This window comes from Cytobacillus sp. FSL R7-0680, from assembly GCF_038009245.1.
GTDB classification, from domain to species: domain Bacteria; phylum Bacillota; class Bacilli; order Bacillales; family Cytobacillaceae; genus Cytobacillus; species Cytobacillus kochii.
Window position 1 is genome coordinate 3,515,703 of sequence record NZ_JBBPAO010000001.1, and the last position, 57,671, is coordinate 3,573,373.

The 57,671-nt window shown below is 38.5% G+C and carries 54 protein-coding genes, 2 tRNA genes and 3 rRNA genes (2 of these 59 cut by a window edge); 55 read left to right on the forward strand and 4 right to left on the reverse strand.

Features of this window, described 5'->3' with window-relative positions; all coding sequences use genetic code 11:
- The 7 genes from MKY26_RS17470 to rrf form a co-directional block, all read left to right on the forward strand.
- On the forward strand, positions 1–292 hold the 3' portion of the coding sequence (locus tag MKY26_RS17470) for a YbaB/EbfC family nucleoid-associated protein (protein ID WP_095371313.1). It extends 29 nt beyond the left edge of the window; only the last 292 of its 321 coding nucleotides appear in the window; the start codon falls outside the window, past its left edge; the stop codon is at positions 290–292.
- Positions 293–457: 165 nt separating this feature from the next.
- Entirely contained in the window at positions 458–1,054 is a 597-nt protein-coding gene (gene recR / locus MKY26_RS17475) for a recombination mediator RecR (RefSeq protein ID WP_224939297.1), read from the forward strand.
- 15 nt (positions 1,055–1,069) lie between these two features.
- Entirely contained in the window at positions 1,070–1,288 is a 219-nt protein-coding gene (locus tag MKY26_RS17480) for a YaaL family protein (protein ID WP_095371311.1), read from the forward strand.
- A gap of 85 nt (positions 1,289–1,373) precedes the next feature.
- Positions 1,374–1,637, forward strand: coding sequence for a pro-sigmaK processing inhibitor BofA family protein (locus MKY26_RS17485; protein ID WP_095371310.1), 264 nt, complete (start codon positions 1,374–1,376; stop codon positions 1,635–1,637).
- Positions 1,638–1,966: 329 nt separating this feature from the next.
- A 16S ribosomal RNA gene (locus MKY26_RS17490) occupies positions 1,967–3,515 on the forward strand.
- Positions 3,516–3,734: 219 nt separating this feature from the next.
- Positions 3,735–6,667, forward strand: a 23S ribosomal RNA gene (locus tag MKY26_RS17495).
- A gap of 75 nt (positions 6,668–6,742) precedes the next feature.
- Positions 6,743–6,859: ribosomal RNA gene (gene rrf, locus MKY26_RS17500) — 5S ribosomal RNA — on the forward strand.
- The 16S, 23S and 5S rRNA genes sit together here, the layout of an rRNA operon.
- A gap of 612 nt (positions 6,860–7,471) precedes the next feature.
- Here rrf and MKY26_RS17505 read toward each other — a convergent pair.
- A complete protein-coding gene (locus MKY26_RS17505) occupies positions 7,472–7,660 on the reverse strand; it encodes a sigma factor G inhibitor Gin (RefSeq protein ID WP_233435334.1) in 189 nt (62 codons plus the stop codon).
- 156 nt (positions 7,661–7,816) lie between these two features.
- Between MKY26_RS17505 and MKY26_RS17510 the strand changes: the two genes are divergently transcribed.
- From MKY26_RS17510 to rsmI, 10 genes are all read left to right on the forward strand, one after another.
- Positions 7,817–9,250, forward strand: a complete 1,434-nt coding sequence (locus MKY26_RS17510; RefSeq protein ID WP_341049283.1) for an aminotransferase class I/II-fold pyridoxal phosphate-dependent enzyme — start codon at positions 7,817–7,819, stop codon at positions 9,248–9,250.
- On the forward strand, positions 9,243–9,881 hold the full coding sequence (gene tmk / locus MKY26_RS17515; RefSeq protein ID WP_095371307.1) for a dTMP kinase: 639 nt from the start codon (positions 9,243–9,245) through the stop codon (positions 9,879–9,881). Before MKY26_RS17510 ends, tmk begins: the two co-directional genes overlap by 8 nt.
- 93 nt (positions 9,882–9,974) lie before the next feature.
- The gene (locus MKY26_RS17520) at positions 9,975–10,304 is read left to right on the forward strand and encodes a cyclic-di-AMP receptor (protein WP_095371306.1); all 330 of its coding nucleotides are present in this window, start codon (positions 9,975–9,977) and stop codon (positions 10,302–10,304) included.
- An 18-nt stretch (positions 10,305–10,322) separates the two neighbouring features.
- The gene (locus tag MKY26_RS17525; RefSeq protein WP_095371305.1) at positions 10,323–10,763 is read left to right on the forward strand and encodes a YaaR family protein; all 441 of its coding nucleotides are present in this window, start codon (positions 10,323–10,325) and stop codon (positions 10,761–10,763) included.
- A 13-nt stretch (positions 10,764–10,776) separates the two neighbouring features.
- The gene (gene holB, locus MKY26_RS17530; RefSeq protein WP_095371304.1) at positions 10,777–11,784 is read left to right on the forward strand and encodes a DNA polymerase III subunit delta'; all 1,008 of its coding nucleotides are present in this window, start codon (positions 10,777–10,779) and stop codon (positions 11,782–11,784) included.
- On the forward strand, positions 11,777–12,601 hold the full coding sequence (locus MKY26_RS17535) for a PSP1 domain-containing protein (protein ID WP_095371303.1): 825 nt from the start codon (positions 11,777–11,779) through the stop codon (positions 12,599–12,601). Before holB ends, MKY26_RS17535 begins: the two co-directional genes overlap by 8 nt.
- 13 nt (positions 12,602–12,614) lie before the next feature.
- Positions 12,615–12,971 carry a DNA replication initiation control protein YabA gene (yabA, locus tag MKY26_RS17540; RefSeq protein WP_095371302.1) on the forward strand — a complete coding sequence of 119 codons (357 nt, stop codon included), beginning with the start codon at positions 12,615–12,617 and terminating at the stop codon, positions 12,969–12,971.
- Between the two features lie 144 nt (positions 12,972–13,115).
- On the forward strand, positions 13,116–13,856 hold the full coding sequence (locus tag MKY26_RS17545) for a tRNA1(Val) (adenine(37)-N6)-methyltransferase (protein ID WP_095371301.1): 741 nt from the start codon (positions 13,116–13,118) through the stop codon (positions 13,854–13,856).
- Positions 13,846–14,115, forward strand: coding sequence for a GIY-YIG nuclease family protein (locus MKY26_RS17550; RefSeq protein WP_095371300.1), 270 nt, complete (start codon positions 13,846–13,848; stop codon positions 14,113–14,115). The genes MKY26_RS17545 and MKY26_RS17550 overlap by 11 nt, the downstream gene beginning before the upstream one ends.
- Before the next feature lie 5 nt (positions 14,116–14,120).
- The gene (rsmI, locus tag MKY26_RS17555; protein WP_322910618.1) at positions 14,121–14,996 is read left to right on the forward strand and encodes a 16S rRNA (cytidine(1402)-2'-O)-methyltransferase; all 876 of its coding nucleotides are present in this window, start codon (positions 14,121–14,123) and stop codon (positions 14,994–14,996) included.
- 38 nt (positions 14,997–15,034) lie between these two features.
- On the opposite strand, the gene MKY26_RS17560 is transcribed toward rsmI, so the two are convergent.
- Positions 15,035–15,325 carry an AbrB/MazE/SpoVT family DNA-binding domain-containing protein gene (locus MKY26_RS17560; RefSeq protein ID WP_180317054.1) on the reverse strand — a complete coding sequence of 97 codons (291 nt, stop codon included), beginning with the start codon at positions 15,323–15,325 and terminating at the stop codon, positions 15,035–15,037.
- A 518-nt stretch (positions 15,326–15,843) separates the two neighbouring features.
- On the opposite strand from MKY26_RS17560, the gene metG reads away from it, so the two are divergent.
- From metG to MKY26_RS17695, 27 genes are all read left to right on the forward strand, one after another.
- A complete protein-coding gene (metG, locus tag MKY26_RS17565) occupies positions 15,844–17,805 on the forward strand; it encodes a methionine--tRNA ligase (RefSeq protein ID WP_095371296.1) in 1,962 nt (653 codons plus the stop codon).
- A gap of 206 nt (positions 17,806–18,011) precedes the next feature.
- Positions 18,012–18,779: a TatD family hydrolase gene (locus MKY26_RS17570; protein ID WP_328200216.1), complete on the forward strand. Its 768-nt coding sequence runs from the start codon at positions 18,012–18,014 to the stop codon at positions 18,777–18,779.
- Positions 18,780–19,223: 444 nt separating this feature from the next.
- A complete protein-coding gene (locus tag MKY26_RS17575; protein WP_341098701.1) occupies positions 19,224–20,426 on the forward strand; it encodes a ubiquitin-like domain-containing protein in 1,203 nt (400 codons plus the stop codon).
- Between the two features lie 246 nt (positions 20,427–20,672).
- Positions 20,673–21,233, forward strand: coding sequence for a ribonuclease M5 (rnmV, locus tag MKY26_RS17580; protein ID WP_095371293.1), 561 nt, complete (start codon positions 20,673–20,675; stop codon positions 21,231–21,233).
- Positions 21,226–22,107 (forward strand): 16S rRNA (adenine(1518)-N(6)/adenine(1519)-N(6))-dimethyltransferase RsmA, encoded by an 882-nt coding sequence (gene rsmA / locus MKY26_RS17585; protein WP_095371292.1) that lies wholly within the window; start codon positions 21,226–21,228, stop codon positions 22,105–22,107. The genes rnmV and rsmA overlap by 8 nt, the downstream gene beginning before the upstream one ends.
- Positions 22,108–22,309: 202 nt before the next feature.
- Entirely contained in the window at positions 22,310–23,218 is a 909-nt protein-coding gene (yabG, locus tag MKY26_RS17590) for a sporulation peptidase YabG (RefSeq protein ID WP_095371291.1), read from the forward strand.
- A gap of 271 nt (positions 23,219–23,489) precedes the next feature.
- Positions 23,490–23,753: a biofilm formation stimulator Veg gene (gene veg, locus MKY26_RS17595; RefSeq protein ID WP_095371290.1), complete on the forward strand. Its 264-nt coding sequence runs from the start codon at positions 23,490–23,492 to the stop codon at positions 23,751–23,753.
- 147 nt (positions 23,754–23,900) lie between these two features.
- A complete protein-coding gene (locus MKY26_RS17600) occupies positions 23,901–24,074 on the forward strand; it encodes a small, acid-soluble spore protein, alpha/beta type (protein ID WP_307319231.1) in 174 nt (57 codons plus the stop codon).
- A gap of 612 nt (positions 24,075–24,686) precedes the next feature.
- Positions 24,687–25,556, forward strand: a complete 870-nt coding sequence (gene ispE / locus MKY26_RS17605) for a 4-(cytidine 5'-diphospho)-2-C-methyl-D-erythritol kinase (RefSeq protein ID WP_341098250.1) — start codon at positions 24,687–24,689, stop codon at positions 25,554–25,556.
- A 64-nt stretch (positions 25,557–25,620) separates the two neighbouring features.
- Positions 25,621–26,442: a pur operon repressor gene (gene purR / locus MKY26_RS17610; RefSeq protein WP_095371287.1), complete on the forward strand. Its 822-nt coding sequence runs from the start codon at positions 25,621–25,623 to the stop codon at positions 26,440–26,442.
- 24 nt (positions 26,443–26,466) lie between these two features.
- Positions 26,467–26,841 carry a RidA family protein gene (locus tag MKY26_RS17615; protein WP_307319225.1) on the forward strand — a complete coding sequence of 125 codons (375 nt, stop codon included), beginning with the start codon at positions 26,467–26,469 and terminating at the stop codon, positions 26,839–26,841.
- A 232-nt stretch (positions 26,842–27,073) separates the two neighbouring features.
- Positions 27,074–27,367: a septation regulator SpoVG gene (spoVG, locus tag MKY26_RS17620; RefSeq protein ID WP_095371285.1), complete on the forward strand. Its 294-nt coding sequence runs from the start codon at positions 27,074–27,076 to the stop codon at positions 27,365–27,367.
- A gap of 208 nt (positions 27,368–27,575) precedes the next feature.
- Positions 27,576–28,949, forward strand: coding sequence for a bifunctional UDP-N-acetylglucosamine diphosphorylase/glucosamine-1-phosphate N-acetyltransferase GlmU (gene glmU, locus MKY26_RS17625; protein WP_095371284.1), 1,374 nt, complete (start codon positions 27,576–27,578; stop codon positions 28,947–28,949).
- A 19-nt stretch (positions 28,950–28,968) separates the two neighbouring features.
- Positions 28,969–29,922, forward strand: a complete 954-nt coding sequence (locus MKY26_RS17630; protein WP_095371283.1) for a ribose-phosphate diphosphokinase — start codon at positions 28,969–28,971, stop codon at positions 29,920–29,922.
- A gap of 150 nt (positions 29,923–30,072) precedes the next feature.
- Positions 30,073–30,681 carry a 50S ribosomal protein L25/general stress protein Ctc gene (locus tag MKY26_RS17635; protein ID WP_341098252.1) on the forward strand — a complete coding sequence of 203 codons (609 nt, stop codon included), beginning with the start codon at positions 30,073–30,075 and terminating at the stop codon, positions 30,679–30,681.
- A gap of 74 nt (positions 30,682–30,755) precedes the next feature.
- A complete protein-coding gene (gene pth / locus MKY26_RS17640; RefSeq protein ID WP_095371281.1) occupies positions 30,756–31,319 on the forward strand; it encodes an aminoacyl-tRNA hydrolase in 564 nt (187 codons plus the stop codon).
- Positions 31,320–31,395: 76 nt separating this feature from the next.
- Positions 31,396–31,626, forward strand: a complete 231-nt coding sequence (locus MKY26_RS17645; protein ID WP_095371280.1) for an anti-sigma-F factor Fin family protein — start codon at positions 31,396–31,398, stop codon at positions 31,624–31,626.
- A gap of 331 nt (positions 31,627–31,957) precedes the next feature.
- A complete protein-coding gene (gene mfd / locus MKY26_RS17650) occupies positions 31,958–35,494 on the forward strand; it encodes a transcription-repair coupling factor (protein WP_341098254.1) in 3,537 nt (1,178 codons plus the stop codon).
- 420 nt (positions 35,495–35,914) lie between these two features.
- Entirely contained in the window at positions 35,915–36,451 is a 537-nt protein-coding gene (gene spoVT / locus MKY26_RS17655) for a stage V sporulation protein T (protein WP_095371279.1), read from the forward strand.
- A 601-nt stretch (positions 36,452–37,052) separates the two neighbouring features.
- Positions 37,053–38,615, forward strand: a complete 1,563-nt coding sequence (locus MKY26_RS17660; RefSeq protein WP_341098255.1) for a putative polysaccharide biosynthesis protein — start codon at positions 37,053–37,055, stop codon at positions 38,613–38,615.
- A 43-nt stretch (positions 38,616–38,658) separates the two neighbouring features.
- A complete protein-coding gene (mazG, locus tag MKY26_RS17665) occupies positions 38,659–40,101 on the forward strand; it encodes a nucleoside triphosphate pyrophosphohydrolase (RefSeq protein ID WP_328200228.1) in 1,443 nt (480 codons plus the stop codon).
- A 32-nt stretch (positions 40,102–40,133) separates the two neighbouring features.
- Positions 40,134–40,397 carry an RNA-binding S4 domain-containing protein gene (locus MKY26_RS17670; RefSeq protein ID WP_095373565.1) on the forward strand — a complete coding sequence of 88 codons (264 nt, stop codon included), beginning with the start codon at positions 40,134–40,136 and terminating at the stop codon, positions 40,395–40,397.
- Positions 40,398–40,479: 82 nt separating this feature from the next.
- Entirely contained in the window at positions 40,480–40,779 is a 300-nt protein-coding gene (gene yabP / locus MKY26_RS17675; RefSeq protein ID WP_095371276.1) for a sporulation protein YabP, read from the forward strand.
- On the forward strand, positions 40,776–41,405 hold the full coding sequence (yabQ, locus tag MKY26_RS17680; protein WP_095371275.1) for a spore cortex biosynthesis protein YabQ: 630 nt from the start codon (positions 40,776–40,778) through the stop codon (positions 41,403–41,405). Before yabP ends, yabQ begins: the two co-directional genes overlap by 4 nt.
- 22 nt (positions 41,406–41,427) lie before the next feature.
- On the forward strand, positions 41,428–41,838 hold the full coding sequence (locus tag MKY26_RS17685; RefSeq protein WP_095371274.1) for an FtsB family cell division protein: 411 nt from the start codon (positions 41,428–41,430) through the stop codon (positions 41,836–41,838).
- A gap of 95 nt (positions 41,839–41,933) precedes the next feature.
- Positions 41,934–42,380 carry a S1 domain-containing RNA-binding protein gene (locus MKY26_RS17690; RefSeq protein ID WP_095371273.1) on the forward strand — a complete coding sequence of 149 codons (447 nt, stop codon included), beginning with the start codon at positions 41,934–41,936 and terminating at the stop codon, positions 42,378–42,380.
- Between the two features lie 210 nt (positions 42,381–42,590).
- On the forward strand, positions 42,591–42,782 hold the full coding sequence (locus tag MKY26_RS17695) for a hypothetical protein (RefSeq protein WP_328200235.1): 192 nt from the start codon (positions 42,591–42,593) through the stop codon (positions 42,780–42,782).
- Between the two features lie 568 nt (positions 42,783–43,350).
- On the opposite strand, the gene MKY26_RS17700 is transcribed toward MKY26_RS17695, so the two are convergent.
- Both MKY26_RS17700 and MKY26_RS17705 read right to left on the reverse strand, forming a co-directional pair.
- Positions 43,351–43,422 (reverse strand) — tRNA-Glu (locus MKY26_RS17700).
- Between the two features lie 11 nt (positions 43,423–43,433).
- Positions 43,434–43,510 (reverse strand) — tRNA-Met (locus MKY26_RS17705).
- A gap of 327 nt (positions 43,511–43,837) precedes the next feature.
- Between MKY26_RS17705 and spoIIE the strand changes: the two genes are divergently transcribed.
- The 11 genes from spoIIE to MKY26_RS17760 form a co-directional block, all read left to right on the forward strand.
- Positions 43,838–46,312, forward strand: a complete 2,475-nt coding sequence (gene spoIIE / locus MKY26_RS17710; RefSeq protein WP_341098702.1) for a stage II sporulation protein E — start codon at positions 43,838–43,840, stop codon at positions 46,310–46,312.
- Between the two features lie 115 nt (positions 46,313–46,427).
- Positions 46,428–47,165 carry a VWA domain-containing protein gene (locus tag MKY26_RS17715; protein ID WP_095371271.1) on the forward strand — a complete coding sequence of 246 codons (738 nt, stop codon included), beginning with the start codon at positions 46,428–46,430 and terminating at the stop codon, positions 47,163–47,165.
- Complete coding sequence (locus MKY26_RS17720) at positions 47,134–48,075, forward strand: serine/threonine protein kinase (protein WP_095371270.1); 942 nt, start codon at positions 47,134–47,136, stop codon at positions 48,073–48,075. Before MKY26_RS17715 ends, MKY26_RS17720 begins: the two co-directional genes overlap by 32 nt.
- 98 nt (positions 48,076–48,173) lie before the next feature.
- Positions 48,174–49,565 carry a tRNA lysidine(34) synthetase TilS gene (gene tilS / locus MKY26_RS17725; protein ID WP_095371269.1) on the forward strand — a complete coding sequence of 464 codons (1,392 nt, stop codon included), beginning with the start codon at positions 48,174–48,176 and terminating at the stop codon, positions 49,563–49,565.
- A 24-nt stretch (positions 49,566–49,589) separates the two neighbouring features.
- On the forward strand, positions 49,590–50,135 hold the full coding sequence (gene hpt, locus MKY26_RS17730; protein WP_095371268.1) for a hypoxanthine phosphoribosyltransferase: 546 nt from the start codon (positions 49,590–49,592) through the stop codon (positions 50,133–50,135).
- A gap of 122 nt (positions 50,136–50,257) precedes the next feature.
- Positions 50,258–52,255 (forward strand): ATP-dependent zinc metalloprotease FtsH, encoded by a 1,998-nt coding sequence (gene ftsH, locus MKY26_RS17735; RefSeq protein WP_095371267.1) that lies wholly within the window; start codon positions 50,258–50,260, stop codon positions 52,253–52,255.
- A gap of 500 nt (positions 52,256–52,755) precedes the next feature.
- On the forward strand, positions 52,756–53,535 hold the full coding sequence (locus MKY26_RS17740) for a type III pantothenate kinase (protein ID WP_095371266.1): 780 nt from the start codon (positions 52,756–52,758) through the stop codon (positions 53,533–53,535).
- Positions 53,536–53,571: 36 nt separating this feature from the next.
- Positions 53,572–54,450, forward strand: coding sequence for an Hsp33 family molecular chaperone HslO (gene hslO / locus MKY26_RS17745; protein WP_095371265.1), 879 nt, complete (start codon positions 53,572–53,574; stop codon positions 54,448–54,450).
- A 107-nt stretch (positions 54,451–54,557) separates the two neighbouring features.
- Positions 54,558–55,430, forward strand: a complete 873-nt coding sequence (locus MKY26_RS17750) for a peptidyl-prolyl cis-trans isomerase (protein WP_095371264.1) — start codon at positions 54,558–54,560, stop codon at positions 55,428–55,430.
- A gap of 177 nt (positions 55,431–55,607) precedes the next feature.
- Positions 55,608–56,531 carry a cysteine synthase A gene (gene cysK / locus MKY26_RS17755; protein ID WP_095371263.1) on the forward strand — a complete coding sequence of 308 codons (924 nt, stop codon included), beginning with the start codon at positions 55,608–55,610 and terminating at the stop codon, positions 56,529–56,531.
- Positions 56,532–56,702: 171 nt separating this feature from the next.
- Positions 56,703–57,671, forward strand: the 5' portion of a protein-coding gene (locus MKY26_RS17760) for an anthranilate synthase component I family protein (protein ID WP_095371262.1). The gene runs 441 nt beyond the window's last position; the window shows 969 of its 1,410 coding nt (coding positions 1–969); it begins with the start codon at positions 56,703–56,705; its stop codon lies beyond the right edge, outside the window.

A 57,671-nucleotide genomic window follows, 5' to 3' on the forward strand; every position in this document is an offset into this window, starting at 1 on the left:
GATGAAGCAAATGCAAAAAATGCAAAAGAAAATGGCGCAAGCGCAAGAAGAATTAGGAGAAGAAAGAATTGAAGGAACAGCTGGCGGTGGCATGGTAACTGTCATTGTTTCAGGTCATAAAGAAGTTTTAGAAGTAAATATTAAAGAGGAAGTTGTTGATCCTGAAGATATCGAAATGCTTCAAGATTTAGTGTTAGCAGCAACAAATGACGCGATAAAAAAATGTGATGAATTAACAAATAATACAATGGGGCAATTCACAAAAGGTATGAACTTGCCAGGGATGTTTTAATACGGATAAACGAAAAGAAGCGCCGCTGGTTTTCCTGAGCGGCGTTTTTTAAAGCATTCACTATCAGACTAGGAGTCAAAGAGAAGAGTTATATGAGAAAGAGTTTGTTGTTAAACGTCTCTCGGTCAAATGCTCTCGTCTTTGATGAAAGAGGGGGAGACAGATATGCATTATCCTGAACCGATATCAAAACTGATTGATAGTTTTATGAAGCTTCCAGGAATCGGACCGAAAACAGCCGCTCGGTTGGCCTTTTTTGTATTAAGTATGAAAGAAGACACTGTACTAGATTTTGCTAAGGCATTAGTGAATGCGAAGAGAAATCTATCTTATTGTTCTGTGTGTGGCCATATAACAGATCAGGATCCTTGTTATATATGTGAAGACCAAAGGAGAGATCGATCAGTCATATGTGTTGTGCAAGACCCTAAAGACGTTATCGCCATGGAAAAAATGAAGGAGTTTAATGGTTTGTACCATGTTTTGCATGGTGCTATTTCACCAATGGATGGTATCGGCCCAGAAGATATTAATATTCCCGATTTGTTAAAACGATTACAGGATGAAACCGTCCAAGAAGTCATCTTGGCTACCAATCCTAATATTGAGGGCGAGGCAACAGCAATGTATATTTCTCGTCTCATTAAACCTTCTGGTATTAAGGCGAGCCGCATAGCTCACGGATTACCAGTAGGAGGAGACCTTGAATATGCTGATGAAGTAACACTTTCAAAAGCTTTAGAGGGAAGAAGAGAAGTATAGTGAGAGGTGTATGCGATGTTCTTTCGTAAAAAAGGATGGCTTCGTAAGGAATATGATGAGAAGTTATTAGATCAGTTAAAAGAATTAAAGGATGAATGGAAGAATCAAAAATCTCTAATTGAAAAAAGTTTTGATCCTTCAGCAGAAGCAATTAGTGAAGCTAAGCTTGCTGAGGCAAAATATTTTTATCTGTTCAAGGAAGCAAAAAAAAGAAACGTTAGTGTTCGATATTAATTTTTATACCTCCTCAAGGTCTTTTTTTAGGTGCTTGTTCATACATTGGTTGTACAAGTTTCCTTAAATAGAGGGGGTTTTTTATTTGGAGCCAGTTTGGATTATCTCAGGGTTAGGTATTCTCATTCTCTTTCTATTAGTAGCAGGTGCCTCGTTTCGACCAATTAAGTGGATTGGACAAGGCCTTATAAAAGTAATCATTGGTGCACTCTTATTATTTGTACTAAATACAGTAGGAAATCAATTTGGTATTCATTTGCCTATTAATATAGCTACTGTAGCCATTAGTGGGATATTAGGTGTGCCGGGTATATGCGCGCTAGTGGCAATAGAAATGTATGTAATATAAGTGTCAAAGTATAATGGAATAGGTAATCAGTTACGTATTTCTAGTAACTGATTTTTTCTTTTAAAATATTGTTGACATATTAATATCATGCTGATAATATATTAAGAGTCGTCACAACGACACAACATCCTTTAAAACTTTAAAGAAAAAACTTTTTTAAAAAAGCATTGACATATAATGCGTAGGATGATATATTAGTAAAGTCGCTTCTGAAGCGAATGAGATTGTTCTTTGAAAACTGAACGAACGTAAAACGTCAAGCGTAATTCTAAAAAAGCTGATTTATCAGCAACAAAGCACCATAGGTGCAAATGAGCTAATCAAACACTTTATTGGAGAGTTTGATCCTGGCTCAGGACGAACGCTGGCGGCGTGCCTAATACATGCAAGTCGAGCGAATCTGAGGGAGCTTGCTCCCAAAGATTAGCGGCGGACGGGTGAGTAACACGTGGGCAACCTGCCTGTAAGACTGGGATAACTCCGGGAAACCGGGGCTAATACCGGATAATATCTATTTATACATATAATTAGATTGAAAGATGGTTCTGCTATCACTTACAGATGGGCCCGCGGCGCATTAGCTAGTTGGTGAGGTAACGGCTCACCAAGGCGACGATGCGTAGCCGACCTGAGAGGGTGATCGGCCACACTGGGACTGAGACACGGCCCAGACTCCTACGGGAGGCAGCAGTAGGGAATCTTCCGCAATGGACGAAAGTCTGACGGAGCAACGCCGCGTGAGTGATGAAGGTTTTCGGATCGTAAAACTCTGTTGTTAGGGAAGAACAAGTATCGGAGTAACTGCCGGTACCTTGACGGTACCTAACCAGAAAGCCACGGCTAACTACGTGCCAGCAGCCGCGGTAATACGTAGGTGGCAAGCGTTGTCCGGAATTATTGGGCGTAAAGCGCGCGCAGGCGGTTCCTTAAGTCTGATGTGAAAGCCCACGGCTCAACCGTGGAGGGTCATTGGAAACTGGGGAACTTGAGTGCAGAAGAGGAAAGTGGAATTCCAAGTGTAGCGGTGAAATGCGTAGAGATTTGGAGGAACACCAGTGGCGAAGGCGACTTTCTGGTCTGTAACTGACGCTGAGGCGCGAAAGCGTGGGGAGCAAACAGGATTAGATACCCTGGTAGTCCACGCCGTAAACGATGAGTGCTAAGTGTTAGAGGGTTTCCGCCCTTTAGTGCTGCAGCAAACGCATTAAGCACTCCGCCTGGGGAGTACGACCGCAAGGTTGAAACTCAAAGGAATTGACGGGGGCCCGCACAAGCGGTGGAGCATGTGGTTTAATTCGAAGCAACGCGAAGAACCTTACCAGGTCTTGACATCCTCTGACAATCCTAGAGATAGGACTTTCCCCTTCGGGGGACAGAGTGACAGGTGGTGCATGGTTGTCGTCAGCTCGTGTCGTGAGATGTTGGGTTAAGTCCCGCAACGAGCGCAACCCTTGATCTTAGTTGCCAGCATTTAGTTGGGCACTCTAAGGTGACTGCCGGTGACAAACCGGAGGAAGGTGGGGATGACGTCAAATCATCATGCCCCTTATGACCTGGGCTACACACGTGCTACAATGGATGGTACAAAGGGCTGCAAGACCGCGAGGTTTAGCCAATCCCATAAAACCATTCTCAGTTCGGATTGTAGGCTGCAACTCGCCTACATGAAGCCGGAATCGCTAGTAATCGCGGATCAGCATGCCGCGGTGAATACGTTCCCGGGCCTTGTACACACCGCCCGTCACACCACGAGAGTTTGTAACACCCGAAGTCGGTGGGGTAACCTTTTGGAGCCAGCCGCCTAAGGTGGGACAGATGATTGGGGTGAAGTCGTAACAAGGTAGCCGTATCGGAAGGTGCGGCTGGATCACCTCCTTTCTAAGGAATATACGGAATTAACTTGATGTTAGACTGTTCGTTCAGTTTTGAGAGTATAATCTCTCAATTCAATCGTTCTTTGAAAACTAGATAATGTAATGAAGAAGATTACCGAGTAATCGCCACCTTAGTTATTTTCTCTCTATATAATAGAGTAGAGATACTAAACTTTTTTTAAAACAAACAACCGTGAGGGAAGCGAAAGCAACCCAAACATATGGTTAAGTTAATAAGGGCGCACGGTGAATGCCTTGGCACTAGGAGCCGATGAAGGACGGGACTAACACCGATATGCTTCGGGGAGCTGTAAGTAAGCTTTGATCCGGAGATTTCCGAATGGGGAAACCCCCTATCCGTTATGGGATAGGATCCATACCTGAATACATAGGGTATGGAAGGCAGACCCGGGGAACTGAAACATCTAAGTACCCGGAGGAAGAGAAAGCAAACGCGATTCCCTGAGTAGCGGCGAGCGAAACGGGATTAGCCCAAACCAAGAGGCTTGCCTCTTGGGGTTGTAGGACATTCTATACGGAGTTACAAAGGAACGAGATAGACGAAGAGGTCTGGAAAGGCCCGCCATAGGAGGTAAAAGCCCTGTAGTTGAAACTTCGTTCCCTCCAGAGTGGATCCTGAGTACGGCGGGACACGAGAAATCCCGTCGGAAGCAGGGAGGACCATCTCCCAAGGCTAAATACTCCCTAGTGACCGATAGTGAACCAGTACCGTGAGGGAAAGGTGAAAAGCACCCCGGAAGGGGAGTGAAAGAGATCCTGAAACCGTGTGCCTACAAGTAGTTAGAGCCCGTTAATGGGTGATAGCGTGCCTTTTGTAGAATGAACCGGCGAGTTACGATTACATGCGAGGTTAAGTTGGACAGACGGAGCCGTAGCGAAAGCGAGTCTGAATAGGGCGAATGAGTATGTGGTCGTAGACCCGAAACCAGGTGATCTACCCATGTCCAGGGTGAAGTCCAGGTAACACTGGATGGAGGCCCGAACCCACGTACGTTGAAAAGTGCGGGGATGAGGTGTGGGTAGCGGAGAAATTCCAATCGAACTTGGAGATAGCTGGTTCTCTCCGAAATAGCTTTAGGGCTAGCCTCATGCGTAAGAATCTTGGAGGTAGAGCACTGTTTGGACTAGGGGCCCTCATCGGGTTACCGAATTCAGACAAACTCCGAATGCCAAAGATTTATCCATGGGAGTCAGACTGCGAGTGATAAGATCCGTAGTCAAGAGGGAAACAGCCCAGACCACCAGCTAAGGTCCCAAAGTATACGTTAAGTGGAAAAGGATGTGGAGTTGCTTAGACAACCAGGATGTTGGCTTAGAAGCAGCCACCATTTAAAGAGTGCGTAATAGCTCACTGGTCGAGTGACTCCGCGCCGAAAATGTACCGGGGCTAAACGTATCACCGAAGCTGTGGATTGAACATCGTTGATGTTCAGTGGTAGGAGAGCGTTCTAAGGGCGTTGAAGCTAGACCGTAAGGACTGGTGGAGCGCTTAGAAGTGAGAATGCCGGTATGAGTAGCGAAAGATGGGTGAGAATCCCATCCACCGAATGCCTAAGGTTTCCTGAGGAAGGCTCGTCCGCTCAGGGTTAGTCGGGACCTAAGCCGAGGCTGAAAAGCGTAGGCGATGGACAACAGGTTGATATTCCTGTACCACCGTATTCTGTTTGAGTGATGGGGGGACGCAGGAGGATAGGGTAAGCGCACTATTGGATGTGCGTCTAAGCAGTTAGAGGGACCATGAGGCAAATCCCATGGTCACATACCTTGAGCTGTGATAGCGAGGGAAATTTAGTACCGAAGTTCTTGATTCCACACTGCCAAGAAAAGCCTCTAGCGAGGAATAAGGTGCCCGTACCGCAAACCGACACAGGTAGGCGAGGAGAGAATCCTAAGGTGAGCGAGAGAACTCTCGTTAAGGAACTCGGCAAAATGACCCCGTAACTTCGGGAGAAGGGGTGCTCATTAGGGTGTTAAAGCCTTGATGAGCCGCAGTGAATAGGCCCAGGCGACTGTTTAGCAAAAACACAGGTCTCTGCGAAGCCGCAAGGCGAAGTATAGGGGCTGACGCCTGCCCGGTGCTGGAAGGTTAAGAGGAGAGGTTAGCTCACGCGAAGCTTTGAATCGAAGCCCCAGTAAACGGCGGCCGTAACTATAACGGTCCTAAGGTAGCGAAATTCCTTGTCGGGTAAGTTCCGACCCGCACGAAAGGCGTAACGATCTGGGCACTGTCTCAACGAGAGACTCGGTGAAATTATAGTACCTGTGAAGATGCAGGTTACCCGCGACAGGACGGAAAGACCCCGTGGAGCTTTACTGTAGCCTGATATTGAATTTTGGTACAGCTTGTACAGGATAGGTAGGAGCCTTAGAAGCCGGAGCGCTAGCTTCGGTGGAGGCGTCGGTGGGATACTACCCTGGCTGTATTGAAATTCTAACCCACATCCCTTATCGGGATGGGAGACAGTGTCAGGTGGGCAGTTTGACTGGGGCGGTCGCCTCCTAAAGAGTAACGGAGGCGCCCAAAGGTTCCCTCAGAATGGTTGGAAATCATTCGTAGAGTGTAAAGGCACAAGGGAGCTTGACTGCGAGACCTACAAGTCGAGCAGGGACGAAAGTCGGGCTTAGTGATCCGGTGGTTCCGCATGGAAGGGCCATCGCTCAACGGATAAAAGCTACCCCGGGGATAACAGGCTTATCTCCCCCAAGAGTCCACATCGACGGGGAGGTTTGGCACCTCGATGTCGGCTCATCGCATCCTGGGGCTGTAGTCGGTCCCAAGGGTTGGGCTGTTCGCCCATTAAAGCGGTACGCGAGCTGGGTTCAGAACGTCGTGAGACAGTTCGGTCCCTATCCGTCGTGGGCGCAGGAAATTTGAGAGGAGCTGTCCTTAGTACGAGAGGACCGGGATGGACGCACCGCTGGTGTACCAGTTGTCTTGCCAAAGGCATCGCTGGGTAGCTATGTGCGGAAGGGATAAGTGCTGAAAGCATCTAAGCATGAAGCCCCCCTCGAGATGAGATTTCCCATAGCGCAAGCTAGTAAGATCCCTGAAAGATGATCAGGTTGATAGGTTAGAGGTGGAAGTGTGGCGACACATGTAGCTGACTAATACTAATCGATCGAGGACTTAACCAAACAGGCGATTACTCAATAAATATCTTCTTCAACATTACCTAGTTTTGAGGGAACGATTCCCTTACAATTTCATAGTCCGGTGGCGATAGCGAGAAGGTCACACCCGTTCCCATACCGAACACGGAAGTTAAGCTTCTCAGCGCCGATGGTAGTTAGGGGCTGTCCCCTTGTGAGAGTAGGACGTTGCCGGGCAAGATAAAAGAGCACATCATTTGTATGTGCTCTTTTTTGTGTATATGAGTTAGTAAATATATGCTCCCCAAAAAAATAACATTGAGAAAATCATAACATTAAGTATAAATTATTGAGTTTGAGGGTTTAATAGAAGATCAAAAAATGAATGATTGAATGGAACCTCATTTGGTTATAACCCAATGAGGTAATGTTTTAGATACTAATAGTGGTCAATATGGCTTTCAAGTGATACGCAAATGACTATGGTGGTTTGATTCAATACTGCCACGATAAATTGTTCCTTGAAGTAAGGCAAATTGATATAAAGGATTTGGAAATCAGCATTATCTTAGTCAGAAAACTGTTGGCTCGTTTAGAAAGGCATTAAATTAACTTTCGTTAGCTCATCACATGTGAGTAAAGAAAGAGCAAGAATGTAATTCGGACTTTTACGATCTCTTTATCTTTCAACAATTGAACCTACAGATTCCTTGAAGAAGTTGATTTATGCATAGTGCTCCGTATGACGAAAAGCAACACTGTAGATAGTTTCCCAAAGTAAAAAAACTCCCTAATATTTGTTAAAATAATAGAGAAAATCATAAGATAAGTATAGAAGCAAAAGGGAATTTAAGATAAAATTTCAGGTGTAGTGACTCTTTTTAATTGTTGGACATAATAATTATAATGAGGATCATCTGTTTCGGTATTCACGATTTGTTCCTCACACTGCATACAAATAAAAGAAGTATATAAATGGATACCAGTAGATTGTGATTGTTCACAGATTACACATGTTTTTTCATTAAACGTTTTCACAATGTCACCTCCGTACATTCAATCATAGCCAATGATGATAAAATATATACAATATTTAGAATTTTACTCTCATAAGTGAGTTGTTAACAGTTTATGTTTGTAATCACCAATAGGTGTATGTCTATACAGTAAATTTATAAAAAGGATTTGCGTTCAATGGATCAGAAACAAATGCCGTTAGTTGAAAAATTAATACAGCATATAAAAAGAAAGCCTGAGAATTATCATGTACCTGGTCATAAAGGGGGGAGTCTGCTCACCGGAGTGAATGAGGTTGATGATTATTTTCGACAACTTTTACAATTGGATTTGACAGAAATCAGCGGGTTTGATGATCTTCATTCCGCTGAAGAAGTAATCAAAGAAGCTCAATCCTTGCTTGCCGCTTTATATGGGTCTAAAAGAAGTTTTTTTCTTATAAATGGTTCTACTGTAGGTAATTTAGCGATGATTTGTGGCACATTAAAAAGGGGAGACCGTGTGCTTGTTCAACGGAATAGTCATAAGTCTATTTTAAATGGCCTGAGACTTATTGGAGCTGAACCTATTTTTATCCTGCCTGAATTTAACCAGGAATGGGGCATTAATGAAGGTGTCTCCTATACTCATATTGAAGAGGCATTAAGTAAGTATGAAGATATTAAAGCTGTTATTCTTACTTACCCGAGTTATTATGGTACAGTGTATCCATTAGAAGATATTATTGCACTATGCCGTGAAAAAAAAGTATTAGTTTTAGTTGATGAAGCACACGGTGCCCATTTTATAGCGAGTACAAGATTTTTCCCACCCTCAAGTTTACAATTAGGAGCAGATGTCGTTATACAATCTGCCCATAAAACATTGCCAGCATTGACAATGGGGGCCTTTCTTCATATTCAAGGTGATCGGGTGGATGAAGACAGCATACAGGAATATTTAAGTATGTTGCAATCGAGTAGCCCATCTTATGTTATTATGGCTTCATTAGATATGGCTAGATTCTTTGTCAGTCAATATACAGAAGAAGATGGTAAACATTTAGTCCAACGGATAAAAGAATTGAAGGGGAAATTAAGTAATATTGCTGGACTAGCTATTATGCCAACAGATGATCCATTGAAACTGGGATTACAGTTTAAACATATCAGTGGTTATCAACTACAAGAGCTGCTAGAGAAACGAGGTATTTATACAGAGTTAGCTGATCCGTTAAATGTTTTATTTGTACTTCCATTATTAAGGTGTGCCGATGAGGATCGTTTTAGTAAAATTATCGATGCATTGCAAGAAGTTAGTACTGACATTCCCAATGCAGAAAAAGAGGAAAAGGTGAATCCAATTCCATCGCATTCAGAATTAGTAGAGGTACCAGAGGGAGCAATGATTGTTACAGTTCCTTTTGCAAGTGCGATTGGTGAAATTAGCGCACGAATGGTGACCCCATACCCGCCTGGTATTCCTTTAATATATAAAGGTGAAAGAATTACAAAAGAGCATATCACTAGTTTGGAAGGTTATTTAAATAAAGGTGCACGAATTCAAAACAGGAAAAACTTAAATCAATCATACATAGAAATATATAAGACAGCGAGGGACAAGGATGACTAAAGGTTACTTTATATCAATTGAAGGTCCAGACGGGGCAGGAAAAACGACGATTACAGAAATGGTTAAGGAACAATTAGAAACAGAAGGATATAATGTAGTACATACGAGAGAGCCTGGTGGAATTGCTATTGCTGAACAGATCCGGGCTGTTATACTGGATCCGAAGAATACAAAAATGGATGCAAGAACAGAGGCGTTACTTTATGCCGCGGCAAGAAGACAACATTTAGTTGAAAAGGTCTTACCAGCCCTTGAAATGGGTAAGATTGTACTATGTGATCGATTTGTTGATAGCTCTATTGCATATCAAGGATTTGCAAGAGGGATTGGTATTGAGGAAGTTTGGTCCATCAATCAGTTTGCCATTGAAAATGCCATGCCTCAATTGACTTTGTACTTCGATATCGCACCAGAACGAGGGTTACAGAGAATTAATCAAAATAAGGGCAGGGAAGTAAACCGTTTAGATTTAGAAGATTTACAGTTTCATCAAAAGGTATATGAAGGGTATGAAATTGTTCGGAAGCAATCTTCTAATCGCATTCAAACTGTAAATGCCGATGCCTCTGTTGAAAAAGTATTTGAACAAACGATGGACATTGTTAGAAAAGCACTTCAAAATAAGGATTAAGCTACTTGGCGAAAAATTCGGTCAGTATATCTCTGTTTGTGCATAGAATAACTGATATAATAGAAGAAAGTAAAGATATAGGAGGGTGGTATGATGAAGCTCGTATTAGCAGTCATACAAGATCAAGATAGTAATAAGTTATCTAAAGCATTAGTAGATCATAATTTTCGTGCAACCAAATTAGCCAGTACAGGGGGATTTTTAAAGTCGGGTAATACAACCTTTTTAATTGGTACGGAAGATATTCGAGTAGACAAATGCTTACAGGTCATTAAGGATAATTGCCAATCGAGAGAGCAACTTGTTGCGCCGGTTTCACCAATGGGTGGTAATGCCGATTCATATATTCCTTACCCTGTTGAAGTAGAAGTAGGTGGAGCAACTGTATTTGTTCTTCCAGTAGAACAATTCCATCACTTCTAAACCTATTTGGAGGCATAAATGAAGATTAATCAAGATTTACGTCTTAATATAGATAATAGAAGGCAAGACAGTAAGCATCCTATTGGATCGCAAGTGCGTTTTAATGATCTTGTGCAAAAAAGTGGTCAAAAAATGCAGATGACACAAATGCAAATGCTTTTAGGTGATATAGAATCAGCTGGACAGAGGGTAGCTAAGTCCAGGAGCTTTAAAGATTTAGCAAAATACAAAATGCTGGTTAAGCGTTTTGTGAAAGAGACTGTTGAGTATGGGTTGGATATTAAGCAATCCCATAGTTGGAATCAACTAGGACAAAGTAGGTCATTGAAAATTGTAGAAACGATTGATGAAAAGCTTGCTCAACTAGCCGATGACCTACTTTTACAAGAGAAAAGTGCCATTGATATTCTTAGTAAAATCGGAGAAATCAAAGGATTATTAATAAATTTATATACGTAAGTGAGTGATCAGCATGACAAAAACATGGGATCAAATAGAAGAATTACAGCCAGTCGTGTTGAAGATGCTTAAAAATAGTTTAAGTAAGGAACGCCTTGCCCACGCTTACCTTTTTGAAGGACTGAAAGGAACAGGAAAAAAAGATACGGGTATGCTTCTAGCAAAGAGTCTTTTTTGCACTGCTCCAATAAATAACTATGTTCCATGTGAAACATGTAATAACTGCAAAAGGATTAATCACTTTAATCATCCGGATGTACATCTTGTTGAGCCGGATGGTCAATCAATAAAGAAGCAGCAGATTCGTTCATTACAGGAAGAGTTTTCAAAACGGGGCGTCGAATCCAGTAGAAAAGTATATATTATCGTTCATGCTGATCGAATGACAACAAACGCAGCTAATAGTTTGCTGAAATTTCTCGAAGAACCGCATATGGATACAACAGCAATTCTATTGACTGAACAATCTCAACGAATGTTACCTACCATATTATCAAGATGTCAAACGATCTCATTTCAGCCAATAGCTGCAAAATTTTTAGTACAACAATTCGTAGATTATGGTGTGAAAGAAAAGTATGCACCATTACTTGCGCAAATTACCCATAATTTGGACGATGCTTTAGCATATAGTAATGATGATTGGTTTGTACAAGCGCAAAAAATAGTGTTAAAATTATACGAAGTACTTAAAAAAAATCCGTTACAAGCGATGGTCACTCTCCAAGAAGAGTGGTTTCCACATTTTAAGGAGAAAGAACATCTGGATTTAGGTTTAGACTTATTACTTCTTTTATTAAAAGATTTGTTATATATACAGCTTGATAAGAGTGATAGGCTCGCCTATACGCATGAGCTAAGCTGGCTAGAACAACACGCGCTTCATACATCTAATAGAAAGTTAACAGAGCAAATGGCTGCAGTTTTAGATGCAAAAAGGAAGCTGCAAGCAAACATGAATGCGCAGCTGTTAATGGAACAGTTAGTGTTAAAGATGCAGGAGGGATCTTCATTTGTATGATGTAGTAGGTGTTCGCTTTAAAAAAGCGGGCAAAATATATTATTTTGATCCCGGTGATCTTCAAATACAAAAGGATGACTTTGTCATTGTCGAGACTGTAAGAGGAGTAGAATACGGTAAAGTTGTCATTGCTCCTAAAAAGGTTGGAGAACATGATGTAGTCCTACCTTTAAAAAAAGTTCTACGTATTGCTGATCAAAAGGATCGTATGATTGTAGAAGAGAATAGACAAGCGGCTAAAGAAGCTTATCAAGTTTGTTTAGAAAAAGTAACTACTCATCAATTAGATATGAAATTGGTGGATGTTGAATATACTTTTGACCGCAATAAGGTCATCTTTTACTTTACTGCTGATGGTAGAGTGGATTTCCGTGAACTAGTAAAGGATTTAGCGGCCATTTTTCGGACAAGAATTGAACTTCGTCAAATTGGCGTTCGTGATGAGGCGAAGATGCTTGGTGGCATAGGTCCATGTGGCAGAATGCTTTGTTGTTCCACTTTTTTAGGTGATTTTGACCCAGTTTCGATTAAAATGGCTAAAGATCAAAATTTATCTTTGAACCCGACGAAGATATCTGGACTATGTGGTCGTTTAATGTGCTGTTTGAAATATGAAAATGACGAGTATGAAGCAGCTAAAAAAGAGCTCCCAGATGTAGGGGAATGGGTGAAGACACCAGAGGGTTCTGGAAGGGTAGTAGGGTTAAATATACTTGAAAGAATTCTACAAGTTAACCTAAAGGAACAGGAAAGAGTGCTAGAATTTACGTTAGACGAAATTAATGAGAATGCCGTGTCAGTTCAATCCACAGATTAATGAGGTGGAATGCTTGGATAAAAAAGAAATCTTTGACTCTGTAGATAATATGGAATCGCAAATCGGTCAATTATATATACAGCTTGGTGAGTTGAAACAGCATCTTGCTGAGGTGTTAGAAGAGAATAACGCATTGAAGTTGGAAAATGAACATTTACGTAGAAGATTAAAGATTACATCTGACCGAGAAAAGAAAAATGAACAGCAGAAGGAAGAAACAGAGAAAGAAAAACTCTTTGATATAGGGGAAGGCTATGACAACCTGGCTAGACTATATCAAGAAGGGTTCCATATTTGTAATCTTCATTTTGGTAGTCCTAGAAAAGATGGGGATTGCTTGTTCTGTTTATCATTTTTAAATAAAAAATAATCGATACCTTCCTTCTAAACAAGGAAGGTTTTTTTAAAGATATAAATTTCGTTTTCTAAGTGTAGAGGAATCTTCGGCTTAAGGGGCTTCAACCGATAAAATAAATAGATACGAAGTGTGCTTTTTAGTAATGGAGGAAGAGAAATGGTTATTTTAAAGGGTGATGAAAGGTTAGATCATTTGTTAGCAGAGGGATTGAGAATTATTCAAAGTCCTTCCGTATTTTCATTTTCGGTTGATGCCGTGTTATTAGCTCGATTCACCTACTTACCTATACAAAAAGGAAATATCATAGATTTATGTAGTGGGAATGGTGTGATACCTTTGTTTTTAAGCGCAAGAACAAAAGGAATGATTACAGGGGTGGAAATACAAGATCGTCTTGTTGATATGGCGAATAGAAGTATTCATTATAATCAACTAGAGAATCAAGTTAAGGTGGTAAAGGGAGATGTTAAAGGCATTGCTCGGCAATTAGGGTATGCTAAGTATGATGTGGTGACATGCAATCCACCTTACTTTCCAGTTGATACCAATAAACATAAAAATGAAAATGAGCATTATGCGATTGCTCGGCATGAGATTCTCTGTACATTAGAAGATACAATTCAGTCAGCTAGTCAACTAGTTAAGCACGGAGGGAAAGTTTCTTTTGTTCATCGCCCAGGTAGGTTGTTAGATATCGTGACATTAATGAGAAAGTATGAGATAGAACCAAAAAGGATTCAACTCGTTTATCCTGAGCAAGGAAAAGAAGCGAATGTGCTTCTAGTGGAAGGCATTAAAAAAGGAAAACCTGACTTAAAAATATTGCCGCCATTGTATATCTATGAGACGTCGGGTGAGTATACAAAGGAAATGAGGTTGATGTTGTATGGAGACTGAAACTCATTACTTTTACGTACTCGAATGCAAAGACGGCACCTTCTATGCTGGATATACAAATAATCTTATGCAAAGGATAGAAAAGCATAATGCTGGGAAAGGCGCTAAATATACAAGGGGAAGAGCCCCGCTAACACTTATTTTTCATCAAATATTTTCTAGTAAGTCAGATGCACAGAAAATGGAATATCGTTTTAAGCGATTGAGTAGACAGAAAAAAATTGAATGGATGAATACCCAAAGAGAAGAAGGTCGGTGAGTAATATGCAACAACAGAAGAGTTTCCATATGGAGAGTGAAAAAGGTATTCTCTACTTAGTGCCAACACCCATAGGTAATCTAGAGGATATTAGCTATCGCAGCTTAAGAATATTAAAGGAAGCCGATTGGATCGCTGCAGAGGATACTAGGAATACAAAAAAACTATGCAACTACTTTGAGATAGAGACACCCATTATTAGTTACCATGAGCATAATAAAGAGAGTAGCGGGTATAAATTAATTGCGAAGTTGAAAGATGGAGAGAAAATTGCGCTTGTGAGTGATGCAGGTATGCCAACCATTTCTGATCCAGGATATGAACTGGTTACTAGTGCCATTGAAGAGAAGCTCACTGTTGTCCCGTTACCTGGTGCGAATGCTGCACTTACAGCATTGATTGCCTCGGGGCTACCAACACAGCCATTTTTCTTTTATGGCTTTTTAAATCGGCAAAAGAAGCAGAAAAAGGCAGAGTTAGAGACGCTTTCAAAAGTATCTTCTACAATCATTCTATATGAATCTCCTCATAGGTTGAAGGAAAGCTTACAGCTCATGTTAGATATCTTAGGCGATCGTTCAATTGTTTTGAGTAGGGAGCTGACAAAGAAGTATGAAGAGTTTATTAGAGGATCGATAAGAGAAGCAGTAGAATGGGCAGGCCAATCTGAAATTCGCGGGGAATTTTGTTTAATTATTGAGGGTTGCAAAGAGCCAGTAGAAGAAAGTAAGTGGTGGGAAGGGTTATCTATTGAAGAGCAAATTACTTATTATATAGAAGAAAAAGGTATGAAAAGTAAGGATGCCATTAAACAAACAGCGCTAGACCGTGATATGAATAAACGAGAGGTATACAAGATTTATCATATTGATGAAGCGTAAAAAAATAGAGACTCGCAAATAGGAGTCTCTTTGTTTATTTATTTAGTTAGTTCAAAATTGCTTTGGATTTCTTTAATTAATTGCTCAGCGCCATCTTTGCTAAGGATTAATTTTCCACCAGCTAGTGAGATGTTATCATCGGATACTTCACCAGTAACTTGGCAAGTCATGTTTGGCTTATATTTTTTTAAGATGATTTTTTCATCATCCACATAGATTTCTAATGCGTCTTTCTCTGCAATACCAAGAGTACGTCTAAGTTCAATTGGAATAACTACACGACCTAATTCATCAACTTTACGAACAATACCAGTAGATTTCATATTAATTGCTCCTCCCAGTCATCTATCTAATTATTTATCTTTTTCGTCATTATTCGACAAAAATCATTGTTGATATTATAATACCAACCATTGCCATAATCGTCAATTACTTTATTTTATTTTTGTGTGGAAATTATTAACATGAAGAGGAATATTGATTTATCAACGTTTATGATGGAAAAGTCATGGATAAAAACTCACCCAATTTCCAGTAGACGTACATACCTCGTTTCGACAAAACGACATAATTCGACAAATTTCATCTATTTGTCTATTTTTTGTCGAACGATTAATTTGATTATGGATTTAGAAAAAACACGGAGATTGCAATAAAACCATCGCTTCTCCCTTCGGAAATGTTGCACAAATTCATGTTTTTAGGTATATTTTGAGGAAGATAGAGGCTAAGATGACTCATATATATTCTTTTTTTCATGCAAAGAAGAAACAATAAATATATGGTCAGATATGAGAGATTAGACTCGTCATAAGGGCGGGTTTTTTAAGATGAGGAGGAAATAAACATGGAGGAAAAATTAAAGACTTTTTATTTAACCACTCCAATTTACTATCCGAGCGGAAATTTACATATTGGACATGCTTATACGACCGTTGCTGGTGATGCGATGGCACGTTATAAGCGTCTACGAGGTTATGATGTAATGTATTTGACGGGTACTGATGAGCATGGCCAAAAAATTCAAGAAAAAGCGGAAGAAAAAGGCGTGTCTCCCCAAAGTTATGTGGATGAAATCGTTGGTGGTATCCAAGACTTATGGAAAAAGTTAGATATTTCTTATGATGACTTCATTCGTACAACAGAAACAAGACATAAAGAAGTAGTTGAGAAGATTTTTGCTCAATTATTAGAGCAAGGTGATATTTATCTTGGGGAATATGAAGGTTGGTATTGTACGCCTTGTGAATCGTATTTTACTGAAACACAATTAGTTGAAGGTAACTGTCCAGATTGTGGGAGACCGGTTCATCGTGTGAAAGAGGAGTCATATTTCTTTAAAGTAAGTAAATATGCTGATCGGTTACTACAATATTACGAAGACAACCCTTCTTTTATTCAACCAGAGTCTAGGAAAAATGAAATGATTAATAACTTCATTAAACCTGGGTTAGAGGATTTAGCTGTATCTCGTACAACATTTGATTGGGGTGTTCCGGTTCCTGGTAATCCTAAGCATGTCATTTATGTATGGATTGACGCCTTATCAAACTATATTACTGCATTAGGATATGGCTCAGATAATGATAGTAAGTATTTGAAGTACTGGCCTGCAGATGTTCATTTAGTCGGAAAAGAAATTGTGCGCTTCCATACTATTTACTGGCCAATTATGTTAATGGCACTAGACTTACCATTACCTAAGAAAGTATTCGCTCATGGTTGGTTATTAATGAAGGATGGAAAGATGTCTAAATCTAAAGGTAATGTAGTAGACCCAGTCACATTAATTGATCGTTATGGTTTAGATGCGTTACGTTACTACTTATTGCGCGAAGTGCCGTTTGGCGCTGATGGTGTATTTACACCTGAAGGTTTCATCGAGCGTATTAATTTTGATTTAGCCAATGATTTAGGAAATCTCTTGAATCGTACAGTGGCTATGATTAATAAGTACTTTGATGGCGTAATTCCAACTTATCGTGGTTCAAACGGTGAATTTGATCAAGCGCTTGTACAAATGAATAAAGAGACAGTTGGAAAATATGAAGAAGCAATGGAAAACATGGAGTTTTCAGTTGCGTTGTCTGCTGTATGGCAATTGGTCAGTCGTACGAATAAGTATATTGATGAAACAAAGCCATGGATGCTTGCGAAAGAGGAGAGTACACAAGAGGAATTAGCAACGACGATGTACCACTTAGCAGAATCGTTAAGAAGAATCGCCGTTCTATTACAACCGTTCTTAACTAGAACACCAGAGAAAATCTTTACACAGTTAAATGTAAACAAAGAAGAGCTCATCTCTTGGGAGAGCATTGAGACATTTGGTAAAATTGGCGAAGGTATAAAAGTACAAAAGGGCGACCCTATTTTCCCTCGTCTTGAAATTAGTGAAGAGGTTGAGTATATTAAGCAAAAAATGCAGGGTAGTGCACCTCAAGGTGAAAAAGAAGAGAAGCAAGTACAAGCGAAACCAGATAGTGAGGAAATCACGATTGATGACTTCATGAAAGTGGATTTACGTGTTGCTCAAGTTATAGAGGCTGAACCAGTCAAAAAAGCGGATAAGTTATTAAAATTACAATTGGATTTAGGTTATGAAAAACGTCAAGTTGTTTCAGGTATCGCAAAGTTTTACAAACCAGAAGATTTAGTTGGCCGTAAAGTTATTTGTGTAACCAATCTTAAACCTGTTAAATTGCGTGGAGAATTATCTGAGGGAATGATTCTTGCTGGAAGTGAAGATGGCGCATTATCATTAGCTACAATTGCAGAGTCATTACCAGTAGGCGCGAGAGTCAAATAATATCCGATTAATGGAAGCAGAAGGTTTTTAGAACATAGAAATGTGATCCGTTACAAAGACGATGATGCATTTCTATGTTTTTTATTTTTATATAATATATCTAAATAAAGTTATTAAGGTTAACTCTATATATATAGAAGGAAGATGTTTATTTAATATCATAGTTGTTAGTTTTCTAAAATAATAATAAAAAAGGAGAAATGAGGATGCTATTTGATACACATGTCCATTTAAATGCGGAACAATATGACGAGGATTTGGAAGAAGTGATTAAGCGAGCAAGAGAAGCTGGGGTTGAAAAAATGGTCGTCGTTGGTTTTGATAGACCTACAATTGAAAGAGCAATGGAACTGATTGAACAATATGATTTCCTTTATGCGAGCATTGGTTGGCATCCGGTTGATGCGATTGATATGACTGAAGGAGATTTAATTTGGATAGAAGAATTATCGAAGCATCCAAAAGTAGTCGCAATCGGAGAAATGGGATTAGATTACCATTGGGATAAGTCACCAAAAGATGTGCAAAAAGATGTGTTTAGACAACAAATTCAATTGGCAAAAAAGGTAAAATTACCGATTATTATTCATAACCGTGAAGCAACAGCTGATATCGTAGAAATATTAAAAGAAGAAAATGCTGCTGAAGTAGGTGGGATTATGCATTGTTTTAGTGGAAGCCCTGAAACAGCTAAAGAATGCATTGATATGAATTTTTATATTTCATTAGGTGGCCCTGTTACTTTTAAAAATGCAAGAAAACCAAAGGAAGTGGCAGCAGAGATTCCATTAGAAAAATTGTTGATCGAAACAGATTGCCCATATTTAGCTCCGCACCCATTCCGTGGCAAACGTAATGAACCAAGCTATGTGAAGTTGGTCTGTGAACAAATTGCTGAAATTAAAAACATTCCAGTAGAAGAAGTTGCAGCAATTACAACCGAAAACGCAAAAAAATTATTCGCTATAAATTGACAGCAAATATTGTCAAAAATAATAGAAGCTTGTCCAAATGTTTTCTTATACCAAAAAGTTCTACACAGGAATCTGTCCTCATAGGATAACCATGTCGATATCTCTCACTTTGCAAAAAAATGCTTTTTCTGCATAATAGAGCGTACGTGCAGAAAAAAATTTTTCTCGTATGGAAAGAGGGAAAAAAGAGTGTTTCGGAGAATAGAAGGTATATCAGTTTGCCTGACTTCTGAAATGCTCGATTGATTCAGTATTTTTAGGGGGTGTGGATGATAAGGTGAACGTTCTTTTCTTGAACTCTTTATAAGGGGAAGAGGAATACTTGGGGATGTTCCGTTTTATCTTTCCCTCCAAAAAATCAGATAGTGAGTGTTGACAGTCAGCAAGATAGTCTATATAATCACTCCGAGAGAAAAGGAGGCAATTTTCATCGTGATAAATTACATGAAAAACCTGTTATCCAAGTCTTTGAGCAAGAAAAAATGGGCAGTTATCTTTGCTAGTCTAATCGTTACGATTACAGCTAGCGGTTTTTTAATCTTTGAAATGACAAAGAAAACCGTTGCTCTAACATTAGATGGTGAGGAACAAACAATAAATACACACGCAAAAACCATTCAAGAGATATTTGACGAAATGGATATAGGATTACGCTCAGAAGACTATGTGTACCCCTCGGTAGATAAAACCGTTAAGGACAATATGGAAGTGGTTTGGAACCCTGCAGTGCAGGTGAAGATTACCGACAAAAAAGATTCCGAGGTCATATGGACAACAGCTGATACTGTGCAAGAGCTGATAGATGAAGAGAATATTGAATTAAGTAAACATGATGCCATAAAGCCTAAATTAGGTGATAAAATTACAGGTAAGATGGACATCAAGATTGATCGCGCGTTCAAAATTGAATTAGCAGACGGTGCGAATGATAAAACCGAAGAAGTGTGGTCAACTTCGACTACGGTCGCTGACTTTTTATCGCAACAAGATATTAAGCTAGGAAAATTAGATCGTGTTGAACCAAAGTTGGATGAGACAGTCAAAGAAAATGACGTAATAAAAGTCATCAGAGTTGAAAAGGTCACCGATGTAGTGGAAGAACCAATTGAATATGCGGTCGTAACTAAAAAAGACGATAGCTTGAAAAAGGGTAGTGAAAAGGTTCTTGAAAAAGGTCAAGAGGGTCTTTTGAAAAAAGAATTTGAAATTACTCGTGAAAATGGAAAAGAAATCTCTCGTAAATTACTTAGTGAAGAAAAAGTAAAAGAATCAAAAAATCATATAGTTGCTGTTGGAACAAAAGTATCTCAACCAGTTACAAAAGTGGCATCTCGCGGCGAGACTAATGAATCTAGTGGCAAAGAAATGTATGTTAGCTCTACTGCCTATACTGCAGGTTGTAATGGTTGTTCAGGTGTCACAGCGACGGGATTAGATTTAAAAGCTAATCCGGGAGCAAAGGTGATAGCGGTAGATCCGAGCGTTATTCCTTTAGGGACAAAAGTATATGTGGAAGGTTATGGTTACGCTGTAGCTTCCGATACGGGATCTGCTATTAAAGGGAATAAGATTGACGTATTTTTCTCCAGTAAATCTGATGCTTATCGTTGGGGACGTAAGCAAGTGAAAATACGTGTGCTTAATTAGATGGTGTTTGTAAGCAGGGGAATTCATCCTCTGCTCTTTTTCTGTTATAATTATTTGCATTTTCTTTCGTAGGATGTTTCATATATAATAAAATGCATGCAATCTTGCTGTACTATCATTATATATATTTAGACGATTAACATTACAGAAATGTTTCACTTTTTTTGCAAATAATTCATTCTATTTAAAATAAGTTTGCTGAATAAGTATAAATTGGAAGTTTTTAGTGAACGGATAGGTGTTAAGATGAAAATAAAAGAGATTATCGTGGTAGAGGGTAAGGACGATACTGTCGCGATTAAAAAGGCATTAGATGCCGATACAATTGAAACAAATGGCTCAGCCATAAATTTTGAGACATTAGAAAAAATAAAACTGGCGCAAAAAACGAGAGGTGTTATTGTTTTAACAGATCCTGATTTTCCTGGTGAGAAAATTAGACATACGATTACAAAGCATGTCCCACAATGCAAGCACGCTTTTATTGATAAACAATTTGCGATAGCTAAGCATGGTAAAGGTGTAGGTGTTGAGCATGCTTCTGTTGAGGTGATACGAGAGGCGCTCTCCCATGCCTATGTCATGACAGAGGAGGCTGTGTCTGAAGTGACGCAGGCTGATTTAATGGACGCAGGCTTAATTGGTGGCAGTGACGCAAAGAAGCGCCGTGAAGAGCTAGGCAAGATTTTAAAGATAGGTTATGCCAATGGCAAGCAACTTTATAAACGTTTAACAATGTTTCAAATTACAAAGAAAGACTTTTTGGCAGCGGTAGCTAAAATGGACAAGGAGCTTGGTTATGAATAAGGATATTGCCACACCGATAAGAACGAAAGCAATTTTAGAGAAGCATGGCTTTTCGTTTAAAAAGAGTTTAGGTCAAAACTTCTTAATAGACACGAATATATTAAATCGAATTGTGGATCATGCTGAATTAACATCCAAGTCTGGTGCAATTGAAATTGGTCCTGGTATTGGAGCATTAACTGAGCAATTAGCTAAGAGAAGTGAGAAGGTTTTAGCTTTTGAAATTGATCACCGACTATTACCAATATTGGCAGATACACTTGAGCCATATCCGAATGTAAAAGTTATTAATGAAGATGTGCTAAAGGCTGATATCGTTTCAGCGATACAACAAGAATTCGCAAATATCGATGATTTAATGGTAGTTGCTAATTTACCTTACTATGTCACTACGCCAATTATTATGAAGTTATTAGAGGATCAGCTCCCGATTAGAGGTATTGTATGTATGTTGCAAAAGGAGGTCGCAGAACGTATTTCTGCGAGTCCTGGCTCTAAAAGCTATGGCTCCCTTTCGATTGCAATTCAATATTATACAAAAGCAGAGACTGTTATGATTGTTCCTAAGTCTGTCTTCATTCCTCAACCGAATGTTGATTCTGCTGTTATCCGCTTAACAAAATTAGATCAACCAGCAGTGAAAGTCCAAGATGAAGCCTTCTTCTTTAAAGTAACAAGAGCAAGCTTTGCTCAAAGGAGAAAAACCATCCTCAATAATTTAACGAGTCAGTTAGAGAAGGGGAAAGAAAGAAAAGAGTTCATTTTACAGGCACTAAATCAAGCGGGGGTTGAACCAACGAGAAGAGGAGAAACGTTAGGGTTAGAAGAATTCGCTCGTTTGGCTGACGCATTACTACCTCACTTCAGTTCATAACATCTATTAGGTATTAGCACATATGAACCGGACTAATGACTTTATTAAAAGTGTTTAGTCCGTTTTTTATTTGGCTTTTGGGATTTGCAATTTTTCCTTGTACGGTGAAGAGGCGCTATAGAGAAGCACAGGTCCAAGCATTGGCGCATAATTTAACTAAAGAAACAGACTCAGGGAAATGGCCCAAAATGGAGTGACGACAGTGACTATAAAATTAATGGATATCGTTGGGAGGGTTTCCTATCATTGTGATATTATGTTCCGCGTTATTGACATAAGAGAGCATGATGGGAAAAGGATGGCGGTATTATATGGAGAAGATATAAGGCTCATTGCAGATGCTCCTTATGAGGATCTTATCATCATGAGTCAGTCTGATCAGCGAAGAATTATGCAGGAATTCCGCACACTTGAAGAACAATCTCTTGAATTATTCCGTCAAGATGTTCATCTATTGCAAGAGAAAAGAGAATATACAGTAACAGAGGGATATAGTAAAGCAGCTAATTATTTTCAATTGCCCGGGAAGGTATTACATCTTGATGGTGATCCAGGTTATTTAAAGAAATGTTTAACGGTTTATGAGAAAATCGGTATTCCAGTTACTGGACTACACTTAAGTGAAAAAGATATGCCTCGTGTTATTGGGGAGTTAGTTGATTATTATCGACCGGATATTTTAGTTATTACTGGCCATGACGCATATACAAAGGCAAAGGGTAGTAAGTCAGATATAGAGGCATACCGCCATTCTAAGCATTTTGTGCAAACGGTGAAAGAAGCGAGGAAGAAGGTTCCTCATTTAGATCAACTTGTCATCTTTGCTGGAGCTTGTCAATCTCACTTTGAATCCCTGATTCATGCTGGAGCTAATTTTGCTAGTTCTCCTTCTAGAGTAAATATTCATGCGCTAGATCCCGTATATATTGTAAGTAAGATTAGTTTTACACCTTACAATGAGCATATTCGTGTTTGGGATGTGTTAAGAAATACATTATCTGGTGAAAGAGGCTTAGGTGGGGTGGAAACAAAAGGTGTGCTTAGGACGGGTATGCCGTTCCATTATGAGGAAGAGGAAGAACAATCTATTGATCCGTTTGGGTCATTTTAAAAGAGAGTTTACCTTTTGGGAAAATGATAAAATAAGGGGATGTTAGAGGGGCTTGCCAATGTTGGTAGGGCTTCTTTTTTATGAGGAAAAATAAGATTCTCAATAATTTTACATAATTTCCTAAAAGATGGGGAATGTTAGGAATGTAGAAAATTAGCAAAAAAAGTAGAACGAAATGTGTTGCAACTGTTTTTGTTTATTGATATAATTAATAATTTTACTTGACTTAATTGTGGTAAAGTGGTATACTTTTTATAGTGAGGTGGACCGAATGGGAAAAACATTATTGGATATCAAAAAGGCACTTGATTCAAATCTTGGTAAAAGGCTAATGCTCAAGGCTAATGGCGGACGCAGAAAGACAATTGAACGGTCTGGCGTTTTAGCTGAAACGTATCCATCTGTATTTGTCATCGAGTTAGATCAAGATGAAAATGCATTTGAACGCGTATCTTACAGCTATGCGGATGTTTTAACAGAAACGGTTCAAATTACTTTCTATGAAGACACATCAGGACAAGTTGCTTTAAGCTAACCTTATATAACATCAACAAAAGCGGCAAGCCAATTTGCTGCTTTTTTGTGTTTTAGAAAGGTTAAAACAACTACTAGTAATTACCTTTATGAAAGAAATACTTCTGAGGAAAGCTATGAGTAGCAATGAATAAGGAGTGATTCCAAGATGAGCAGAAGAAGGCGAATCATGTCAGAAGGAATGAAAGAAGAACTCGCTAAAGAATTAGGCTTTTATGAAACCGTTCAACAAGAAGGCTGGGGCGGTATTACTTCTAAGGATGCTGGCAATATGGTGAAAAGAGCAGTAGAAAAAGCCTTAGCATCCTATCAGACAAAATAATTCATTGTGTTTTTTAAAGAAACAAATATGAAATCAGGCTAATGCTCCCCTATAGGTAGACAAATATCTGGCTACCTATGGAGGAGTATTTTTTTATGCTTAAACTCTCTGGAAGGAAAGTATTTAATATCAAACGCGTAGGCGAACGAAAGTCCAGAATCAGGAAGGTGAACGAAGGAGATATGGTTAGGTGAAATCGAGTTAGATTAAGCCCAATCGAAAAAAACAAACTTCAAAAGTATAGTCCGGGTGCGGATAAAATCGATCCAGAAAGCTATACTTCATGTTGGTTACAAAAACGATCCCCCGGAAATGCGAATCAAGAGTCACCCCTGATTTGTAAGACGAGCGTCCTTTTAATCTGTTTCTTACAATCGTTATACACAGCTTATACATAACAAAGACCGCTTGGGCATAAGTACTTAGTTTATTTTATTTCGTTTTGCGATTACTGATTTTTCATCGTGGAAATGCTGATTGTTCCCAGGCTAATGTCAAAAAATTAATCTTAATATTGAATAATATTATTGCATACGTCTTACTTTTCTCGTTTTGTGGTAAAATAGGACAAAAAATGGAGTCGTCCTGAAATTTGTAAAGTAGGTGGAGAGTTTGAAACTTTTAGTAAAGGCTCCTGCTAAAATCAATTTATCACTAGATGTCCTCGGTAAACGAGAGGATGGTTATCATGAAGTAGAAATGATTATGACAACCATTGATTTGGCAGATCGTCTTGAATTAACGTTATTGGATAAAGATGAGATAAAAATTGTTTCACATAATCGCTTTGTTCCAGATGACCATAGGAACTTAGCTTATCAGGCAGCACATTTGCTAAAGAACAGGTTTAATGTGAAGCAAGGGGTTAGTATTGCGATTGAAAAAGTGATTCCTGTTGCTGCGGGATTAGCTGGGGGAAGCAGTGACGCAGCGGCCGCGTTAAGAGGCTTGAACAAGCTGTGGCAATTAGGGTTAGCGATTGATGAGTTAGCGGAAATCGGTGCAGAAATCGGCTCTGATGTATCTTTTTGCGTTTATGGAGGGACAGCCCTTGCTACAGGTAGAGGAGAGCTTATTCAAGCTTTACCAGCTCCACCAACTTGCTGGGTGATTTTAGCCAAACCTTTTATCGGTGTTTCGACTGCTGAGGTGTATCGCCGCTTAAATAAGCAGGGAATTAAACATCCGCAAACCTTAGCAATGATTAAGGCCATTGAAGATCAGTCTTATAGCGATGTTTGCGCACATTTGTCTAATGTCCTTGAAAGTGTGACGTTAAAAATGCATCCAGAGGTTAACCAGATTAAGGAACAGATGCAGAGATTTGGTGCTGATGCAGTCTTAATGAGTGGTAGTGGCCCGACTGTATTTGGTTTAGCACAGCATGATTCTCGTATGCACCGCATTTATAATGGTCTAAGAGGATTTTGTGACCAAGTTTTTGCGGTTAGACTCCTTGGAGAACAGCATAAACTTGATTAAAGACGTATAATAATGTTATATTATCGTTATAATATTCGGTTTTTAATTAAAAGGAGGGCCAATCATGAAATTTCGTCGTAGTGAACGTCTAATTGATATGACACATTATCTTTTAGAGCATCCAAGACAATTGGTATCCTTAACCTTTTTCTCAGAAAGATATGGTTCAGCTAAATCATCAATTAGCGAAGATTTAGCGATAATAAAAGACACTTTTGAGCTTCGCGGAATAGGCACATTAGAAACAGTTCCAGGGGCAGCGGGTGGCGTGAGATATCAGGTGAAGGTACGAGATGAAGAAGCGAAACCGATCATTGCAGAACTATGTGAGTTAATTGCAAGTCCTGATCGCCTCTTGCCGGGCGGTTACCTTTATATGACTGATATTTTAGGTGACCCTATGATTGTACAAAAATGCGGTAAGTTAATTGCATCGGCTTATATTAATAAAAATATTGATATGGTCATGACAGTTGCAACAAAGGGAATTGCGCTTGCCTATGCAGTCGCTAATTATCTTAATGTTCCTGTTGTCATTGCCAGAAGAGATAGTAGAGTGACAGAGGGATCTACAGTCAGCATTAACTATGTATCAGGGTCTGCGAAAAGGATTCAGACAATGGTTCTTTCTAAAAGAAGTTTAGAAGAAGGTTCGAAAGTACTTATTGTTGATGATTTTATGAAGGCCGGCGGCACAATTAATGGCATGATTAGTATGCTAGATGAATTTAAAGCTACACTAGCTGGAATTGCTGTCTTAGTAGAATCAGAAAATGCAGATGAACGTTTAGTTGATGAGTATGTATCTCTCGTCCAGTTAGCAGATGTAGATGTGAGAGAAAAACGTATTAATGTAACTGAAGGAAACTACTTCAAAAGGAATTAAGTAGGGAGAGGGAGGAAGATTGAAATGAAGATCGTTCAAACGAATGAAGCTCCAGCGGCTATTGGACCGTATTCTCAAGGTATTGTTGTAAATAATATGTTTTATAGCTCGGGACAAATACCATTAACTACAGAAGGTGTTATGGTAGATGGTGATGTGAAGGATCAAACACATCAAGTATTTAAAAATTTACAAGCAGTATTACAAGAAGCAGGTGCATCACTTGAAACAGTCATCAAGACAACTGTCTTCATCCAAGATATGAACGACTTTGCAACTGTGAATGAAGTTTATGGAGAGTATTTCAATAACCACCAACCCGCTCGCTCTTGTGTAGAGGTAGCAAAATTGCCAAAAGAAGCAAAAATTGAAATAGAAGTTATCGCGCTTGTGAAGTAAATCTCATGTGGGGGATACACCATTCTGAAAGGATGGTGTATTTTTTATGAGACAAAAGTGAATTTCATGAAATCGAAATAGTAAAAGGAAATGGTATTTGGAAGAATTTTAATGGAAATCATCCATTTGTCCTAAAATTACGAAATATTTTTTCTAATTAAGAAGGAGTTTGCAATTATATGTGGAATTGTAAGTAAAGGATTTTATCTACTGGGAAAAGGTGGTGAACAGAATGGAAGTAACTGACGTAAGATTACGCCGCGTTAATACGGATGGCCGCATGAGGGCGATTGCATCTATTACTTTGGATCAGGAATTTGTCGTTCATGATATTCGTGTCATTGATGGTAATAACGGCTTATTTGTAGCGATGCCAAGTAAACGTACTCCGGATGGAGAGTTTAGAGATATTGCTCATCCGATTAATTCCGGGACTCGCGGTAAAATCCAAGAAGCAGTATTAGCAGAGTACCATCGTTTAGGTGAATTAGAGGAAGTAGAATTTGAAGAAGCGGGTGCTTCGTAGACAAATAGACACGCAGGTAGGAGTCCATACATCTTAGGTATGGGCTCTTTTTTTGTGTGTAAATTAGTTCAAATGTATAGGGGTGTGTAGACGTGTGAAAAAGTCATTCTAATTGACAAAAATATGTACTTTCCTTTCATTCCTTGAAATCATATGCTATTTAGGATATATTTTTTAATGGATAAAAAGGTTAATTGGAGGACTTTAAATGTCTAATCGATATGCGGTCATTTTAGCTGCTGGTCAGGGTACACGGATGAAATCTAAGCTATATAAAGTGCTACACCCTGTTTGTGGAAAACCAATGGTTCAGCACGTCTTTGATCAAGTATCTACACTTGATATAAAAGATATTGTAACTGTCATTGGTCATGGAGCAGATCTAGTTCAATCACAGCTGGGAGAAGCGAGTGAGTACCGGTTGCAGGAAGAACAGCTTGGTACGGCTCATGCCGTTATTCAAGCGAAAGATTTGTTGCAGGATAAAGAAGGTGTCACGCTTGTTATCTGTGGAGATACACCATTAATCAAAGCAGAAACAATGGAAGCGTTATTTAAACATCATGAAGAACAATCTGCGAAAGCAACTATACTAACAGCGCATACTGGTCAACCGACAGGTTATGGTCGTGTAGTGAGGAATACTGCTGGTCATGTAGAGAAAATTGTCGAGCATAAGGATGCGTCAGAAGAAGAAAGATTGATAGAAGAAATCAACACTGGAACTTATTGTTTTGATAACAAAGCTTTATTCCAAGCGCTATCACAAGTATCTAATGATAATGCCCAAGGTGAATATTATTTACCTGATGTCATTGAAATCTTAAAAGCCCAAGGTGAAATCGTTACTGCGTATCAAACACCTGACTTCGAGGAAACCTTAGGAGTAAATGATCGGGTGGCGTTATCACAAGCGGAGATGTATTTAAAGAAACGTATCAACGAACATCATATGAGAAATGGTGTAACAATTGTTGACCCATTAAATACTTATATCGGTGTGGATGTCGAGATTGGTTCAGATACAATTATATACCCTGGCACTATGTTGATGGGGCATACCATTATTGGTGAGGATTGTGAGATTGGTCCTTCTACTCAGATTGAAAACTGTCAAGTTGGCAGTGAAACGGTCATAAGGCAATCAGTGGCACATGATAGTGAAATTGGTGCGGGAGTAAAGATTGGTCCCTTTGCCCATATTAGACCGCAATCGCAAATTGATGATGAAGTTAAAATTGGCAACTTTGTAGAAATAAAGAAAGCGAAGTTTGGCAAGGGTAGTAAAGCTTCACATTTAAGTTATATTGGTGATGCTGAGGTCGGAAAAGACGTTAATTTAGGCTGTGGTTCGATAACAGTTAACTACGATGGAAAGAACAAATATTTAACAAAGATAGAAGACGGTGTATTTGTTGGTTGTAACTCAAACTTGGTTGCACCAGTTACAATTGGTGAAGGTGCTTATATTGCAGCTGGATCTACGATTACTGATGATGTGCCAGGCAATGCCTTATCTATTGCACGTGCTCGTCAAGTAAACAAAGAGAATTATGTAGATCAATTAAATCAAAAGAAATAAAAATTTATGGAGGCGCATCATGTCAAATCAGTATTTAGATCCCAATTTAAAAGTATTCACTTTAAATTCAAATAAAGGACTTGCCAGTGAAATTGCTAAATTTATCGGTGTAGAATTAGGTAAATGTTCGGTTACGCGCTTTAGCGATGGTGAAATCCAAATTAATATCGAAGAAAGTATTCGTGGCTGTGATGTGTATGTAATCCAATCAACTAGTAATCCAGTAAATGAGCATTTAATGGAATTATTAATTATGATTGATGCCCTAAAACGAGCATCTGCTAAAACAATTAATATTGTTATGCCTTATTATGGATATGCTCGCCAAGACCGTAAAGCGCGTGCACGTGAGCCAATTACTGCGAAACTTGCTGCAAATTTATTAGAAACAGCGGGCGCAACACGTGTGATTACGCTCGACTTGCACGCTCCACAAATTCAAGGATTCTTTGATATTCCAATCGATCACTTAATGGGTGTACCAATCCTATCTGAATACTTCAAGAACAAGGTAGAAGGGGATATTGTTGTCGTTTCTCCAGACCATGGTGGTGTAACAAGAGCACGTAAGATGGCAGATCAATTAAAAGCGCCAATTGCCATCATTGATAAGCGCCGTCCAAGACCAAATGTGGCAGAAGTGATGAATATTGTTGGTAATATTGAGGGGAAAATAGCTATTCTTATTGATGATATTATCGATACGGCTGGCACAATCACTTTAGCTGCAAATGCACTTGTAGAAAATGGAGCTGCAGAAGTGTATGCTTGCTGTACGCACCCTGTTTTATCTGGACCGGCAATTGACCGTATTGAAAACTCACAAATTAAGGAGCTAGTTGTGACTAACTCTATTGTTCTTGATGAAGAGAAGAAAACAGGGAAAATCGTCGAGCTATCTGTTGCATCTCTTATTGGAGAAGCAATTATTCGTGTCCACGAAGAGCAATCTGTAAGTGTGTTGTTCGATTAAAACAATTCTGACAAATCATGCCATCTATCGGATCATTACGTTTAGTTAAATAATGGACATTTTGCTTACAAACGTCGAGCGATGTTTATCTTTCAGTTAATTAGGGAATCTTTTAATAATAAGCCTTAAATTTTGAAAGGGGACGTTAGAATGACTGTTTTAGAAGCGAAGGAAAGAAAAGAGTTTCGTCACTCATTTTTAACTAAAATTCGTGCAGATGGTAATGTTCCAGCAATTGTTTATGGCACGAAGATGGAGAGTAAGCCAATATTCTTTAATGAGGCTGATTTTATTAAGACGATTAAAGAAGTTGGTAGAAATGGAGTCTTCTCAGTCGATATTGATGGTAAGAAAGTAGATGTCGTCTTAACAGAATACCAAGCCGATCCATTAAAAAATACAGTGGTACATGCTGATTTATTATCTGTAGATAAATCTACAAAAATTACAGCAGAAGTTACTGTAAATACGGTCGGTGACTCACCAGGTGTTAAAGAAGGTGGGGTCTTGCAACAAGCGCTACATGAGATTACTGTTACTGGTACACCTGGCAATATCCCGCAATCAATTGATGTGGATATTTCTAAATTAGAGATAAACGATGTAGTCACTATTGAAGATTTAAAAGGTGCCTCCTCGTATGAAATTGAACATGACGCCGAAGAGACGATTCTTTCCGTCCTCCCTCCTCGTGTGGAAGAAGAACCACAAGAAGAGGAAGTTGTGGAAGAACCGGTAGTTATAAACGAAAAAGAATAATACCAAACTAAGGTGGGGACTGACCAGAGCACCAATGGGTCAGTCCTTATTTGAGGTAAGGGGGAAAGTGCTTAGTGAAACTATTTGTAGGGTTAGGTAATCCAGGTAAGCCCTATGATCGTACAAGACATAATATTGGATTTGATGTGATCGATGAATTATCTAAAAAGTGGGACATTCCACTTGATCAATCAAAGTTTAAAGGATTGTATGGTGCTGGATTTGTAAAAGGAGAAAAAGTTTTTTTATTAAAACCACTTACATATATGAATTTATCAGGTGAATCCATTAGACCACTGATGGATTATTTTCAAATTGAGATAGAGGATATTGTAGTTATTTATGATGATTTAGATTTACCGGTTGGAAAGATTCGCTTGCGACAAAAAGGAAGTGCTGGTGGACATAACGGGATTAAATCAACGATTGCTCATATCGGTACGCAAGAATTTAACCGCATCCGAGTGGGGATAGATCGTCCGCCTCAAGGAATGAAAGTCCCCGATTATGTACTTGGTAAGTTTTCTGAAGAAGAAATGAACGAAATGAAAGCCGTTATTAATAAATGCACTGATGCGTGTGAAGAATGGTTAAATATACCTTTCCTTCAAGTCATGAATGTATATAATCAATCATGATATAATGACTTGTGCATATCCTTCCAACAAACCGTCAATAATAATGACAATTGATGGATAAAGGGAAGTGTTATTGTTGGCTATTCATTACTCATGCCGCCATTGCGGGGTATCTTTAGGGACTGTCGATAAACAAACGGTTCAAGCAGAGCAATTAGGCTTTCATAAATTAAATGAAGAAGAAAGACATGAAATGATCCAGTATGACAATTCAGGAAACGTTTACGTGAAGGCGATTTGTGAGGATTGCCATGAATCACTAGAGCGTAATCCAGACTACTATCAGCAAGACTTTCTTATTCATTAAAGCTTTGGAGTACTTTCCAAAGCATTTTTCTGTTTCTTTATACTCTTTTCGATAGATAGGAAAAAAGTTTAGTACGATAATAGAGGGACTTTTCTTATAAAAATCGAATAATATATAAAGTTAACAACCATTGTTTGAAAAAATACGCATGATTTATATGCTTTGTGAGTATAAACATGTAAGTAAGAAAAATTTGGCTTCCTAACCTATACGAGGTTTAGGGAGCTTAAAGTGCTTTAAAAATGTATTTAAAAAGAAGAGCAAATAGGGGAGTAGTAGCTTTCTCAGGTTGAGGGAGAGATGTTGCTTTTTGTAATAGGAGGATTACTGCATGTTAGGGCTTAAAAAAGTATTTTCACTACAGGATGAGGTCTTGTCTGTATTATCAGGCATAGATGAAGGGTTAAATGAACAAATGGTGGCAGGTTTAACGGGTTCAGCTAGAACGCTTTTTCTGGCGGCAGTATATGAACAGTCTAAACGTCCCTTACTTGTGACAACCCACAATTTATTGCAAGCGCAAAAATTATATGATGATTTAACACAACTTCTAGGAGAAGAGCAAGTATTCTTGTATCCTGCAAATGAGTTAATTGCAGCTGAATTAAGTATATCTAGCCCAGAATTAAAAGGGCAAAGAATTGAAACACTCAACCATATGATGTCAGCAAATGATGGTGTCATGATTGTACCTATGGCCGGGTTAAAGAAGATCCTCCCACCTAAAGAGTTGTGGAGCAAACTTCAGTTAACGTTAAAAGTTGGCGATGAGCTAACCGAACAACAATTAAATCAGTTTATCCAAATGGGCTACAGTCGAGTGGAGATGGTGTCCTCTCCAGGTGAATTTAGTGTTCGCGGTGGTATTATTGATATTTATCCGTTAACAGAGTCAGACCCTATTAGGATTGAATTATTCGATACAGAGGTTGATTCTATCCGGTTCTTTTCTTTAGAAGATCAGCGCTCAAAGTCAAAGGTTGAGCGTGTGTTAATTGGGCCAGCTACAGAAACACCAATGGAAGGTGAACATTTTGAGCGGCTTATTCATACTTTAGAGTCAGGATTGGGTAAAAGCTTAAAAAAATTTAAAAATGACCAAGCCAAACAAAGCCTTACACAAAATATCGGTTATGAATTAGAACAATTAAAGACTGGTACTAAACCAGAGCAATTATATAAATATTTATCCCTTGCTTATGAGGGAGGCAGTAGTTTAATAGACTATCTTCCTGCGAACGGATTGATTTTTGTAGACGAAGTCAGTCGTGTACAAGAAATGAATGATTCCCTTGATAAAGAAGAAGCAGAATGGTACACGAACCTACTTGAAGAAGGACAGATTATTCACGACGTTGTGACTTCTCATTCTTTAAAAGAACTAATGTATACTAAGAAAAATCCGATTGTTTATATGTCCTTATTTTTACGACATGTACCGAATACAAATCCGCAAAATATTATTAATATCTCCTGTAAGCCGATGCAAAATTTTCATGGTCAAATGCATGTGCTTAAAACAGAGGTTGATCGCTGGAAAAAAGGAAATTATGCTATTGTTTTTCTTGCTGTAGATGAAGAACGGGTTCACAAATTGCAGAATGTGTTAGAGGATTATGATATTGAATCCGCTATCATCAAACAGGACTCTCTCCTTGCACAAGGAAGAATTCAGATTTTAGAAGGGGCAATTCAAACAGGTTTTGAGCTTAATAATCAACGGATTGCCGTAATTACAGAAGAAGAGCTATTTAATCATAAAACAAGAAAGAAACAGAGAAGACAAAAACTTTCCAATGCAGAAAGAATTAAGAGCTATTCGGAATTAAAGATTGGTGATTACGTTGTTCATGTCAATCATGGTATTGGGAAGTACTTAGGAATTGAAACTTTAGAGATTAATGGTGTCCATAAAGATTATTTGAATATTCGTTATCAAGGTAGTGATCAACTTTATGTTCCTGTTGAACAAATTGACCTTGTACAAAAATATGTAGGGTCTGAATCAAAAGAACCGAAGATTTATAAACTTGGCGGTAACGATTGGAAGAAGGTAAAGAAAAAAGTCCAATCCTCTGTTGAAGATATCGCCGATGACCTTATTAAATTATATGCCGAAAGAGAAGCATCTAAAGGATACGCTTTTAACCCTGATAGTGATATGCAGCGAGAGTTTGAATCTGCTTTCCCATATCAAGAAACAGAAGATCAAATTCGTTCCATTAATGAGATTAAAAAAGATATGGAAAGAGAAAGACCAATGGACCGTTTGCTTTGTGGAGACGTGGGTTATGGAAAAACAGAAGTGGCAATACGAGCGATATTCAAAGCAGTTGCTGATGGTAAACAAGTTGCTTTTCTTGTGCCAACAACGATCCTTGCACAACAGCATTATGAAACGATGCTTGAGCGGTTCCAAGACTACCCTGTAAAAATCGGTATGTTGAGTCGATTCCGTACGAAGAAACAACAAACTGAAACGATTAAAGGATTAAAAGCGGGGACGGTTGATGTTGTCGTTGGTACTCACCGTATCCTTTCTAAAGATTTAACTTATCGAGATCTCGGTTTGTTAATTATAGACGAAGAACAAAGGTTTGGTGTTACTCATAAAGAGAAAATCAAGAAATTAAAAACCAATGTCGATGTTTTAACATTAACAGCGACACCAATTCCGCGTACATTGCATATGTCGATGCTGGGCGTTCGGGATTTATCCGTTATTGAGACACCACCTGAAAATCGTTTTCCTGTACAAACATATGTGATGGAATATAACGGTGTATTGGTGAGGGAAGCAATCGAGCGAGAATTAGCACGTGGTGGTCAGGTCTATTTCCTCTATAATCGCGTGGAGGATATTGAGCGTAAAGCAGAGGAAATCTCTATGATAGTTCCTGATGCAAGGGTCGCTTATGCACATGGTCAAATGTCGGAGAATGAATTAGAGAGCGTCATGCTTGGTTTCTTCGACGGTGAATATGATGTCTTAGTAAGTACAACGATAATTGAGACTGGTGTAGATATACCAAATGTAAATACATTAATTGTTCATGATGCTGATCGCATGGGCTTATCTCAGTTGTATCAATTGCGAGGCAGGGTAGGTAGGTCTAACCGTGTTGCTTATGCGTACTTTACCTATCGTAAAGATAAAGTCCTTACAGAAGTGGCAGAGAAACGTTTGCAGGCGATTAAAGAATTTACGGAGCTTGGCTCTGGATTTAAAATTGCCATGCGAGATTTAACGATTCGAGGTGCAGGTAATTTACTTGGAGCGGAGCAACACGGCTTTATTGATTCTGTTGGGTTTGATCTATATTCACAAATGCTGAAAGAAGCAATTGAAGAGAGGAAAGAATCCATGGGCGGTGAGCCGAGAAAAGAGCCAATGGAAATTGATTTAGAAATTGATGCTTATATTCCAGATGCATTTATTTCTGATGGACATCAAAAAATTGAAATGTATAAACGCTTCCGTGGGATTACGAGCCTTGAGGATATTGATGAATTGAAAGATGAGATGGTTGACCGATTTGGTGATTATCCGGAAGAAGTCGCGTATTTATTTAAAATTGCTGAAATGAAAGTATATGGAGAAGTGGCTGGGGTCGAACTAGTGAAGCAATCAAAAGATGAAGTGCTTATCCTATTATCTGAGCAAGGTAGTGTGGAAGCTGATGGGCAAAAAGTATTCAAGCTTAGCAATCAATTTGGTCGCATGATTGGGCTTGGTATGGATGGGAAAAAACTGAAAGCGGTTCTCCATATAAAAGGAATTGCCACGAAAGAATGGTTAGAAAATGCATTCACTTTTATGAAGGGATTACAAGATACAAAGAAGGTTCCTGAAAAAACAGCTAAGTAAATGTTGAAAAATATTGGTAATTTTATTGTAAGAATTGCAATGTTTGATTGAGAAAGGACAAGGGTATTTCAAGGATAGAGCACATAAATGGAATGTTTATCCCTTTCTGGAATGAATCACACCTAAAAGAAAAAATAGTTGGACGTGTATATAACTTTCCTTATGAAAGATACTAAGTTCAAACATGGCGATGCATTCATGATATCTTCCTTATGAATCATAGCTATTTTGAAAAGCAAAAGCTGTAGTTTGAGTTAGATTTAACCGAAAATCATCTGTAAAGGGAAATATGTATCATTAGTGAAGGAATAAATGGGAAGAATTCTCGTTGTATCGTCCTAATGGCCATGGATCGGTTAGAGTTAAGCGGCTTTTTCTTTTCAGTAATTTAATCATCAGATGAAAGTGAGGCAACGTTGAATGAAAGCAACAGGTATTGTTCGTCGTATTGATGATTTGGGTCGTGTCGTCATTCCTAAAGAAATCCGGAGAACTTTAAGAATCCGTGAAGGAGATCCACTTGAGATTTTTGTAGACCGCGATGGAGAGGTAATTTTAAAGAAATACTCACCTATCTCTGAGCTTAGTGACTTCGCAAAAGAATATGCAGAAGCATTATATGATAGCTTAGGAAATCCGGTCTTAATTTGCGATAGAGATACATATATCGCTGTTGCAGGAGGCTCTAAGAAGGATTACTTAAATAAGAGTATTAGTGATCTAGTAGAGAAGACAATGGAGGATCGTAGCTCTGTTCTTGTGACCCAATCAAGCGAAATTTCAATTGTAGATAATCATACAGAATCCGTCGCATCTTACACAATAGGACCCATAGTAGCCAATGGCGATCCAATTGGTGCAGTCGTAATCATTGCGAAAGATGACACCATTGGTGCAGTTGAACAAAAATCCGTCGAAACCGCAGCTGGATTTTTAGCGAGACAAATGGAATCATAGTATATAGGTAATATGAGCTGGAGCTTTTCTAGCGTCATCTAGTGCGAACAATCATATTTTTAATGATGATTGTTCGCTTTATTTTTGTGTAGACATTGACTTTCGGGAGCTGAATGCTGCTAATGTTAGAGGAAAATGATCTGCCGTAAGATGCCGTTGGAAACGAATCAGCCCCTTAACTGAAGTCGACTGGAAATTCTTAATCGGGTAAAAAAGAGCCGCGTTCTGAAAAGACCGATTAAGATGGTAACGAAGTCAAAAAACCAAAGAGATTTTTGGTAAGAAGCACTAGGGGGAATACGTCTGGAGAAACCCAAGCGTGAAGAAATCATAATTAAGACAGAAAACATCAAATAAATGCTTCAAAAATTGATAAATTCAAGTAGGATTTGATTAAACATAAGGAGAAATCATAGCTAAGCATCTTTTTACCGCAAAACTACACCTCAATATTTAAAATGCCTCCCTCAGGCAAGGAGCGAGAGACAAATATCAATAAATGAATATGCTATAATACATTTCGAAGTTCATAGTTAAGCGGTATCGTCGTGCTTATAGGGGGAGATATCTTCTGGATACCAATCAAACTTCTACGAGTATAATGAAAGGTGCGGTTATTTTGACTGCGGCAGGAATAATTGTCAAATTGTTGAGTGCGGTTTATCGCATTCCTTTCCAAAACATAGTAGGAGATATCGGGTTTTATATTTATCAACAAGTGTACCCTTTTTATGGGATCTTTCTTGTTTTAGCCACAACAGGTTTTCCAGTTGTGATTTCAAAACTATATATTGAGCAAAGAACGAGGAATGGTGAGGAAGGTGGACGGCAGTTATTAAAAGTTGCCGGATTATTGTTATCAATGATTGCTATTATATGTTGCTTAACGATGTATTTTAGTGCGGATGCCTTAGCTTACTATATGAACGATCCTCAATTGGCTGATTCCTTGCGCATTGTTGCTATTAGTTTTTTAATATTACCACTTGTATCAGTGCTAAGAGGTTTTTTTCAAGGAAAAGGAAATATGATGCCAACAGCTGTTTCTCAAGTGAGTGAACAACTTTTACGAGTGCTGTTTATCTTACTTTATGCTTATATACTAACTAAAATGGGTGCTTCCATTTATTCTGTTAGCGGTGGAGTTTACTATGGTGTCATTTTAGCCTCTTTGGCAGCTTTTGCAATCTTGCTATTTTATTTTATAAAAGAAATGAAAAGTGCACCAAGAATAAGGCAGAAGCACATGGGTGTTAGCTCGTATTTTCAACTGTCTAAAGAGATTATTGTCCAAAGCTTTGCTATTTGTGTGAGTAGTTTATTACTCATTTTTATCCAGTTAGCAGATGCCCTCAATCTTTATGCATTATTGACGACATCGGGTTTTTCTGAGATTGAAGCAAAGACATTAAAGGGTGTATATGACAGAGGTCAGCCACTTATTCAATTAGGTTCTATTGTTGCCACTTCGATGAGTTTATCGCTCGTACCAATTCTTACATACGTAAAAATACAGCAACCTCAACTACTCAATGAAAAAATCCAATTGGTCATTAGAGTGAGCCTTCTATTTGGCGTTGGCGCTTCAGTTGGGCTTTGGGCGATTGTGAGTCAAACAAATGTCATGCTATTCGAAAATGATAAAGGATCAGCCGTTCTAGGTTTAATGTCTATTGTTATTTTACTAAGCTCTCTTGTGATTACTTTGGCAGCCGTACACCAAGGTTTAGGAAATAGCTTTTTTCCAGCGTGGACGATTTTAATCGGAGTGGGAATTAAGTACTTTCTGAATACCTCATTTGTACCGCATTATGGAATATATGGGGCTGTATACGCCACATACATCGCGTTAGCGTTGATGGTAATTGCTTTGCTGTTTCGGTTAAAATGGAACCAAAGTGTCAAACTTGTTTCAGTACGTGAGTTATTGACAATCCTTAGTTCTGCTATTCTGATGACGATTTTTTTAAATTTGTATCTCTCTGTTACTGCACTCTCATTCATGAGTGGAAGAGTACTTGCTACCTTTCAATCGTTAACCGGCGCTGCTCTCGGTGCGATTCTTTATTTATTTCTTACGATTCGCAGCAACATATTTACAGAAGCAGAGCTACGTCAGTTACCTTTTGGAGAAAAGCTTCTCCATTTTATGAAAAGAAGATAAAAACAACCGACACAAAAAGTAAAATAAAGGAGAATTATTTATAATGAAGGTAACAGTTATTGGCCTTGGAGCAGGAGATCTTAATCAACTGCCACTAGGAGTATATAAGCTATTAACCAGTGTTAATAAAGTCTATTTAAGAACAAAAGAACATCCTGTGGTATCAGCATTAACAGCAGAAGGAGTGCTATTTGAATCCTTCGACAAGATCTATGAATCACATGATCAATTTGCAGAGGTATACGAAGAAATAAGCACCCTTTTGTTAGAAAAAGGAAAAGTGGAAAACATTGTTTATGCTGTGCCAGGTCACCCGCTTGTAGCAGAAAAAACGGTACAATTACTCATTGAACGGGCTGATGAGTATGGAGTTAATTTAGAATTTAAGGGTGGCCAAAGTTTTCTAGATAGCATGTTCCAAGCGTTAAGGGTTGATCCAGTTGAAGGTTTTACACTATTAGATGGTACGGACTTAAAGGGAAGTGAACTTGTTCTTACACAACATATGATTATCGGACAAGTATATGATGCATTCATTGCATCTGAAGTAAAATTGACGTTAATGGACTATTTACCGGATGATTATTTAGTAAAGATTGTAACAGCGGCCGGAAGTAGTGAAGAAGTGATTAAAGAAGTTCCACTTTATGAACTAGATCATGATTTAGCTTTAACTAATTTAACATCTGTATATGTCCCTCCCGTTACGAATGAAGCGATTCTTTACCCAACGTTTCCTAAACTGAAAGAAATCATTGCTACCTTAAGAGGTCCAAATGGATGTCCGTGGGATAAGAAACAAACACATCAATCTTTGAAGAAGTATTTAATCGAGGAAGCGTATGAATTAATCGAAGCGATTGAAGAGGATGATATTGATCATATCATTGAAGAGCTAGGGGATGTGTTGTTACAAGTTATGCTTCATGCCCAGATAGGAGACGATGAAGGGTACTTCTCTATTCATGATGTAATAGCAGGTCTTTCTAAAAAAATGGTTTTTAGACATCCGCATGTGTTTGGGGAGAGAGCAGCAGAAGATGTAGATGAAGCGTTACGTAACTGGAATGAAATGAAAAAACAAGAAAAAGGCGAAAAAACATCGTCAATATTGGATGGTGTTCCAAAATCATATCCAGCCATGTTGCGTGCAGAAGAGTTACAAAAACGTGCTGCAAAGGTCGGTTTCGATTGGGAAAACATCCAACCAATGTGGGATAAGGTGTTTGAAGAAATTAAAGAATTTCAATTGGAAGCCGAGAATAATAATGACAATCGCATAATTGAATTTGGTGATATATTATTTGCATTTATCAATATTGCTCGGTATTATCAAATCAATCCAGAAGAAGCATTACATCGAACCAATACGAAATTTACCAATCGTTTTTCATATATAGAGAAAAAACTAGATAAGAATCTAAAAGAGGCGAGCCTGGAGGAAATGGATCGTTTTTGGGAAGAAGCGAAGAAAAAAGGTTACTAAATGAACTTTTTAGGGTAAAGGAGAGTGAAAGTATGCGCTTAGATAAATTTCTAAAAGTATCTCGATTAATAAAAAGACGTACATTGGCAAAGGAAGTCTCTGACCAAGGGCGTATTGCTATTAATGGAGTAGAAGCCAAGGCAAGTACCAATGTAAAAGTTGGTGATGAATTATCGATTCGATTTGGGCAGAAAGTGACAAAGGTGCGAATAGATAAAATACAGGAAACAACAAGAAAAGATGATGCAGCAGAAATGTACACAATAGTAAGTGAAGAAAGAATGAATCAAGAATAAATAAATAGCGCTTGTTCTAATCCCTGAGCAATCTTCATACATATGTATTAAAGGATTGTACTATGGATTGTGAGGGATAGAGATGAGCCAATACCATGAGAACTCGAGTAAACAAACTGCTCCTGATCATGATGTGATCATGCGTGGCAGAAGACTGCTAGATATTACGGGAGTGAAGCAGGTAGAAAGCTTTGATAATGAAGAGTTTTTATTAGAAACTGTCATGGGTTTTTTAGCTATCAAAGGGCAAAATCTACAAATGAAGAATTTAGATGTGGACAAAGGAATTGTCTCCATAAAAGGGAAAATTTTCGACCTTGTTTATTTAGATGATCAACATGGAGAAAAAGCTAAAGGGCTCTTTAGCAAGTTATTCCGATGACGTTATCGGTCCAATTTTTGACGATGCTCTCCATGATAGGGATGGGTTCCCTTTTTGGAGCAAGCTTAGATACGTATCAGCGCTTTCTCAAACGGCCAGTAAGAAAGAGTTGGGTTGTCTTTATAAATGACATCCTTTTTTGGCTATTACAAGGACTAGCTATATTTTATATTTTGTTCCTTGTCAATGAAGGAGAGTTAAGATTCTACATCTTTTTAGCTTTACTTTGCGGTTTTGCAGCCTATCAAGCGTTAATGAAAAATATTTACCTAAAGTTATTAGAGATAGTTATTTCTACGATTATTTCTATTTATTATTTTATTGTGAAGGTCATTCGCCTATTAATTATTCGACCCGTTCAGTTTTTTTTCACTACGTTAATAGGGCTATTGGTATTAGTGGGCAAACTTCTTCTACTACTGATAAAATGGACAAGTAATGTGCTAATGTTCATCTTAAAAGTACTATTATCACCAGTAAGATGGATATTTCGACTTCTTATTCGTATATTACCAGCCCCTTTTAAAAAATCAGTCGATAAGTTCTATGATAAATTAAAAGGATATTTCCAAAAAGGGAAAGAATATGTTAAAAAACTGGCGGAAAAGTGGAAGAAGAAAGAATAACTTAGAAGGGAGAGGTAGTTGTATGAGTACCAACAAGAATAAAAATGTAGCCAAGATCCATTCAAGCTATATCGAACAACAGGAAGCCAATAAAATCAGTTCTCAACGGAGAAAGAAGCTTCTCTATCGTAGACTGACTGTCTTTTTTGTATTTGTTGCTGTGGTTTCAGTATTTATGATTACGACTATCGTATCCCAATCTGCTGCCCTAGGTGAAAAGAAAGAAGAAAAGGTAAAACTTGCTCATCAATTGAAAGAACTAGAACAGTCGGAAAAGGCCTTGAATGAAGAGATAGTTAGGTTACATGATGAAGAGTATTTAGAAAAACTCGCTAGAAGGGATTATTATCTTTCTGAACAAGGAGAAATCATCTTCAAAATGCCGGATGAAACCGATGAAAAGGAAAAAAAAGAAAATGAGTCAGCTCAATGAGAAGTTGACACCTATTTTTATCTTTCGGTATAATATAGTATAAGTATGAATACATTTGGGTTTACTTTATATCTTTAAGGAGGAAATATCTTTTTATGTCAATCGAAGTAGGCAGCAAGTTACAAGGAAAGGTTACAGGCATCACTAATTTCGGAGCGTTTGTAGAGCTGCCGGAAGGATCAACAGGCCTTGTGCATATTAGTGAAGTTGCAGACAATTATGTGAAGGACATTAATGATCACCTCAAAGTAGGCGATACTGTTGAAGTGAAAGTTATTAATGTGGAGAAAGACGGTAAAATTGGTTTATCAATTAAGAAAGCTGTTGATCGTCCTGAGAGAACGGAAAGGCCTGAAAGAAGAGAGTCTAGAGGCTATTCTGGGCGCCCACGTCAAGGTAGAACAAACGATAATCACCGTCCTTCAAAGGAGACATTCGAATCTAAAATGGCTCGCTTTTTGAAAGACAGTGAAGACCGTTTATCTTCTCTTAAGAGAAATACAGAATCAAAACGTGGTGGCAGAGGAGCTAAACGAGGTTAACTTGCTGCTGAATTAATATATACGAGCAAGGGAATCACGACGATTCCTGCAAAAGCAATCCTTATTGGGATTGCTTTTTTATTATTCTTCCGCATCTTTTGTGACGACTGGCGATGATTGTAACTTATAACGGTTAGGTGTGGTTTTATAAAAGACTTTGCGTATAAGCCTGGAAAGAATTGTGCATATGTGCGGATAGGGTGCGGAAGATTGATTGAAGGATTAGGCGAGAAACGGGTCAAAAATAAGGCCAGAGAGAAAAATTTGATTGGATTAGGCGAGAAACGGATCAGAAATAAGGCCAGAGAGAAAAATTTGATTGGATTAGGCGAGAAACGGGTCAAAAATAAGGCCAGAGAGAAAAATTTGATTGGATTAGGCAAGAAGCGAGTCAGAAATTAGGCCAGAGAGAAAAATTTGATTGGATTAGGCGAGAAACGGGTCAAAAATAAGGCCAGAGAGAAAAATTTGATTGGATTAGGCGAGAAGCGAATCAGAAATTAGGCCAGAGAGAAAAATTTGATTGGATTAGGCGAGAAACGGGTCAGAAATCAGGTGGTAGAGGAAAGTTTGATAGGATTAGGCGAGAAAAAGATCAGAAATCAGGCCAGAGAGAAAAATTTGATAGGATTAGACGAGAAGCGAATCAGAAATTAGGCCAGAGAGAAAAATTTGATAGGATTAGACGAGAAACGGATCAGAAATTAGGCCAGAGAGAGAAATTTGATAGGATTAGGCAAGAAACGGATCAGAAATTAGGCCAGAGAGAAAAGTTTGATAGGATTAGACGAGAAACGAATCAGAAATCAGGTCAGAGTGAAAATCTTGGTTAAATTAGGCAAAAACAAACCAGAAATCAAACAAAAAGGAAATACATGCTAGGTCTGCTGTTATTATAATTAAAAATGAGTAAAAAACAAACCTGAACAGTTGAAGCTGCCCAGGTTTGTTTTATAGCTAATATAAGTGATGACCCGTACGGGATTCGAACCCGTGTTACCGCCGTGAAAGGGCGGTGTCTTAACCGCTTGACCAACGGGCCACTATAAAAAATGGTAGCGGCGGAGGGGATCGAACCCCCGACCTCACGGGTATGAACCGTACGCTCTAGCCAGCTGAGCTACACCGCCATTTGAAGTGGCTTTCTTTTAAAAGCACAAGATATATAATACAAAGATTCTACAAGTCTGTCAATATTATTTCCCCCGGAAAATTTTTGTCGGAATAGTTGATGAGGTTTCGTCATTTTTTGGAAGCATGTGATGTCTAGTTTTTTAGACAACAGGAGAACGTATGGTCCAATTCCAATCCTTTAATTGTTGCTGCTTTTGTACTCTTTTTGCACTTTATAAAGAAATCAGTCGAACGAAAAAGAGGTATTTGTCCATTATTTTGACAAACTTTTAAGACATAGCCCTTTATAATAGCGAAAAAGAAACAAATAGGGAGTGGGAATGATGGAAAAACTCGAACGAACAATTGCAGAACCGATAGGGGAAGTGGATCTTCGTCGTCCCAAGATGGAGCTCTCAAAAATAGGTGGGAAAATACAGACGGGCTTAGAAACTTTCTTTATTAAGAAGGGGTACTTGTTTTTAATTATTGGTTTTTTACTTGGACGAGCCCTTATATTGTCCCAGTTAACACCATTCACTCTGCCCTTTTTTGCTGCGATGTATTTAGTAAGAAAGGATAAAGCACCGCTTGCTTTAATTGGATTGATTGGAGGAGCTTCGACTTTATCATTTACTCATGGTGTGACCACGTTTTTAACATCTTTCTTTTTTCTGTTTGTTTTTCGGATAAGTAAAAAGTGGATTACCAATGAATTAAAAGTAATGCCTATATATGTGGCTGTGACATTATTAATCAGTTCGATTATCCAATCTTATATCATAACGGGACATGTGGCGATGTATGATTTCATGATGGCTGGTGTAGAGGCTAGTTTAGGATTTATCCTATGTTTAATATTCCTACAGAGCCTGCCGTTACTATTTTTTAATCGGAGGAGGCAATCATTAAAAACAGAGGAAATCGTCTGCCTCATTATTATGCTAGCCTCAGTAATGACAGGAACAATCGGATGGACAGTGTATGACCTATCAGTCGAACATGTGATGTCTCGTTATTTGGTGCTTGTGTTTTCATTTGTCGCAGGTGCCACGGTAGGCTCAACGGTTGGTGTCGTGACAGGGCTAATATTTAGTTTGGCTAATATTTCAAGCTTTTTCCATATGAGTTTATTAGCATTCTCTGGTTTGTTAGGTGGGTTATTAAAAGAAGGGAAGAAAATAGGTGTGGCATTTGGTTTGCTTATTGCTACCCTACTCATGGGAATGTATGGTGACAATCAGTCAAACTTATTAATTGGTTTATACGAAACTGGAGTAGCAATATTTCTATTTCTATTAACGCCTCAAAGTTTTACGTCAAAGCTAGCGAAACATATCCCTGGGACTGCGGAATATGCGGCAGAGCAACAGCAGTATATGAGAAAAATGCGGGATGTAACTGCGCACAGAGTTTCTCAGTTTTCTAATGTTTTTCAAGCGTTATCGCAAAGCTTTGCCATGCAACATCAAGCTCCTGTGGTAGAAAATGATGAGACAGATCGAGAATTGGATTATTTCCTAAGTAATGTCACAGAGAAGACATGCCAAACTTGCTTTAAAAAGGATCACTGCTGGGCTAGGAACTTTGATACAACATATGATTATATGAAAAATATTATGCATGATTTAGATGAAAAAGATGGACAAATTTCTTCACGACTAGAAAGGGAGTGGGAAAAACACTGTACAAGATCGAAGAAAACAACAGAAGTGATTCAACAGGAGCTTACTTTTTATAAAGCAAATCAACGGTTGAAAAAACAAGTGCAAGAAAGTAGGAAGCTTGTGGCAGATCAATTATTAGGTGTATCTGCAGTGATGGGGGATTTTGCTAAAGAAATTCAAAGAGAGCGAGAGAATCATCATAAACAGGAAGAACTGATATTAGAGGCCATCCAAGAATTTGGGGTAGAGGTAGAACAGGTAGAAATTTATAGCTTGGAGCAAGGTGATGTTGATATAGAGATGACGATCCCATACTGTAATGGACACGGGGAATGTGAGAAATTAATTGCGCCAATGCTTTCAGATATATTAGGAGAAACAATCTTAGTTAAATCTGAGGAATGTGCGAGTTATGCCAACGATTATTGCCATGTTACTTTTCGCTCAGCAAAGGCATATGTCATTGATACGGCAGTGGCACATGCGGCTAAGGACGGTGGCTTAATATCAGGAGATAGTTATTCAACAATTGAATTAGGTAGCGGTAAGTATGCAATTGCCATTAGTGATGGGATGGGAAATGGAGAACGAGCACATATAGAAAGCAAAGAAACGTTAGAATTACTACAGAAAATATTGCAATCAGGTATAGAAGAGCAAGTGGCCATAAAATCGGTCAATTCTGTTCTGTCATTAAGGACAACAGATGAAATTTTCTCCACATTAGATTTGGCGATGATTGATTTACAAAATGCTGATGCTAAATTTTTGAAAATAGGCTCTACACCGAGTTTTATTAAAAGAGGGAGCCAAGTGATGAAAGTGCAGGCAAGTAATTTACCCATAGGCATGATTGAAGAATTCGATGTCGATGTTGTTAGTAAGCAATTAAAAGCAGAGGATTTACTCATTATGATGAGCGATGGTGTATTTGAAGGGCCGAAACATGTGGAGAACTTTGATCTTTGGATGAAGAGGAAAATAACCGAGTTAAAAACGAACGACCCACAAGAAGTGGCAGATTTAATTATGGAAGAGGTGATTCGATCAAGAGCTGGACGTATTGATGATGATATGACGGTGATGGTGGCAAAAGTAAAGCACAATATCCCGAAATGGTCGAGTATACCGTTCCATAAACAAGCGAATTAATGTTAAATAGAATAGAATCTCCAATAGATGTCATTTTTATGTATATTTCCTTTCTAATCCGTTGAAAATGGTTAGTAATCACTAAGTAACTTCTATCAGATTAGGAGGGAAAAAGATGAAAACAGGTACCCTAAAACAAATTTTACTTATTACAGACGGGTGTTCAAACGTTGGAGAAGACCCTATAGCGATGTCGGCTCTAGCAAAAGAGCAGGGAGTTTCCGTAAATGTGATAGGTGTAATGGAGAATGACGTTATTGATGAGAAGGGAATGCAGGAAATTGAGAGTATTGCCCTTTCCGGGGGTGGGGTAAGTCAAGTCGTATATGCTAGACAGCTATCACATACTGTACAGATGGTAACAAGGCAGGCGATGACACAAACATTACAAGGAGTAGTCAATCGTGAACTCACGCAAATCTTAGGAAATAAACAAACGATTGAGGATTTGCCTCCAGAACAAAGAGGCGAGGTAATGGAGGTTGTGGATGAGCTAGGGGAAACGGTTGAAATGGAAGTGTTGATTCTTGTCGATACGAGTGCAAGTATGAAACATAAGCTACCTACAGTCAAAGAAGCCTTATTTGATCTATCTTTAAGCTTAAATGCACGCACGGGAAAAAATAAATTTTCTCTGTTTGTATTTCCCGGGAAAAAGAATGATGTCGAAAAATTGCTAGATTGGACACCTAAGCTCGAATCGTTAACTTCTGTGTTCGCTAAACTCTCAACAGGTGGTATTACACCCACTGGACCAGCTTTAAGAGAGGCGATTACCTATTTTGAGAAGAAACGATCATTACGCAATTTAATTTCTAGAAATGACGATGAGTACTATGAAGAGTCAATTTAATCTACAAAAAGGTGCGATTATTAACGGGAAATGGCATCACAAGCAATACCGTATCGAAAAAGAACTAGGTGCAGGGGCTAATGGTGTAGTTTATCTCGCCACATACCTTGGGCAACTCGTTGCTTTAAAAATAAGTGAAAATGGGTATACAGTAACTTCTGAAGTGAATGTGCTAAAATCCTTTACGAAGGTCCAAGGGTCTACCCTAGGACCTTCTTTGCTTGATGTTGATGATTGGCAATTTTCCTCATCCACTATGTATTCTTTTTATGTGATGGAATATATCCATGGTCCTGATCTCCACTCTTTTATTAAACAGAAAGGAGAGGCGTGGATACCTGTGCTCATGCTGCAATTACTTTCTGATCTAGAGGAGCTGCACAAAGCGGGATGGGTATTTGGAGATTTAAAACCAGAGAATCTGATTGTCACAGGAAGAGCTCCGCGCATTCGGTGTATAGATGTAGGAGGAACAACATTAAAAGGTAGAGCCATTAAGGAGTTTACAGAGTTTTACGACCGAGGATATTGGGGGCTTGGTAGTAGAAAAGCTGAACCTACTTATGATTTATTCTCAACAGCTATGGTTTTTATTCACTGTGCCTACCCAAGCCGTTTCTCTAAAGACGGAAGGGGTTTAGAACAATTAATGGATAGGGTAAAGAAACATAAAATCTTAAAAACTTATGAAGGAGTTGTCATACCAGCACTTCAAGGTAGGTTTAAAACTGCTGAAGATATGAGACAAGCCTTGCTTGCCTGTTCATATAAGCAAACTCATGTGTCCCCACCAGCTAGGCAAACATCCCGAAAGACTAAAGGAAAGCCCAATGAAAAAATTGGAGCGTTCGTTTTAATCTTGTTTATTGGTTGTATTTACTTTTTCTATTTATATAGTCAAATGGTGTGAGAGGGTTTAGGCATAAATAATCGTTTCTTTGGAAATAAACATTAAAAAAGTGATATCCTTTTAGTAGAAGTAATAGTTTAACATAAGGGAAGAATGTTATGTTTTATGCAAAGGTAAAAGCATTTTTATCACAAAAGGGCATTGAATTGGAGAATAAGCGTGTGGGAATTGCTGTCTCAGGAGGACCTGACTCCTTAAGCTTACTTCACTTTATGCAGCAATTAAGTAAACAAGAGTGTTTTCAATTAGTAGTAATCCATGTGGATCATATGTTTAGGGGCGAAGAATCTTTTGAAGACGCTAAGTTTGTAGAACGCTATTGTCAGAAGTCAGGCATTCCTTTTCATATGCAACGAATGGATGTTTCTGCACATATGAAGGAAACGGGGAAAAGCTCGCAAATTGCTGCAAGGGACTGTCGCTATTGTTTCTTTGAGCAAGTGATGCAAAGAGAAGCGCTTGATTACATTGCATTAGGTCATCATGGTGATGATCAAATTGAAACAATGTTAATGAGAATGACAAGAGGGAGTAGTGGTCTTGCTAGAGCGGGTATGCCAGTTATACGACCTTTTAGTAGAGGGGCAATTATACGGCCGTTCCTTTGCTTAAGTCGAAATGAAATTGATTCCTATGTAGAGACTCATCATTTAGAACCTAGAATAGATCCTAGTAATGTAAAGGAAATCTATAGCAGAAATCGTTTTAGGAAAAATATCTTGCCTTTTTTAAAAAGGGAAAATCCTCAAGTGCATAACCATTTCCAACGCCTTAGTGAGGATTTGAGCGAAGATGAGGTATTTATGCAGGAATTAGCAGAAGCACAATTGAATAGTGTAACAGAGAGGAAAAGTGCTAGTGAAATTCTTCTTTATATTGACAGATTTACAGATGTCGCAAAACCTTTACAAAGAAGAGTGATTCAACTAATATTAAATTATCTATATCAGGAAAGGCCATCTTCTTTATCCGCTACACATATTGAAAATGTTTTTTCCTTAATTACTCATCCTCATCCGTCTGGAACCTTACATTTCCCAAATGGTTTAACAGTTGTACGTTCATATGATTGTTGTTTCTTCTCCACTAGTAAAAAAACAACCGTACAGCCGTATTTATTTCAAATACAAGAGCCAGGAAACTATGTTATTCCTGAAGTAGGCGAGATCAGCATGCATTATGTCGGTCACCCATTACAGGAATATCAACAAATGGATTATCTTTTGGTTAAAGCGGATATCGCCTTTCCATTAACGATCCGTACAAGGAAAAATGGAGATAGGATGAAGTTAAAAGGAATAAATGGTAGCAAAAAGTTAAAGGATATCTTTATCGATCAGAAAATTCCGCGGCAAAAACGGGATTTATGGCCTGTTGTTACGGATGCAAATGGTAACATTATATGGCTACCAGGATTAAAAAAGTCTGATCAAGCAGCTGAATATTCACCTGATACAAGCTATATTTTTCTGAAATACATAAAGCAATGATCTTCTAGGGGGCACAGGAATAAGATGCGAAACGAAATTGAAAAAATCTTAATTACTGAAGAAGAGCTTCAGCAAAAAGTGAGAGAGTTAGGCGGCTTATTAACAGAGGAGTATGATGGACGTTTCCCTCTTGTTATAGGTGTCTTAAAAGGCGCAATGCCATTTATGAGCGATCTAATTAAACGAATTGATACTCATCTTGAAATGGATTTCATGGATGTATCCAGTTATGGGAATTCCATGGTCTCTTCAGGAGAGGTAAAGATTTTGAAAGATCTTGATACTTCTGTTGAGGGACGTGATGTCCTCATCATAGAAGATATCATAGATAGTGGATTAACTTTGAGCTATTTAGTAGAGTTATTCCGTTATCGTAAAGCGAAATCGATAAAAATTGTTACTCTGCTTGATAAACCAACTGGCAGAAAAGCAGCAATTAAAGCGGATATCGTAGGATTTAATGTACCAGATGAGTTTGTTGTAGGATATGGATTAGATTATGCTGAGAAATACCGAAACTTACCATATATTGGTATCTTAAAACCTGAGGTGTATAGCAATAATAATTAAGTGAAATGCGATGTGTGAAATACTTTACAAAACCCAGTCTGACCAAGTGTAATTCCTTGTATATGCACAATTTTGTATGATACGATACTATGTAGTTTGTTTACCGTGGGAGGAGGTAAGGGATGAATCGGATTTTCCGTAACACCATCTTTTATTTATTAATATTTTTAGTCATTATAGGGGTTGTCAGTTTCTTTAATGGCAATAACGAACCGACAGAGGCAATGACTTATGACCAATTTGTTGAGAATTTAGAGTCTGGTCAAGTTGAAAGCCTTAGTTTACAGCCTGTAAGGGGCGTTTATGAAGTACGTGGTCAATTAGAAGGCTATGAAGAAGGTAAATATTTTATCACATATATTGCTAATAGTGACTCTGTAATAGACCGAGTGGAAGAGTTAGCAAGTGATTCCAAATTAGAGATCCTACCAGCAGAAGAAGCAAATGGCTGGGTAACGTTCTTTACAACGATGATTCCATTCATCATCATTTTCATTTTATTCTTCTTCTTATTGAACCAAGCTCAAGGCGGCGGTGGCCGTGTAATGAACTTCGGTAAAAGTAAGGCGAAGTTGTATGATGAAAGCAAGAAGAAGGTCCGTTTTAAAGATGTAGCAGGTGCGGACGAAGAGAAGCAAGAATTAGTGGAAGTTGTTGAATTCTTGAAGGACCCACGAAAATTCTCAGAACTTGGTGCGAGAATCCCTAAAGGTGTTCTATTAGTGGGACCTCCAGGTACTGGTAAAACGTTATTAGCGAGAGCAGCTGCGGGAGAAGCAGGCGTACCTTTCTTCTCTATTAGTGGTTCTGACTTTGTTGAGATGTTTGTCGGTGTTGGTGCTTCTCGTGTACGTGACTTATTCGAGAATGCGAAGAAAAACGCACCATGTATCATCTTTATTGATGAAATTGATGCGGTTGGTCGTCAGCGTGGCGCCGGTGTCGGTGGTGGGCATGATGAACGTGAACAAACACTTAACCAATTGCTTGTAGAAATGGATGGCTTCGGTGCAAATGAAGGAATTATTATCATTGCTGCAACAAACCGTCCAGATATCCTTGACCCTGCGTTATTACGTCCAGGTCGTTTTGACCGTCAAATTACAGTTGATCGTCCGGATGTAACAGGTCGTGAAGCGGTATTAAAAGTTCATGCAAAAAATAAACCGTTAGATGAGTCGGTAAACTTAAAAACGATTGCTCAACGTACACCAGGGTTCTCTGGTGCAGACCTTGAAAACTTATTGAATGAAGCAGCACTAGTTGCCGCTCGTCAGAATAAGAAGAAGGTGGATATGACCGATGTGGATGAAGCGACTGACCGTGTAATTGCAGGGCCTTCTAAGAAGAGTCGTGTTATATCTGAAAAAGAAAGAAATATTGTGGCCTTCCATGAGGCAGGTCATACTGTAATCGGCTTAATCTTAGATGAAGCTGATATGGTTCATAAAGTAACAATTGTACCTCGTGGGCAAGCAGGCGGATATGCTGTTATGCTGCCGAGAGAAGATCGTTACTTCCAAACGAAGCCAGAATTACTTGATAAAATTGTTGGTTTACTTGGAGGACGTGTAGCAGAGGAAATCGTGTTTGGTGAGGTTTCTACTGGTGCCCATAATGACTTCCAACGTGCAACAGGTATTGCACGCCGAATGGTAACTGAATTTGGAATGAGTGACAAACTCGGACCTCTACAATTTGGTCAATCACAAGGTGGTCAAGTATTCTTAGGTAGAGATTTCAATAACGAGCGTAATTACTCAGATGCGATTGCATATGAGATTGATCTAGAAATTCAAAGCATGATTAAAGAATGTTACCAACGCTGTAAGCAAATCCTTACAGAGAACCGTGACAAACTAGATATCATTGCAAAAACACTTTTAGAAGTGGAAACGCTAGATGCAGAGCAAATTAAACATCTATCTGATCATGGTACACTACCTGAACGCCCAGCTTCTAAAACAAGTGAAACAATAGAAGATTCAAATATTAAGGTTAATATTCGAAAAGATGACGATCGTAAAGATAATGAAGGTGAAATCACTGAAACAAGGGAAAAACAATCCCCTGCTGAAGAAGAAGAGCCTCCAGCAATTGATGAAGATCGTAAATCTTAATCAAAAAAGAAAAAGCGCCTCACTATTGAGGGGCTTTTTTTTCTGTCTATAAGTGGGGGTTGAAACGTATAACAGGAAATTTCTTCGTGCAATAAGAGGAAACTTATGAAAGATAGTGGAATAAAATGGTTTTGCGCGTGTAACAAGAGGAAATTCATCAAAGGTAGCAGAACAAATGTTGGTATACCAAGTCAGGTGTATACAATTATACAACCACCTATGGTTAATTATTAACGGAGCAAGAACTACATAACTTGACCGATTTTATTTCTTTTTAATGAAGTAAGGGGAAAGCTACTATTGATTTATTGATTAGAGGTATGCACTAAAGGAAATTATTTAGTAAGTTGTCCTATTAAATAGAAATGATGAATCTTCATTCATTCAGCGTTGAGGCAATAGGGTTGGAGTTTTATAATTTGGATAATCTGAACAGAGGTGTGATATGATGTTCTCAGTATTAAAGTGTAATTATTTTATGGTAAGTGTGGTGAGGGTGCTTGATCTTTGTTTTTGATGTAGGGAATTCGAATATGATGATGGGTGTTTATCAACGAGATGAGTTAAAGTATCATTGGCGAATAGAGACTGATCGTCATAAGACAGAGGACGAATATGCAATGATTGTGAAATCGTTGTTTGAGCATGAGCAATTATCTTTTGCTGATATAGATGGTATTATTATTTCCTCCGTTGTTCCTCCGATTATGTTTGCTTTGGAGCGAATGTGTGAAAAATACTTTCATATCAAACCATTAGTTGTGGGTCCAGGGGTCAAAACAGGTTTGAATATTAAGTATGATAATCCAAAAGAAGTGGGAGCCGACAGAATTGTTAATGCGGTGGCAGGTATTCATGAATATGGCGGTCCGCTCGTAATTGTTGATTTTGGCACAGCAACTACGTATTGTTATATTAATGAGCATAAACAGTATATGGGTGGTGCGATTGCACCTGGTATTGGTATCTCTACTGAAGCGCTTTACTCTAGGGCAGCGAAATTACCGCGAATAGAGATTGTCAGGCCTGATGGGATTATTGGAAAGAATACCGTCTCAGCTATGCAATCAGGCATTCTCTTTGGCTATGTTGGCCAAGTAGAGGGGATTGTAAGTAGGATGAAGTTACAAGCAAAAGAGGAACCGCTTGTTATAGGTACAGGTGGGTTGGCCTCATTGATCGCAAAAGAATCAAAGGTTATAGATATTATTGATCCATTTTTAACTTTAAAAGGTTTACAGCTTATTTATAAACGGAATATGGACACGATAAAAAAGTAGAATAACGTCTGTATTCGTTATGGAAGGAGTATTAAAATGAGTGATTATTTAGTAAAAGCTTTAGCTTATGAAGGACAAGTGAGGGCATTTGCCGTTCGTTCAACAGAAACAGTAGGAGAAGCGCAAAGAAGGCATCATACATGGCCAGTTGCTTCAGCAGCACTCGGGAGAGCAATGTCCGCTGGTGTAATGATGGGGGCGATGGTAAAGGGAGAAGACAAAATCACTATTAAAATCGAAGGTAATGGCCCACTTGGCCCACTCCTGGTTGATAGTAATGCAAAAGGGGAAGTGCGTGGTTATGTGACTCATCCTCAAGTGCATTTTGAATCCAATGCACAAGGCAAACTTGATGTCCGTCGTGGGGTTGGAACAGAAGGTACTTTGACAGTGGTAAAAGACATTGGAATGAGAGAAAACTTTTCTGGACAAGTACCGATTGTATCAGGAGAGCTAGGGGAAGATTTTACTTACTACTTTGTCACATCTGAACAAACACCTTCATCCGTTGGTGTGGGTGTATTAGTCAATGATGACAATAGTATATTAGCTGCAGGTGGTTTTATTATCCAGTTAATGCCTGGAACCGATGAAGAAACAATTGCAGCAATTGAAGAGAGGTTATCACATATTGAACCTGTTTCAACAATGATTGAAAAGGGGCTAACACCAGAAGAAATCTTACAAAGTGTTCTTGGTAAAGATCAAGTGAATTTCTTAGAAAAGATGGATGTTAGTTTTACTTGTACATGTTCCAAAGAGCGGTTTGGGAATGCGATTATTAGTTTAGGAAAAGAGGAAATTGCAGATATGATAGAGAAAGAAGGTAGTGCAGAGGCACAATGTCATTTCTGTAATGAAGCTTATCACTATAATAAAGAAGAACTTGAAGCATTTAAACAAGAAGCAAAATAAATGTGAGGGCTTGGGCGTATCTTGATTCTTAAGAACAATAGGGAATAGAAGGTGCGCCTAAGCCTTTTTTATACAGAAATATATGAAAAGTAGTAGGGGGAGGAGCTTTGAAAAGACAACATTTATGGTTAATCATATTAATACTCATTGTGATTAACTTTATGAGCGTTGCTTATTTTCTTGGGAAGGGCGAACCGAGTCAATCTGAAGTTGTGGCACAGATTGGAAAAGATGAAATTACAAGGCAAGATTGGTTAAATGAAATGGAGGGTCGCTACGGGAAAGAAGTGTTAGACGAAATGATTGATGGGAAGGTCATCGAGGCTGCTGGGGATAAATACGATGTTGAAATAGATAAAGAAGAAATTGACCGTGAAATCAAAATGTTAAAATCAGCGTATGGCACGTCTGCCGCTGCTTTATCAATCAATGAAGAACAATGGAGAAAGCAAATTAAAGATAGTTTAATGCTTGAGGAGCTTTTAACAAAAGAAGTCAGTATTTCTGAGGAAAAGCTGCAACAATACTTCGAAGATAACCAAGCTCAATATGAAATTAAGGATACATATCATCTATCACAAATTGTACTGGCAACTAAAGAAGAAGCAGAACAAACAGTGAAAGAATTAGACAATGGCTCAAGCTTTACAGCTATGGCATTGGAAAAATCAACAGATACTTTAACAGCTGCCCAGGGTGGCGACCTTGGTTATGTGACAGTTGATGACGAAAATTATGAAACCATCATTAATGCGGCGCAAGATTTAAAAGCTGGAGAATGGTCTGACCCAGTAAAGACCGATGAGGGGTATGCTATAGTTCTGTTACAAGAGTTTGTTGAGGGAGAAACCTATTCCTTTAAGGATGTTAAATCCCAAATACGGAGACAAATGGCTTTAGAACAAATGGATCTTCCTGTTTCTACTGAACCTTTTAAGGATGAAGTGAACATTGATACTTTTTATGATGGTGCATTGTAGTTTTTTGTTATTTATAGGTATCATATAGCATAAGCTAACATGAATTGTTCAGGTATAAAGTTTTAAATTTTCTAATAATTAAAGGGCTTTATGCCTGCATATTCGTTGACAATTGGTTGTGTGATTGATAAATTAAAATAAAACCAATAATAATACTCGGAATAAGGAGTGGAGAAGATGGTACGTATTGCAAATTCAATTACTGAACTCATCGGACAAACACCAATAGTGAAGCTTAATCGTATTGTAGAAGATGGAAGTGCGGATATTTATTTGAAGTTGGAGTATATGAATCCTGGAAGCAGTGTAAAAGATCGTATTGCCAATGCAATGATAGAAGCCGCAGAAAAAAGTGGTGATTTAAAAGAAGGCGACACAATTATTGAACCAACTAGTGGGAATACCGGTATTGGTCTGGCTATGGTTGCTGCAGCAAAAGGGTATCAAACGATTTTAGTGATGCCTGAGACCATGAGTATGGAGAGAAGAAATCTTCTTCGTGCATATGGAGCAGAATTAGTGTTAACGCCAGGACCAGATGGTATGGGTGGAGCAATAAGAAAAGCGCAAGAATTAGCGAAAGAGCATGGATACTTCATGCCACAACAATTCGAAAACTTATCAAATCCTGAAGTACATCGCGAGACAACAGGAAAAGAGATTGTTGAGCAAATGGGCGATCAATTAGATGCATTTATTGCTGGTATTGGTACAGGTGGCACGATTACAGGTGCTGGTCAAGTACTGAAGGAAAAATACAAGGATATTAAGATTTATGCAGTTGAGCCTGCTGATTCTCCTGTTCTTTCAGGTGGAAAGCCTGGACCGCATAAGATTCAAGGTATTGGCGCAGGATTTGTACCTGAGATATTAGATACAAAGGTATATGATGAAATTATCGCTGTTGCCAATGAAGATGCGTTTGCTCAAGCCCGTCGAGCGGCTAAAGAGGAAGGGATTCTAGGTGGTATCTCTTCAGGTGCAGCTATTCACGCGGCTTTAAAGGTAGCCAAAGAGCTTGGAGAAGGCAAAAAAGTATTGGCGATTATTCCAAGTAATGGAGAGCGGTACTTAAGTACACCACTTTATCAATTTGATTAAAACGATAAAGAAAACGGCAGTGATGAGCACTGCTGTTTTTTTATTCAAAAATGAAGGCTGGCACCATCGTACTTGGTGACTAGCCTTCATTTTTGATTAACAATTATTACAATGAGAAAATGACTAGTAATTTGTAAGCATTTCGGTATGATGAGTATGAGGTGAGATTCAATGAAAAAGATGATACATACAAAAAAGTTAAGCTATTCGAAGGAATGGTTTTTTCCATTATACAAAAAGATAGCAAAGGACTATGATATACATATTTTATTAGAGAGCGGTAGAAGTGGCCGTTATAGTATGGCTGGCTTTTGTCCAATCGTTGAGTTTACGGGGAAAGATAATAAGTTATACATAAAAACAAGTGAAGGGGTGCAAGTGGCACATGGCAACCCATTACATGAAATGAAAAAGTGGTTAAAGCAATATGAAATCGAAGAGCCTTTAGGGAGTTTACCAGATTTTCATGGAGGTGTATTGGGATTTGTAAGTTATGATTACGGACGTTATATTGAAAACCTACCAGACATGACTGAAGATGATTTGGAAATGCCTGATACGCACTTCTTCTTATTTGAAGAATGGTTCGTTTTTGATCATGATACAGAAGAATTATGGTTGATATTTGCCCATGATAAAGAAGAGGATGTCACCTCGAGGGAAACAGCATGGGTGAATCGTTGGACAGAGGAAGTGGAACAAGGAGAGGTACAATTAGCTGGAGAAAAGGAACCTACTTTAAAAGACGTTTCCATCAGTGAAGAAACGTTTGTTCAAGCAGTGGAAAAAGTACAATCATATATTGCGAGTGGTGATGTGTTCCAAGTCAACCTTTCTGTAAGAGGAAGCCAAAAGTTGAACGTTCCTCCCATCGAAGTGTACAGTCAATTACGTGAACTGAATCCATCTCCTTATATGGGTTATTTAAATACCCCTGATTACCAGCTTGTCAGTGGTTCGCCAGAATTATTAGTAAAGAAAAAAGGCGATGAAGTGAGTACAAGGCCAATTGCGGGTACTCGTTCACGTGGTAAGGATGAAAGAGAGGATCTTAAATTAGCCAATGAATTGATTGAAAATGAAAAGGAACGGGCTGAGCATGTCATGCTTGTTGATTTAGAACGGAATGACTTAGGACGT

Bases quoted from the DNA above. Each gene is read 5' to 3' on its own strand.
- MKY26_RS17600 (WP_307319231.1), top strand. From the start codon at position 23,901: ATGAGCAGAAGAAGGCGAATCATGTCAGAAGGAATGAAAGAAGAACTC.
- tilS (WP_095371269.1), top strand. From the start codon at position 48,174: ATGTTTTATGCAAAGGTAAAAGCATTTTTATCACAAAAGGGCATTGAA.
- cysK (WP_095371263.1), top strand. From the start codon at position 55,608: ATGGTACGTATTGCAAATTCAATTACTGAACTCATCGGACAAACACCA.
- rsmI (WP_322910618.1), top strand. From the start codon at position 14,121: ATGCAACAACAGAAGAGTTTCCATATGGAGAGTGAAAAAGGTATTCTC.
- MKY26_RS17715 (WP_095371271.1), top strand. From the start codon at position 46,428: ATGAAAACAGGTACCCTAAAACAAATTTTACTTATTACAGACGGGTGT.
- MKY26_RS17690 (WP_095371273.1), top strand. From the start codon at position 41,934: ATGTCAATCGAAGTAGGCAGCAAGTTACAAGGAAAGGTTACAGGCATC.
- MKY26_RS17575 (WP_341098701.1), top strand. From the start codon at position 19,224: ATGAAAAACCTGTTATCCAAGTCTTTGAGCAAGAAAAAATGGGCAGTT.
- MKY26_RS17520 (WP_095371306.1), top strand. From the start codon at position 9,975: ATGAAGCTCGTATTAGCAGTCATACAAGATCAAGATAGTAATAAGTTA.
- hpt (WP_095371268.1), top strand. From the start codon at position 49,590: ATGCGAAACGAAATTGAAAAAATCTTAATTACTGAAGAAGAGCTTCAG.
- MKY26_RS17660 (WP_341098255.1), top strand. From the start codon at position 37,053: ATGAAAGGTGCGGTTATTTTGACTGCGGCAGGAATAATTGTCAAATTG.
- MKY26_RS17550 (WP_095371300.1), top strand. From the start codon at position 13,846: ATGGAGACTGAAACTCATTACTTTTACGTACTCGAATGCAAAGACGGC.
- purR (WP_095371287.1), top strand. From the start codon at position 25,621: ATGAAATTTCGTCGTAGTGAACGTCTAATTGATATGACACATTATCTT.
- recR (WP_224939297.1), top strand. From the start codon at position 458: ATGCATTATCCTGAACCGATATCAAAACTGATTGATAGTTTTATGAAG.
- MKY26_RS17615 (WP_307319225.1), top strand. From the start codon at position 26,467: ATGAAGATCGTTCAAACGAATGAAGCTCCAGCGGCTATTGGACCGTAT.
- MKY26_RS17685 (WP_095371274.1), top strand. From the start codon at position 41,428: ATGAGTACCAACAAGAATAAAAATGTAGCCAAGATCCATTCAAGCTAT.
- spoIIE (WP_341098702.1), top strand. From the start codon at position 43,838: ATGGAAAAACTCGAACGAACAATTGCAGAACCGATAGGGGAAGTGGAT.
- MKY26_RS17545 (WP_095371301.1), top strand. From the start codon at position 13,116: ATGGTTATTTTAAAGGGTGATGAAAGGTTAGATCATTTGTTAGCAGAG.
- yabQ (WP_095371275.1), top strand. From the start codon at position 40,776: ATGACGTTATCGGTCCAATTTTTGACGATGCTCTCCATGATAGGGATG.
- metG (WP_095371296.1), top strand. From the start codon at position 15,844: ATGGAGGAAAAATTAAAGACTTTTTATTTAACCACTCCAATTTACTAT.
- rsmA (WP_095371292.1), top strand. From the start codon at position 21,226: ATGAATAAGGATATTGCCACACCGATAAGAACGAAAGCAATTTTAGAG.
- MKY26_RS17630 (WP_095371283.1), top strand. From the start codon at position 28,969: ATGTCAAATCAGTATTTAGATCCCAATTTAAAAGTATTCACTTTAAAT.
- MKY26_RS17635 (WP_341098252.1), top strand. From the start codon at position 30,073: ATGACTGTTTTAGAAGCGAAGGAAAGAAAAGAGTTTCGTCACTCATTT.
- spoVG (WP_095371285.1), top strand. From the start codon at position 27,074: ATGGAAGTAACTGACGTAAGATTACGCCGCGTTAATACGGATGGCCGC.
- tmk (WP_095371307.1), top strand. From the start codon at position 9,243: ATGACTAAAGGTTACTTTATATCAATTGAAGGTCCAGACGGGGCAGGA.
- hslO (WP_095371265.1), top strand. From the start codon at position 53,572: ATGAGTGATTATTTAGTAAAAGCTTTAGCTTATGAAGGACAAGTGAGG.
- MKY26_RS17570 (WP_328200216.1), top strand. From the start codon at position 18,012: ATGCTATTTGATACACATGTCCATTTAAATGCGGAACAATATGACGAG.
- MKY26_RS17480 (WP_095371311.1), top strand. From the start codon at position 1,070: ATGTTCTTTCGTAAAAAAGGATGGCTTCGTAAGGAATATGATGAGAAG.
- holB (WP_095371304.1), top strand. From the start codon at position 10,777: ATGACAAAAACATGGGATCAAATAGAAGAATTACAGCCAGTCGTGTTG.
- veg (WP_095371290.1), top strand. From the start codon at position 23,490: ATGGGAAAAACATTATTGGATATCAAAAAGGCACTTGATTCAAATCTT.
- ftsH (WP_095371267.1), top strand. From the start codon at position 50,258: ATGAATCGGATTTTCCGTAACACCATCTTTTATTTATTAATATTTTTA.
- MKY26_RS17510 (WP_341049283.1), top strand. From the start codon at position 7,817: ATGGATCAGAAACAAATGCCGTTAGTTGAAAAATTAATACAGCATATA.
- mazG (WP_328200228.1), top strand. From the start codon at position 38,659: ATGAAGGTAACAGTTATTGGCCTTGGAGCAGGAGATCTTAATCAACTG.
- MKY26_RS17720 (WP_095371270.1), top strand. From the start codon at position 47,134: ATGACGATGAGTACTATGAAGAGTCAATTTAATCTACAAAAAGGTGCG.
- rnmV (WP_095371293.1), top strand. From the start codon at position 20,673: ATGAAAATAAAAGAGATTATCGTGGTAGAGGGTAAGGACGATACTGTC.
- mfd (WP_341098254.1), top strand. From the start codon at position 31,958: ATGTTAGGGCTTAAAAAAGTATTTTCACTACAGGATGAGGTCTTGTCT.
- MKY26_RS17525 (WP_095371305.1), top strand. From the start codon at position 10,323: ATGAAGATTAATCAAGATTTACGTCTTAATATAGATAATAGAAGGCAA.
- yabP (WP_095371276.1), top strand. From the start codon at position 40,480: ATGAGCCAATACCATGAGAACTCGAGTAAACAAACTGCTCCTGATCAT.
- glmU (WP_095371284.1), top strand. From the start codon at position 27,576: ATGTCTAATCGATATGCGGTCATTTTAGCTGCTGGTCAGGGTACACGG.
- spoVT (WP_095371279.1), top strand. From the start codon at position 35,915: ATGAAAGCAACAGGTATTGTTCGTCGTATTGATGATTTGGGTCGTGTC.
- MKY26_RS17670 (WP_095373565.1), top strand. From the start codon at position 40,134: ATGCGCTTAGATAAATTTCTAAAAGTATCTCGATTAATAAAAAGACGT.